The sequence below is a fragment of the Phaeobacter sp. JH20_29 genome (genome assembly GCF_048056175.1).
GTDB classification, from domain to species: Bacteria; Pseudomonadota; Alphaproteobacteria; order Rhodobacterales; family Rhodobacteraceae; genus Phaeobacter; species Phaeobacter bryozoorum.
The window spans coordinates 1-57,149 of the sequence record NZ_JAYMWO010000013.1 but is presented as its reverse complement, the minus strand read 5'-3'; the positions used below and the strand labels follow the sequence as shown (position 1 = coordinate 57,149).

Annotated in this window: 52 protein-coding genes and 1 tRNA gene (1 of these 53 running past the window's edge); 26 read left to right on the top strand and 27 right to left on the bottom strand. The window is 61.1% G+C overall.

Going from position 1 to position 57,149, the window contains the following annotated elements:
- On the bottom strand, positions 1-979 hold the 5' portion of the coding sequence (locus VWZ85_RS10005; protein WP_340545282.1) for a bifunctional metallophosphatase/5'-nucleotidase. The gene continues 599 nt to the left of window position 1, outside the view; 979 of the gene's 1,578 nt are visible here — the first part of the coding sequence; it begins with the start codon at positions 977-979; its stop codon lies off the left edge, out of view.
- Between the two features lie 154 nt (positions 980-1,133).
- On the opposite strand from VWZ85_RS10005, the gene VWZ85_RS10000 reads away from it, so the two are divergent.
- The 3 genes from VWZ85_RS10000 to arsC are packed head-to-tail and all read left to right on the top strand — an operon-like array spanning position 1,134 to position 2,865.
- Positions 1,134-1,472, top strand: a complete 339-nt coding sequence (locus VWZ85_RS10000) for a DUF952 domain-containing protein (protein ID WP_416553478.1) — start codon at positions 1,134-1,136, stop codon at positions 1,470-1,472.
- Positions 1,469-2,527, top strand: a complete 1,059-nt coding sequence (locus VWZ85_RS09995; RefSeq protein WP_416542427.1) for a quinone-dependent dihydroorotate dehydrogenase — start codon at positions 1,469-1,471, stop codon at positions 2,525-2,527. Before VWZ85_RS10000 ends, VWZ85_RS09995 begins: the two co-directional genes overlap by 4 nt.
- Positions 2,524-2,865 carry an arsenate reductase (glutaredoxin) gene (gene arsC, locus VWZ85_RS09990; protein ID WP_416588121.1) on the top strand — a complete coding sequence of 114 codons (342 nt, stop codon included), beginning with the start codon at positions 2,524-2,526 and terminating at the stop codon, positions 2,863-2,865. Before VWZ85_RS09995 ends, arsC begins: the two co-directional genes overlap by 4 nt.
- A gap of 79 nt (positions 2,866-2,944) precedes the next feature.
- On the opposite strand, the gene VWZ85_RS09985 is transcribed toward arsC, so the two are convergent.
- Genes VWZ85_RS09985 through VWZ85_RS09975 form a run of 3 tightly spaced genes read right to left on the bottom strand, consistent with a single transcriptional unit; the run spans position 2,945 to position 5,267 of the window.
- A complete protein-coding gene (locus VWZ85_RS09985; RefSeq protein WP_416540322.1) occupies positions 2,945-4,276 on the bottom strand; it encodes an MATE family efflux transporter in 1,332 nt (443 codons plus the stop codon).
- A gap of 5 nt (positions 4,277-4,281) precedes the next feature.
- Entirely contained in the window at positions 4,282-4,848 is a 567-nt protein-coding gene (locus VWZ85_RS09980; protein ID WP_416588117.1) for a PaaI family thioesterase, read from the bottom strand.
- Positions 4,845-5,267: a PaaI family thioesterase gene (locus tag VWZ85_RS09975; RefSeq protein WP_340545276.1), complete on the bottom strand. Its 423-nt coding sequence runs from the start codon at positions 5,265-5,267 to the stop codon at positions 4,845-4,847. The genes VWZ85_RS09980 and VWZ85_RS09975 overlap by 4 nt, the downstream gene beginning before the upstream one ends.
- Before the next feature lie 115 nt (positions 5,268-5,382).
- Here VWZ85_RS09975 and VWZ85_RS09970 point away from each other — a divergent pair, with 115 nt between their 5' ends.
- From VWZ85_RS09970 to VWZ85_RS09935, 8 genes are all read left to right on the top strand, one after another.
- Positions 5,383-5,760 carry a MerR family transcriptional regulator gene (locus VWZ85_RS09970; RefSeq protein ID WP_340545275.1) on the top strand — a complete coding sequence of 126 codons (378 nt, stop codon included), beginning with the start codon at positions 5,383-5,385 and terminating at the stop codon, positions 5,758-5,760.
- A 372-nt stretch (positions 5,761-6,132) separates the two neighbouring features.
- On the top strand, positions 6,133-6,534 hold the full coding sequence (locus tag VWZ85_RS09965; RefSeq protein WP_340545274.1) for a MerR family transcriptional regulator: 402 nt from the start codon (positions 6,133-6,135) through the stop codon (positions 6,532-6,534).
- A gap of 79 nt (positions 6,535-6,613) precedes the next feature.
- Complete coding sequence (locus tag VWZ85_RS09960; protein WP_416536231.1) at positions 6,614-8,395, top strand: acyl-CoA dehydrogenase C-terminal domain-containing protein; 1,782 nt, start codon at positions 6,614-6,616, stop codon at positions 8,393-8,395.
- Between the two features lie 141 nt (positions 8,396-8,536).
- Complete coding sequence (locus VWZ85_RS09955; protein WP_340545272.1) at positions 8,537-8,749, top strand: hypothetical protein; 213 nt, start codon at positions 8,537-8,539, stop codon at positions 8,747-8,749.
- A 67-nt stretch (positions 8,750-8,816) separates the two neighbouring features.
- Positions 8,817-9,968 carry an acyl-CoA dehydrogenase family protein gene (locus tag VWZ85_RS09950; RefSeq protein ID WP_416536233.1) on the top strand — a complete coding sequence of 384 codons (1,152 nt, stop codon included), beginning with the start codon at positions 8,817-8,819 and terminating at the stop codon, positions 9,966-9,968.
- A 281-nt stretch (positions 9,969-10,249) separates the two neighbouring features.
- Positions 10,250-10,888: a glutathione S-transferase family protein gene (locus tag VWZ85_RS09945; RefSeq protein ID WP_416588115.1), complete on the top strand. Its 639-nt coding sequence runs from the start codon at positions 10,250-10,252 to the stop codon at positions 10,886-10,888.
- 10 nt (positions 10,889-10,898) lie between these two features.
- Positions 10,899-12,110, top strand: a complete 1,212-nt coding sequence (locus VWZ85_RS09940) for an acetyl-CoA C-acetyltransferase (RefSeq protein WP_416588112.1) — start codon at positions 10,899-10,901, stop codon at positions 12,108-12,110.
- A 23-nt stretch (positions 12,111-12,133) separates the two neighbouring features.
- Positions 12,134-14,335: a 3-hydroxyacyl-CoA dehydrogenase NAD-binding domain-containing protein gene (locus VWZ85_RS09935; protein ID WP_416588109.1), complete on the top strand. Its 2,202-nt coding sequence runs from the start codon at positions 12,134-12,136 to the stop codon at positions 14,333-14,335.
- A 158-nt stretch (positions 14,336-14,493) separates the two neighbouring features.
- On the opposite strand, the gene VWZ85_RS09930 is transcribed toward VWZ85_RS09935, so the two are convergent.
- Positions 14,494-15,183: a Hint domain-containing protein gene (locus VWZ85_RS09930; protein ID WP_416537375.1), complete on the bottom strand. Its 690-nt coding sequence runs from the start codon at positions 15,181-15,183 to the stop codon at positions 14,494-14,496.
- A gap of 175 nt (positions 15,184-15,358) precedes the next feature.
- On the bottom strand, positions 15,359-16,024 hold the full coding sequence (locus VWZ85_RS09925) for a sulfotransferase family 2 domain-containing protein (protein WP_416588107.1): 666 nt from the start codon (positions 16,022-16,024) through the stop codon (positions 15,359-15,361).
- Between the two features lie 137 nt (positions 16,025-16,161).
- Between VWZ85_RS09925 and VWZ85_RS09920 the strand changes: the two genes are divergently transcribed.
- The 4 genes from VWZ85_RS09920 (at position 16,162) to VWZ85_RS09905 (ending at position 21,209) form a co-directional block, all read left to right on the top strand.
- On the top strand, positions 16,162-17,790 hold the full coding sequence (locus VWZ85_RS09920) for an AMP-binding protein (protein ID WP_416536245.1): 1,629 nt from the start codon (positions 16,162-16,164) through the stop codon (positions 17,788-17,790).
- 111 nt (positions 17,791-17,901) lie between these two features.
- Positions 17,902-18,912 carry a hypothetical protein gene (locus VWZ85_RS09915; RefSeq protein WP_340545265.1) on the top strand — a complete coding sequence of 337 codons (1,011 nt, stop codon included), beginning with the start codon at positions 17,902-17,904 and terminating at the stop codon, positions 18,910-18,912.
- Positions 18,913-19,369: 457 nt separating this feature from the next.
- Positions 19,370-20,452, top strand: coding sequence for a ribosome small subunit-dependent GTPase A (gene rsgA / locus VWZ85_RS09910; RefSeq protein ID WP_416588104.1), 1,083 nt, complete (start codon positions 19,370-19,372; stop codon positions 20,450-20,452).
- 4 nt (positions 20,453-20,456) lie between these two features.
- Positions 20,457-21,209: a VOC family protein gene (locus tag VWZ85_RS09905; RefSeq protein WP_416588101.1), complete on the top strand. Its 753-nt coding sequence runs from the start codon at positions 20,457-20,459 to the stop codon at positions 21,207-21,209.
- Between the two features lie 609 nt (positions 21,210-21,818).
- Here the strand turns inward: VWZ85_RS09905 and VWZ85_RS09900 are convergent.
- The 6 genes from VWZ85_RS09900 to VWZ85_RS09875 form a co-directional block, all read right to left on the bottom strand.
- A complete protein-coding gene (locus VWZ85_RS09900; RefSeq protein ID WP_416588100.1) occupies positions 21,819-23,150 on the bottom strand; it encodes an SPOR domain-containing protein in 1,332 nt (443 codons plus the stop codon).
- Positions 23,151-23,379: 229 nt separating this feature from the next.
- A complete protein-coding gene (gene upp / locus VWZ85_RS09895) occupies positions 23,380-24,012 on the bottom strand; it encodes a uracil phosphoribosyltransferase (RefSeq protein WP_014874324.1) in 633 nt (210 codons plus the stop codon).
- Between the two features lie 156 nt (positions 24,013-24,168).
- Entirely contained in the window at positions 24,169-25,386 is a 1,218-nt protein-coding gene (locus VWZ85_RS09890; RefSeq protein ID WP_416588097.1) for a phosphopentomutase, read from the bottom strand.
- Positions 25,386-26,696 (bottom strand): thymidine phosphorylase, encoded by a 1,311-nt coding sequence (locus VWZ85_RS09885; protein ID WP_416588095.1) that lies wholly within the window; start codon positions 26,694-26,696, stop codon positions 25,386-25,388. Before VWZ85_RS09885 ends, VWZ85_RS09890 begins: the two co-directional genes overlap by 1 nt.
- A 3-nt stretch (positions 26,697-26,699) precedes the next feature.
- The gene (locus VWZ85_RS09880; RefSeq protein ID WP_340545259.1) at positions 26,700-27,092 is read right to left on the bottom strand and encodes a cytidine deaminase; all 393 of its coding nucleotides are present in this window, start codon (positions 27,090-27,092) and stop codon (positions 26,700-26,702) included.
- A 153-nt stretch (positions 27,093-27,245) separates the two neighbouring features.
- On the bottom strand, positions 27,246-28,343 hold the full coding sequence (locus VWZ85_RS09875; RefSeq protein ID WP_416588094.1) for a cupin domain-containing protein: 1,098 nt from the start codon (positions 28,341-28,343) through the stop codon (positions 27,246-27,248).
- Between the two features lie 152 nt (positions 28,344-28,495).
- Here VWZ85_RS09875 and VWZ85_RS09870 point away from each other — a divergent pair, with 152 nt between their 5' ends.
- Positions 28,496-30,784 (top strand): NADP-dependent malic enzyme, encoded by a 2,289-nt coding sequence (locus tag VWZ85_RS09870; protein WP_340545257.1) that lies wholly within the window; start codon positions 28,496-28,498, stop codon positions 30,782-30,784.
- An 85-nt stretch (positions 30,785-30,869) separates the two neighbouring features.
- Here VWZ85_RS09870 and VWZ85_RS09865 read toward each other — a convergent pair whose 3' ends face one another.
- A complete protein-coding gene (locus VWZ85_RS09865; RefSeq protein ID WP_340545256.1) occupies positions 30,870-31,049 on the bottom strand; it encodes a hypothetical protein in 180 nt (59 codons plus the stop codon).
- A gap of 40 nt (positions 31,050-31,089) precedes the next feature.
- Here VWZ85_RS09865 and prpE point away from each other — a divergent pair, with 40 nt between their 5' ends.
- Both prpE and VWZ85_RS09855 read left to right on the top strand, forming a co-directional pair.
- The gene (prpE, locus tag VWZ85_RS09860; RefSeq protein ID WP_416588091.1) at positions 31,090-32,979 is read left to right on the top strand and encodes a propionate-CoA ligase PrpE; all 1,890 of its coding nucleotides are present in this window, start codon (positions 31,090-31,092) and stop codon (positions 32,977-32,979) included.
- 128 nt (positions 32,980-33,107) lie between these two features.
- Complete coding sequence (locus VWZ85_RS09855) at positions 33,108-34,535, top strand: amidase family protein (protein WP_416588089.1); 1,428 nt, start codon at positions 33,108-33,110, stop codon at positions 34,533-34,535.
- A gap of 452 nt (positions 34,536-34,987) precedes the next feature.
- Here the strand turns inward: VWZ85_RS09855 and VWZ85_RS09850 are convergent, their stop codons facing one another.
- Positions 34,988-35,749: an NAD kinase gene (locus tag VWZ85_RS09850; protein ID WP_340545253.1), complete on the bottom strand. Its 762-nt coding sequence runs from the start codon at positions 35,747-35,749 to the stop codon at positions 34,988-34,990.
- Positions 35,750-35,918: 169 nt separating this feature from the next.
- Between VWZ85_RS09850 and glyA the strand changes: the two genes are divergently transcribed.
- Positions 35,919-37,217, top strand: coding sequence for a serine hydroxymethyltransferase (gene glyA / locus VWZ85_RS09845; RefSeq protein WP_340545252.1), 1,299 nt, complete (start codon positions 35,919-35,921; stop codon positions 37,215-37,217).
- Positions 37,218-37,298: 81 nt separating this feature from the next.
- Here the strand turns inward: glyA and VWZ85_RS09840 are convergent, their stop codons facing one another.
- The 4 genes from VWZ85_RS09840 to VWZ85_RS09825 form a co-directional block, all read right to left on the bottom strand.
- Positions 37,299-37,583, bottom strand: coding sequence for a hypothetical protein (locus tag VWZ85_RS09840; protein ID WP_260101729.1), 285 nt, complete (start codon positions 37,581-37,583; stop codon positions 37,299-37,301).
- Between the two features lie 76 nt (positions 37,584-37,659).
- A complete protein-coding gene (locus VWZ85_RS09835; protein ID WP_416588086.1) occupies positions 37,660-38,337 on the bottom strand; it encodes a PspA/IM30 family protein in 678 nt (225 codons plus the stop codon).
- Positions 38,338-38,428: 91 nt separating this feature from the next.
- Positions 38,429-39,016, bottom strand: a complete 588-nt coding sequence (locus VWZ85_RS09830; protein ID WP_416537362.1) for a TetR/AcrR family transcriptional regulator — start codon at positions 39,014-39,016, stop codon at positions 38,429-38,431.
- 66 nt (positions 39,017-39,082) lie between these two features.
- The gene (locus tag VWZ85_RS09825) at positions 39,083-39,448 is read right to left on the bottom strand and encodes a hypothetical protein (RefSeq protein WP_416588083.1); all 366 of its coding nucleotides are present in this window, start codon (positions 39,446-39,448) and stop codon (positions 39,083-39,085) included.
- A 144-nt stretch (positions 39,449-39,592) separates the two neighbouring features.
- Here VWZ85_RS09825 and VWZ85_RS09820 point away from each other — a divergent pair, with 144 nt between their 5' ends.
- Positions 39,593-40,351 (top strand): alpha/beta fold hydrolase, encoded by a 759-nt coding sequence (locus tag VWZ85_RS09820; RefSeq protein ID WP_416537361.1) that lies wholly within the window; start codon positions 39,593-39,595, stop codon positions 40,349-40,351.
- 30 nt (positions 40,352-40,381) lie between these two features.
- On the opposite strand, the gene VWZ85_RS09815 is transcribed toward VWZ85_RS09820, so the two are convergent.
- Complete coding sequence (locus tag VWZ85_RS09815; protein ID WP_416544780.1) at positions 40,382-40,564, bottom strand: hypothetical protein; 183 nt, start codon at positions 40,562-40,564, stop codon at positions 40,382-40,384.
- Positions 40,565-40,902: 338 nt separating this feature from the next.
- Complete coding sequence (locus tag VWZ85_RS09810) at positions 40,903-42,270, bottom strand: methyl-accepting chemotaxis protein (RefSeq protein ID WP_416544766.1); 1,368 nt, start codon at positions 42,268-42,270, stop codon at positions 40,903-40,905.
- Positions 42,271-42,723: 453 nt separating this feature from the next.
- On the opposite strand from VWZ85_RS09810, the gene VWZ85_RS09805 reads away from it, so the two are divergent.
- The gene (locus VWZ85_RS09805) at positions 42,724-45,252 is read left to right on the top strand and encodes an ATP-binding protein (RefSeq protein ID WP_416588081.1); all 2,529 of its coding nucleotides are present in this window, start codon (positions 42,724-42,726) and stop codon (positions 45,250-45,252) included.
- A gap of 133 nt (positions 45,253-45,385) precedes the next feature.
- Here VWZ85_RS09805 and VWZ85_RS09800 read toward each other — a convergent pair whose 3' ends face one another.
- From VWZ85_RS09800 to VWZ85_RS09785, 4 genes are all read right to left on the bottom strand, one after another.
- Positions 45,386-46,360, bottom strand: coding sequence for a glycosyltransferase family 2 protein (locus VWZ85_RS09800; RefSeq protein ID WP_416542896.1), 975 nt, complete (start codon positions 46,358-46,360; stop codon positions 45,386-45,388).
- A 30-nt stretch (positions 46,361-46,390) separates the two neighbouring features.
- A tRNA-Leu gene (locus VWZ85_RS09795) sits at positions 46,391-46,476 on the bottom strand.
- A gap of 143 nt (positions 46,477-46,619) precedes the next feature.
- A complete protein-coding gene (locus VWZ85_RS09790) occupies positions 46,620-47,252 on the bottom strand; it encodes a tetratricopeptide repeat protein (protein ID WP_416588078.1) in 633 nt (210 codons plus the stop codon).
- A gap of 69 nt (positions 47,253-47,321) precedes the next feature.
- Positions 47,322-47,795, bottom strand: a complete 474-nt coding sequence (locus VWZ85_RS09785) for an Lrp/AsnC family transcriptional regulator (protein ID WP_416536269.1) — start codon at positions 47,793-47,795, stop codon at positions 47,322-47,324.
- 136 nt (positions 47,796-47,931) lie between these two features.
- Here VWZ85_RS09785 and putA point away from each other — a divergent pair, with 136 nt between their 5' ends.
- The 3 genes from putA (at position 47,932) to VWZ85_RS09770 (ending at position 52,716) form a co-directional block, all read left to right on the top strand.
- Entirely contained in the window at positions 47,932-51,408 is a 3,477-nt protein-coding gene (gene putA / locus VWZ85_RS09780) for a bifunctional proline dehydrogenase/L-glutamate gamma-semialdehyde dehydrogenase PutA (RefSeq protein WP_416588076.1), read from the top strand.
- Positions 51,409-51,485: 77 nt separating this feature from the next.
- Entirely contained in the window at positions 51,486-52,262 is a 777-nt protein-coding gene (locus tag VWZ85_RS09775) for a rhomboid family intramembrane serine protease (RefSeq protein WP_340545242.1), read from the top strand.
- A 40-nt stretch (positions 52,263-52,302) separates the two neighbouring features.
- Entirely contained in the window at positions 52,303-52,716 is a 414-nt protein-coding gene (locus VWZ85_RS09770; protein WP_340545241.1) for a GFA family protein, read from the top strand.
- A gap of 90 nt (positions 52,717-52,806) precedes the next feature.
- Here VWZ85_RS09770 and VWZ85_RS09765 read toward each other — a convergent pair whose 3' ends face one another.
- Together VWZ85_RS09765 and VWZ85_RS09760 are read right to left on the bottom strand one after the other, a co-directional pair.
- A complete protein-coding gene (locus VWZ85_RS09765) occupies positions 52,807-53,592 on the bottom strand; it encodes an inositol monophosphatase family protein (RefSeq protein WP_340545240.1) in 786 nt (261 codons plus the stop codon).
- A 180-nt stretch (positions 53,593-53,772) separates the two neighbouring features.
- A complete protein-coding gene (locus VWZ85_RS09760; RefSeq protein ID WP_260087555.1) occupies positions 53,773-54,678 on the bottom strand; it encodes a LysR family transcriptional regulator in 906 nt (301 codons plus the stop codon).
- 96 nt (positions 54,679-54,774) lie between these two features.
- On the opposite strand from VWZ85_RS09760, the gene metF reads away from it, so the two are divergent.
- Together metF and VWZ85_RS09750 are read left to right on the top strand one after the other, a co-directional pair.
- Positions 54,775-55,644: a methylenetetrahydrofolate reductase [NAD(P)H] gene (gene metF, locus VWZ85_RS09755; protein ID WP_260087554.1), complete on the top strand. Its 870-nt coding sequence runs from the start codon at positions 54,775-54,777 to the stop codon at positions 55,642-55,644.
- A 99-nt stretch (positions 55,645-55,743) separates the two neighbouring features.
- Positions 55,744-56,301: a hotdog fold thioesterase gene (locus tag VWZ85_RS09750; RefSeq protein WP_416536274.1), complete on the top strand. Its 558-nt coding sequence runs from the start codon at positions 55,744-55,746 to the stop codon at positions 56,299-56,301.
- A gap of 583 nt (positions 56,302-56,884) precedes the next feature.
- Here the strand turns inward: VWZ85_RS09750 and VWZ85_RS09745 are convergent.
- Positions 56,885-57,149: hypothetical protein (locus VWZ85_RS09745; RefSeq protein ID WP_416588074.1), on the bottom strand; the 265-nt coding region annotated here is incomplete at its 5' end.

Below are 57,149 nucleotides of genomic sequence, written 5' to 3'. Positions count from 1 at the left end.
CAACCTTGTTGCGGATCTCGTCCAGCGGTTTGGCCAGCTCGGCGATGCGTGCGACGGTATCCGCATCCTCGGTGACGGTGCCATCCATAATCAGAGGTTCGCCAACCGCTTCGACGACATTGCCTGCATCATCGAAGGTCACGTTCAGCTCACCCAGGAACTTGCCATAGGCATAGGCCTGCACGATGGCCACATCATTGACCATGGTCGGGTATGGCCCTGAAGCATCTTCCGAAGTGTTGGAAAGATAGGTGTTGCTGTGCCCACCCACGATGACGTCCACACCCGTGGTGCCCGCCGCAACGCGCTGATCCACGGCATAGCCCGAATGGCTCAGCACGATGATCTTGTTGACGCCCTCGGCGGTCAGCCGGTCGACCTCCCCCTGCACGGCATCAACCGGGTTGGTGAAGGTGATGTTTTTGCCCGGGCTGGCCAGATCGGGCGTATCTTCGGGAGTGAGGCCGATCAGGCCGATCTTTTCACCGCCGCGTTCGATCACGGTGGATTTCTTCAGCACATCGGCCAAGGCAGGCTCAGCGCTGACATCGGCATTGGACATCAGAACCGGAAACTGAACCGAATCCATGAACCCGCGCAGGACCTCGGGGCCATCATCGAACTCGTGGTTGCCGACAGTCATGCCGTCATAGCCAAGCTTGTTCATCATCTCGGCGGCAACTTTGCCCTTATAGTAGGTGTAGTAGAGCGAGCCCTGAAACTGGTCGCCACCATCAACAAGAATGCTGTTGTTGCTGCGCGCGCGCGCATCCGCCAGCGCAGTTACCAGACGTGCCGATCCGCCAAAGCACTTGCCCTCGGCATTGTCCCCTTCGCGGCAGCCGCTGTCATACTTGCTGATCGGCTCAAACCGCGAATGAAAGTCATTGGTGTGCAGGATGGTCAGCTTGTAGTCGGCTGCGGCTACGCCGGCCGTCAGGCCAAGCGCGGCAACAGACGTCAGAAAACGCGTCATCATGGAAACATACTCCCTTATTATTTTTCTATTGCCGGATGGTGAGGGGAAATGCGGGCGCAGTCAAAGGGGAAAAATTCATCGCCGTGCTGTCTTTGCGTCAAGACCGATCATATTCAGCCTTGATTCACCTCTGCGCGCAGGGCATCACCGCGCCATGCTCATCTATAAAATCTTCCGCACCGACGAATGGACCACCCTTAAGGCAGAGGGTGAGACCCTCGGCGCCCCCATCGATCTGAGCGATGGTTACATTCATTTCTCCACCGCCGACCAGTCCCAGGAGACCGCAGCCAAGCATTTTGCCGGAGTTGACGGGCTTTGGCTGATTGCGGTCGATGCCGAACGGCTGGGGCTAGACCTGCGCTGGGAAGTGTCGCGGGGCGGCGCCGAGTTTCCCCATCTCTACCGCAAGATGACCATGACTGATGTGGTCTGGGCGAGACCGCTGCCGCTGGTCGACGGCACCCATCAATTCCCGGAGGATATGGCGTGAGCCTCGTTGAACGTCTTGCCCTTGGTGCGCTGCATCGCTGCGACCCGGAGACCGCCCATGGCTTGTCGATCAAGGCGCTGAAACTGGGGCTGACGCCCGCCCCCGGCCCGGTCACCTCCCAGCGTCTTGCGACCGAGATCGCCGGTCTGTCCCTGCCAAATCCGGTTGGCTTGGCGGCGGGATTTGACAAGAACGCCGAAGCACTGCGCCCGCTCTCTCAGGCCGGGTTCGGCTTTATCGAGGTGGGGGCCGCGACGCCGCGCCCGCAACCCGGCAACCCCAAGCCGCGCCTGTTTCGTCTGACCGAAGATCAGGCGGCTATCAACAGGTTCGGCTTCAACAACGACGGCATGAGCGTGATCGGCCAGCGTCTTGCGGCCCGCCCGCGCGATGCTGTGATCGGCCTCAATCTTGGGGCCAACAAGGACAGCAGCGACCGCGCTGCCGATTTTGCCAAGGTGCTGGCCCATTGTGGGGCGCATCTGGATTTTGCGACGGTGAATGTCTCCTCGCCCAACACCGAGAAACTGCGCGATCTGCAGGGCAAGGCCGCCCTGTCAGCGCTGCTCAGCGGCGTGATTGAGACGCGGGACGGGCTGGACCAGCGGGTGCCGGTGTTCCTGAAAATCGCCCCCGACCTTGACCGCGCTGGGATCGAGGATATTGCCGAGGTGGCGCTTGAAACCGGTATTGATGCGGTGATTGCCACCAATACAACGCTTGATCGCGACGGGCTGAACAGTGCACATCGTGGCGAAACGGGCGGCCTGTCTGGCGCGCCGCTGTTTGAGAAATCCACCCGCGTTCTGGCGCAGCTTTCCCAGCTTCTGGACGGTCGGGTGCCTCTGATTGGCGTGGGCGGCATCTCCACAGCCGAACAGGCCTATGCCAAGATCTGCGCCGGCGCATCGGCAGTCCAGTTTTATACCGCCATGGTCTATGCCGGGCTGTCATTGGCCGGAGAGATCGCGCGCGGGCTGGACCAGCTGCTGGCCCGCGACGGTTTTGACACTGTCGCAGATGCCGTCGGCAGCAAACGCGGGGACTGGCTATGATCACCTACTGGCACAATCCGCGCTGCTCAAAATCCCGTGCGGGCCTTGCCCTGCTTGAGGAGGCCGCAACAGCGGTCACCCTGCGCCTTTATCTGAAAGATGCGCCCTCGGAGGCAGAGCTGGCGGAGGTTCAGGCCAAACTGGGTGTCACTGCAATTGAGATGATGCGCAGCGGCGATGCCACCTTCAGGGAGCAGAACCTCAGCCCATCGGATGATGACGCAACGCTGATCGCGGCGATGGCCGCGCATCCGATCCTGATTGAGCGCCCCATCGCCATTTCGGAAACAGCAGCCGTGATAGGCCGTCCTACCGAAGCGCTGAAAAAACTGCTCTGACAGGAGCTGCCCGAAACAGTGGCCGCCTGAAACAGTCGCCATCTGAAACACAGCTGCTCTCTTTCAGCCCATCCCCGATCTATGCGCCGACCTGCGCTTCGAGCCGTGGATAGCGCAGACCAAGCGTCGCACCTCGCGCAAGGTTCAACACCATCAATGCCGCCCAAAGCCCGTGATTGCCGAGGAGCGGCACCAGAACCAACAGGGCCACAACGTAGATCGCCACCGATTGCAGCATCGCGATCCGCATGTCCCGAGTCCAGGTCGCCCCGATGTAGATCCCGTCGAACATATAGCTGGCCACACTGAGCAGCGGTAATATCGCAGCCCAGATCAGGTAATCCCGCCCGGCTGCCCGCACCTCAGGCGAAGTGGACATGACATCGATGAGCCAACCACCGCCCAGCCAGAACAGCAGCCCCAGTGCGATTGCGCCGCCCACGCCCCATTGGCTGGTCACCACCGCTGCGCGTCGCAGCTGCATCCGCGCCTTTGCACCGACCGCGCTGCCCACCAGCGCCTCGGCAGAAAAGGCAAAACCGTCGAGCGCAAAGGCCGTTATCTCAACGAATTGCAGCAACACCTGATTGGCTGCGAGCGTCACATCGCCCAGATCGGCGCCGATGAACAGAAAGGTCGTGAAGGATCCGGTCAGCAGCACCGAGCGGATCATGATATCGCCATTGACCTGCATCATGCGTTTCAGCCGCACAGGATCGAACACACGGGCCCAGTTGCGCCACTGGCTGCCCGCAAAGGCATCGCGGCACAGCCACAGCCCCAGCGCAAGACCGCTCCATTCCGCGATCAGGGTTGCGACCGCGACCCCTTCGACTCCCCAGCCCAGCCCCAGCACGAACCAGAGATCCAGCAGAATATTGAGACCGTTCATCCAGATTTGCAGGGCAAAAACACCGCGTGTGCGTTCAACCGCGATCAGCCAGCCTGTAACCGCATATAGCGCGATGGTCGCAGGGGCACCCCAGATGCGAATCTGAAGGTAATCCCGCGCCAGCCCTTCGACCTCGGCACTGGCAGGGGCCAGCGCAAAGGCCCCCCAGAACACCGCGACCTGTCCAACAATGAACACAAGGCCCGCAGCAAAGGCCAGCAGGATCCCCCGGGTGAGCAGCGCGCCCGTTTCTGCCCAGTCTCCAGCCCCGCGGGCCTGCGCGGCGAGACCCGTGGTGCCCATCCGCAGAAAACCGAAGATCCAATAGATCGTCGCCAGAATGACCGCACCGATGCCCACCGCCCCAATAGGAGCCGCCTGCCCCATCTGGCCGACAACTCCGGTATCCACGGCCCCCAGAATAGGCACCGTCGCATTCGAGAGTACAATCGGCAGCGCAATCTTCAGCACCCGCGCATGGCTGATCGGTTCCGGCACCTCGGCGCTGGCCGTGGACATGCGTTCTATCCCTTGTCCCGAGGCGCGGCATCGGCCACGAAGTCCGGCGCGGCAGACCCCTGTTTTGCCGCCTCCTGCGGCATCAGGAAATGGCCGGTGGCCTGGGCGAACAATTTGTCCTTGTGATCCTGCCAGGCCGCCACATGGACCGAGGCATAGCGCCGGCCGGACCGGGACACGGAGGCGCGTGCATAGGCATCTCGCGGCAGCCCGGAACGCAGGTAATCCACCGTGAAATCAATTGTCTTCGGCTGGCGTGGCAATTTACCTGCGGCCAGTTCCTCAACATCGAGCGTGCCGCTTTCGATGCGCTCCCACAGGTTGGCCCAGGTCAGGGTCATCACGGCTGTCACCTCCAGAAAGGCCGCTGTGACACCACCGTGGATGGCGGGTAGAAACGGGTTACCGATCAGCTTGTGATCGAAATTTAGCTGCGCCGTCAGCTCATCGCCGCGACGATCAAACGTGATGTTGAGAAAACGCGCATAGGGCACGGATTCCACAAGCGCGGCGAGGGCAGCGTCGCGCCGTTGCTTCACCACCTGAACGGGTTCGGGACGGGGGCGGCTCAAAATTTTGCCTCCACGGTAAAGGCGCCAACCGCCGTAGCGACGGGGTGTGCCTCATCCTCGTCCATCGCCGTCGCACGGACGAAGGCGACGTTGCGGGTCATGTGATGACAGGTCGCGCGGGTCACGATCCGCTGCCCGGGAGTGGCTGCACGCATGTAGTCGATACGCAGGTCGATCGTGGCGGTGCCGCCCGGCGCCGACGGGTGGCACATCACCGCCGCGCCGCAGCAGGTATCCATCAGCGCCGACACCGCGCCACCGTGGATCACCCCGGTTTCCGGGTCGCCGATCAGTTTCTCATCATAGGGCATCACGATCTCGGCCGTGCCATCCCCCAGTTCCGTGAGGGTCATCCCCAGTTCCTGCGCATGCGGGATGGCTTCTATGAACTGTCGCGCGAGCTGCGTCTTGTCGACCATGGGCTTCCCCGTTCCTATGTTTTCCTCTTTATCGGCCAGACCTTGGCCGAAGAGCAACCCCGGCGGTTGAACCCTTTGCCGGTTGTGCTTAGTTTGCGGGTAAGGGAGATACGGAATGACCGAACAGAAATTGTCATTCAAGGAGATGTGCAGCGAATTCGACGTGACCCCGCGCACGCTTCGCTACTATGAGTACATCGAATTGTTGCAACCCGATCGCGAAGGCCGGTCGCGGTTTTACGGTGCCCGCGAGCGGGCCCGGATGAAGCTGATTATGCGGGGACGCAAGTTCGGCTTCCAGCTCGAAGAGATCCGCCAGTGGCTGCTGATCTATGAAAACGAGGGCGATGAGGCTCAAAATCGCGCCTTTGTCGAAATGGCCGACCGCCAGATGGAAGAGCTGCGCAAGCAGCGCGAACAGCTCGACGAAGCGCTTCAGGAACTCCACGATCTGCGAGCCACCACGCTCAACCTGCTGAAACAAGACGCCTGATCCCAGCCGACCAAGCGTCAGGTTGGATCCGCTTTTGACACTCAACGCCCCGCCAACTGGTGGGGCGTTTTCCGTTCTGCGGGCTCGTCAGCGCGTGATCTGCCGTCCATGTGACTGATGTTTCAATCAAAAAAATCGAACATAATCCACGCGAAAAAGCCCGATAATTTTGTCGGTAATTTGCACGATCGCCCTATTTTAAGGGCTGATAGCCAAACCCGAAACGAAGTAACGTTACGTCAGTCCAGTGGATCCTACGTCACCTCGGAAAGTGACGCAGCGTTCAACTTACGTCAACGTCAAGTTGCTGTTGTAAACGACGGGCAAGCTGCTCACCTTAGTCTCACAACCCAGCAGTTATGAGTTACGACGATGACCGATGAAACCAAGACCATCCGCCAGATGTGCGATGAGTTCGGCGTTACGCCGCGTACATTGCGGTTTTACGAAGCCAAGGAGTTGCTGTTCCCGATCCGCGAGGGTCAGAAACGCCTCTTTACCAAACGCGACCAGGCCCGGCTCAAGCTGATCCTGCGCGGCAAGCGGTTTGGCTTCAGCCTCGAGGAAATCCGGCAACTTCTGAATCTCTATCATATGGGCGACCAGCAGCTGACGCAGTTGACCCGCACCTATGACATCGCCTGCGACCGGCTCGCCGATATGGAGCGGCAGCGCGATGAGCTGAACGAGGCAATTGACGATCTGAAAGAGCAGCTGCGTTGGGGCGAACGTGTGATCGCCTCGATGAGCGCCAAACAAGAAGCCGCGGAATAGATCCCGGCCGCCATGCCTGCCTGTCCCAAGATGGGAGAGGCAACCAGACAGACACCGCAGAACCACAGCGAGGACCGCGATGCCCAGTTACACCGCCCCGATCAAAGACACTCAGTTCATTCTTCACAATGTTCTGAAGATCTCTGAAAGCGCCATTCCCGGCTATGACGAGCTGGACGCCGATTTCACCAATGCCGTGCTGGAAGAAGCAGGCAAGATCTCCAGCGAAGTCCTGCACCCGCTGAACACCGTCGGCGATACCGAAGGCTGCCGCCTTGAAAATGGCGTCGTCTACACACCGACCGGGTTCAAGGCTGCGTTTGAGCAGGTCAAGGAAGGCGGCTGGACCGGTCTCGACATGCCGGAAGAATACGGTGGCCAGAACATGCCCTATATCATGGGCACAGCCGTGGGCGAGATGTTCTCCGCTGCGAACCAGGCCTTCACCATGTATCAGGGCCTGACCCATGGCGCCGCGTCGGCGATCCTCGCCCATGGTAGCGACGCCCAGAAAGATACCTATCTGCCGAAAATGGTGTCCTGCGAATGGACCGGCACGATGAACCTGACCGAACCGCACTGCGGCACCGATCTGGGTCTGATGCGCACGAAGGCCGAACCGCAGGATGACGGCAGCTACAAGATCACCGGTCAGAAGATCTTCATCTCCTCCGGCGATCACGACATGGCCGACAACATCATCCATCTGGTGCTAGCCAAGATCCCTGGCGGCCCCGAGGGCATCAAAGGCGTGTCGCTCTTCATCGTACCGAAGTTCATGGTGAACGAGGACGGCTCGCTCGGCGAACGCAATGGCGTCTCCGTTGGCAAGATCGAAGAAAAGATGGGCATCCACGGCAACTCGACCTGTGTGATGAACTACGACAGCGCAACCGGCTACCTGCTCGGCACCGAGCACAAGGGCATGCGCGCCATGTTCACGATGATGAACGAAGCCCGCCTCGGCGTTGGCATGCAGGGTCTGGCTCAGGCCGACGCCGCCTATCAGAACGCCTTGGAATATGCCAAGGACCGTCTTCAGGGTCGCGATGTGACCGGCGCCAAGAACCCGGAAGGCCCGGCAGACCCGCTGATCGTCCACCCGGACATCCGCCGCAACCTGATGGATCAGAAAAGCTTTGCCGAAGGCGCGCGCGCATTCATCCTCTGGGGCGCAAAGATGATCGACCAGGCGCATCGCGCCGAGGATAAGAATGCCGACGGGCTGATCTCGCTGCTGACACCGGTCATCAAAGGCTTCCTGACCGATCAGGGTTATGACATGACCGTTCAGGCTCAGCAGATCTACGGCGGTCACGGCTACATCGAAGAATGGGGCATGTCGCAATACACCCGCGATGCCCGGATCGCGATGATCTACGAAGGCGCCAATGGCGTTCAGGCGCTGGATCTGGTCGGCCGCAAGCTGGCGCAGGATGGCGGCAAACATGTCATGGCCTTCTTCGAGATGGTGAAGAATTTCTGCAAAGAAAACGGGGACATCTCCGACGCTTACAGCAAGGAGTTCATCGACCCTCTGAAAGCCGCGTCTAAGGATCTTCAGGCCGCTGGCATGTATTTCATGCAAAACGGCATGACCAACCCGAACAATGCGCTGTCTGGGTCTTATGACTTCATGCACATGTTTGGTCACGTCTGCCTCGGCCTGATGTGGGCGGAGATGGCCAAGGCCGCACAGGCAGAGCTTGACGCCGGGTCTTCTGACGCCGCGTTCTACGAGACAAAAATCGCGACCGGGCGGTATTACATGGCACGCAGGCTGCCTGCGACGGCGCTGCACCTCAGCCGTATCCAGACCGGCGGCGACACGGTGATGGCACTGGCGGCAGACCAGTTCTGAAGCGCAGTTTGATCATCTCGGAGCCCCTTTTCGTGAGGGTCTCCGACACCGCCCCCGTCTGATCATCGGGGCGGCAGGATAACAGGCGATCCGGGCCATCCGGGGCGCCAGAACCAGGGCGTCGCAATCGGAGGAGAGACAATGCCCAAACGCTTTCGCCTCACGCGCCGCCTGCCGGTAGCCATGACCGAAGACGGCTATCGCCGCTTGCGCCGATTTTCGCAGGAGGCCGGCCTCGACGAAGGCGAAGCCCTCTCCTTCCTGTTTGAGAATTTCGACAGCGTCACAGATCGCGACAACCTCACCCACCGGCTGCGGCTCTTCAATGCCGAGCTTGAGGACCGCAAGAAATAGGCCGGCCCACACCGTCCAAAGAAAACAGATGCCACAAGGCACGAGACAGCCACCAAAGGGGAGCCCCATGAGCGCAGAGCAAAAATCCAGCTGGATGACCGAAGAGCATCAGATGCTGGCGGATATGACCGCCCAGTTCATCACCCGCGAATGGGCCCCGAAATTCGAGACCTGGCGCAAGCAAGGCATGATGGATCGCTCCACCTGGAATGAAGCTGGCGCCCTTGGCCTGCTCTGCCCCTCCGTACCGGAAGAATACGGCGGCGTCGGTGGTGATTTTGGCCATGAAGCCGCAATCCTGATCGAAGGCAGCCGCGCCAATCTCGCCAGCTGGGGCCACGGGATCCATTCCGGCATCGTCGCCCATTACGTGCTGGCCTATGGGACCGAAGAGCAGAAACAGCGTTGGCTGCCCAGGATGATCACCGGCGAGCTGGTCGGCGCTCTGGCCATGACCGAACCCTCCACCGGCTCCGACGTGCAGCGGATCAAGACAAAAGCGGTCAAAGATGGCAACGCCTACCGGCTGAGCGGTCAGAAAACCTTCATCACCAATGGCCAGCACGCCAATCTGATCCTGGTGGCGGCAAAGACCGACCCCACCGAAGGATCCAAGGGCATCTCGCTGGTGGCGGTTGAGACCGATGGCGCAGAGGGTTTCAGCCGCGGCCGCAACCTCGACAAGATCGGCTGCCATGCCGCAGATACCTCGGAACTCTTCTTCGACAATGTCGAGATTGCGCCGGAAAACATCCTCGGCGGCGCCGAGGGTCAGGGCTTCTACCAGATGATGCAGCAGCTGCCGCAGGAACGGCTGATCATCGCCTGTGGCGCCGTCGGTGCCATGGAAGGGGCGGTTGAACGCACGATCGCCTATTGCAAGGAGCGCGAGGCCTTTGGCGGGCCGCTGACGCAGTTTCAGAACACCCGGTTCAAACTGGTCGAATGCCAGACAAAAACAAAGGTTGCCCGTGCTTTCCTTGATGAATGTATGGTCGAACATCTGCAGGGCAAGCTGACCGTGGAAAAGGCGGCGATGGCCAAATACTGGATCACCGATACCCAAGGTGAGGTGCTCGACGAATGTGTCCAGCTGCATGGCGGCTACGGGTTCATGCAGGAATATGCCGTGGCCGAGATGTGGGCAGATGCCCGCGTTCAGCGCATCTATGGCGGCACCAATGAGATCATGAAGGAATTGATCGCGAGGTCCCTGTGAGGCTTCGGGCTGCACATATGGACGCAGATGCCGGAAGCCTCCGGCGGGAGTATTTGGGGAAAGATGACAGGATGAGACGCGCCTCCCCCCGAGCTCTCCGCCTAATGGGTCGGCGCGCCGTCACCTTCCACGGTCATCGGCTCTCCAGCCTGTTCCGCAGGACCATGCTGACGCCATCTACCTTAATACGGAGTGAAGGTTCCGTCATCTTTCCAGAAATACTCCACGGCGGTGCGGGGGTGTGAAACCCCCGCTCCGCCAGCAGACACAGGGAGCAACATATGACACTCAAACTGCATTGTTTCGGTGAAAGCGGCCATTCCTATAAGGCCGCCCTGGCTCTTGAACTGGCCGGGATCGACTGGGAGCCGGTGTTTGTGGATTTTTTCAGCGGCACCACCCGGGGTGATGCCTTCCGTCGAGATATCAACGACATGGGAGAATGCCCGGTGCTGGTGGATGGCGATCTGACACTCAGCCAATCCGGGGTGATCCAGCAGTATCTGTCGGACACTTATGGCCGGTTCGGCGGCGCCACTGTCGAGGAAAAGCGCGAGATCCTGCGCTGGCAGCTATGGGACAATCACAAATTGTCCTCAAACGCAGGCTTGTGCCGGTTCCTGATGAATTTCCTGCCGGAAGACAAACGCCCGCAGGAGGTCATCGCCTTCCTTCAGGGCCGTCTGCGAGGCGCCTACGCGATCCTGGACAAACATCTTGAGGGGCGAAGCTGGATTGTCGGCGATGGGCTGACCAATGCCGATCTGACCTGCTGCTCCTATCTCTATTACCCCGAACCCTTCGGCTTTGATCGAGCCGAATGGCCCCATATTGACGCTTGGCTCTCGCGGCTGAGCGCACAACCGGGCTGGAAAGCCCCCTACGACCTAATGCCCGGCAACCCGTCGGACCGAGCCTGAGGAGACTGATATGACCGAAGCCTATATTTACGACGCCGTGCGCACCCCGCGTGGCAAAGGCCGCAAGGATGGATCCTTGCATGAAGTAACGGCCGCGCGTCTCTCTGCGGTGGCGCTCAACGCTCTGAAGGAGCGCAACAATCTGGAAGGCCACGCAGTCGAGGACGTGATCTGGGGCAATGTGACCCAGGTTGGCGAACAGGGCGCCTGCTTGGCGCGGACCGCTGTTCTGGCCTCTGATCTGGATGAATCGATCCCCGGCGTGTCGATCAACCGCTTCTGCGCCTCGGGTCTGGAAGCCGTCAACATGGCCGCCAACCAGGTGCGGGGACGTGCTGGTCATGCCTACATCGCCGGCGGTGTTGAATCCATGAGCCGTGTCCCCATGGGCATGGACGGCGGTGCCATTGCTGTTGATCCGGCGATTGCCATCGAGAACTACTTTGTGCCCCAGGGGATCTCGGCAGATATCATCGCCACCGAATATGGTTTCTCGCGTGATGATGCCGATGCCATGGCGGTGGAATCCCAGCGCCGGGCGAAGGCGGCCTGGGACGACAAGCGTTTTGCGCGCAGCGTTGTCCCGGTGCGCGATATCAACGGGCTGACCATTCTCGATCACGATGAATACATGCGCCCCGGCACCGACATGCAGTCGCTCGGCGGTCTGAACCCCTCGTTCCAGATGATGGGTGAGCAAATGCCCGGTTTCGACAAGATCGCGATGCTGAAATACCCGCATCTGGAGCGGATCAATCACATCCACCACGCGGGCAATTCCTCCGGCATCGTCGACGGCGCCGCTGCCGTACTGATTGGCGACAAGGAGTTCGGCGAGGCGATGGGCCTGAAACCGCGCGCCCGTATCAAGGCCACAGCCAAGATCGGCACCGACCCCACCATCATGCTGACCGGCCCCGTGCCCGTCACCGAGAAGATCCTGCGCGACAATCGCATGGAGATTGGTGACATCGACCTCTTTGAGGTCAACGAGGCCTTTGCCAGCGTCGTCATGCGGTTCGAGCAGGCCTTTGGCGTCGACCATGACAAGGTGAACGTCAATGGCGGCTCGATTGCCATGGGCCACCCACTTGGTGCGACCGGCGCCATGATCCTCGGCGCACTGCTGGATGAGCTGGAGCGCAGCGACCGCGAAACCGGTCTTGCGACACTCTGCATCGGGTCCGGCATGGGCGCGGCCACCATCATCGAACGCGTGTAACCCAGGCGACAGGAGACTAAGATATGTCTGATTTCACAATGAAAAAAGACGCCGACGGCGTCGCCATCATCACCTGGGACTGCCCCGGCAAAAGCATGAACGTTCTGAACGGTCAGGCGATGCTAGACCTCGACGGGCTGGTTGACGACGCGCTGGCAGATGAGGCCGTCAAGGGCATCGTCATCACCTCGGGCAAGAAAGACTTTGCCGGCGGCATGGATCTCAATGTGCTGGCCAAGATGAAAGAGGATGCCGGTGACGAACCCGCCCGTGGTCTGTTCGAAGGCATCATGAAAATGCACCACGGTCTGCGCAAGATCGAACGGGCCGGCATGGATCCGAAAACCAACAAGGGTGGCAAACCCGTGGCAGCAGCCCTGCCCGGCACTGCTGTTGGCATTGGTCTGGAACTGCCGCTGTCGACGCATCGCATCTTTGCGGCTGACAACCCCAAGGCCAAAATCGGCCTGCCGGAGATCATGGTCGGCATCTTCCCCGGTGCAGGCGGCACCACCCGTCTGGTACGCAAGATGGGTGCCATGAACGCTGCGCCCTTCCTTCTGGAAGGCAAGCTGGTCGATCCCCAAAAAGCCAAGGCCGCAGGCATCATCGACGAAGTGGTCGAGGATCCGCTGGCCGCCGCACGCGCCTGGGTTCTGGAGGCAAAAGACGCCGATATCGTCAAACCCTGGGATGCCAAGGGTTACAAGATGCCCGGTGGCGCGCCCTATCATCCTGCGGGCTTCATGACCTTCCTTGGTGCAGCAGCCATGGTGCATGGCAAAACATTTGGCGCCTTCCCGGCAGCCAAAGCGCTGCTGAGTGCGGTCTATGAAGGCGCGCTCGTGCCCTTTGACACCGCGCTGAAGATTGAGGCGCGCTGGTTCACCCATGTGCTGATGAACCCTTCGTCCGAGGCGATGATCCGCTCGCTCTTCCTCAACAAGGAAGCGCTGGAAAAAGGCGCTGTGCGCCCGGCGGGCATCGAGGATCAGTCGGTCAAGAAAATCGGCGTTCTGGGCGCTGGCATGATGGGGGCCGGTATCGCGCTGGTCTCCGCTCAGGCCGGGATGGAGGTTGTTCTGATCGACCGTGATCAAGCCGCCGCCGACAAGGGCAAGGCCTATACCGAAAGCTATCTCGACAAGGGCATCAAGCGCGGCAAAGTCACGGCCGACAAGAAAGAGGCGATGCTGTCACGCATCACCGCAACCCCTGATCTGGACCATCTCAAGGGCTGCGATCTGATCATCGAAGCGGTCTTTGAGGATCCCGGCGTCAAGGCGGAGATGACCAAGAAGGTCGAGGCCATCATCCCCGACGATTGCATCTTTGCCTCCAACACCTCGACTCTGCCGATCACCGGTCTGGCCGAAGCCTCGGTGCGCCCAGAGCAGTTCATCGGCATTCACTTCTTCTCGCCGGTGGAAAAAATGTTCCTGGTGGAGATCATCAAGGGTGAGAAAACCGGCGACCGCGCAGTGGCCAAGGCGCTGGACTACGTGCGCCAGATCCGCAAGACTCCGATCGTGGTCAATGATGCCCGGTTCTTCTACTGCAACCGTTGCATCATCCCCTACGTGAACGAAGGCGCGCGGATGATCACCGAGGGCGTTGCCCCTGCGTTGATCGACAATGCCGCACGCCAGTTGGGCTTCCCGGTCGGTCCGATCCAACTGACCGATGAGACCTCGATTGACCTTGGTGCCAAGATCGCTCGCGCCACCAAGGCGGCAATGGGCGATGCTTATCCCGAAAGTGCTGCGGATGATCTGATCTTCTGGATGGAAGAACAGGGCCGTCTGGGGCGCAAGTCCAACGCTGGTTTCTTCGACTATGACGACAAGGGCAAGCGGCAGGGTTACTGGAAGGGCATGCAGGAAAAATACCCGCTGGCCGAGGAACAGCCGGACCTGATCGAGGTCCAGGAACGCCTGATGTTTGCACAGGTCCTGGAAGCCGTGCGCGCGCTGGAAGAAGGTGTTCTGATGGACATTCGCGAAGGGGATGTTGGCGCGATCCTGGCCTGGGGCTTTGCGCCCTGGTCCGGTGGCCCGCTGAGCTGGCTGGACATCATCGGCACGCCATATGCTGCCGAGCGCTGCGACCAGCTGACCGCGAAATATGGCGAACGTTTCACCTGTCCGCCGCTGCTGCGCGAGATGGCTGAGAAAGGCCAGACTTTCTATGGCCGGTTCAGCCCGGAGGCCGAAAAGGCCGCCTGATTGAGGTCAGATGACGTCTGAAAGCTCTGAAAGCGGCGCCTCCGGGTGCCGCTTTTTTCACATCAGGAAAGCCGCCTAAGTGGTTATGAAAAATAAAAACCGCCTCCGATATGGTGACGGTCCTGTCTCTGTTTTCACTTGTTGGATTACAGCGCGGGCTAGACCATCGCTGCGTATTCCGCAGCACCATGCCCACCAGGACCCATCGGCAATGTATTGGCCCAGACGCTTTCCTCGGTGATCATGTCGATCACCAGTTCGCGGGCAGCGTCGGGCTCCAGAACCCGATAAAGCTCGGCATAGGCGCTGGTGTCGAACGACAGAATGTCACGCGGTGACACGCTAAAGCTCAGCAGACCCGCCTCCAGATAGATGACCTCATCCTGTGCAAACCGTGGCACCACGATCTCGACCCGTGTGTCAGGCTCGACCCGGCCAATGCCGCGGTACCCTTCCAACGCGCAGGCGGGTACGACAACAAACGGATCGCCCTGCCCATCACAGGCAAGATCGCTCTCGATCAGGATCCCCTGGTTCGGCATCACCCAGAGCGGCGCGCGATTGTTCAGCGCATCCTGCGGAATATGAACCGGGCATGTCAGCGGATTGGGTCCACCGCTGGAAAGCAGGATTGTTTCGCGGTGGATATCGACTATGGGCTGCATCCCATGATCGAAGGTCAGGACCATGTCGCCCACGGCCAGAGCCTCAATCGGGCGCCAGCCAAGATGTGAGGCCACATGGGTGCCCGACAGGATCCCGCCCTGCCCGGCTGCGACCAACGGGTACTCTGTTGCCAGAGCCTCGGCCATCGGAGAGAGCTTGCGTTTCAGCAGCCAATCCAGCATCGGTTTTCCCTTTCACCAAGGCAGCCATACGTTCTGCATGACCCGTCACGTTACCCGTCCGATAGGCGGCCACTGGCGCGCCCGCGGGAGAGATGATCATGGTCGCGGATCGAAGATGCGCCATTTTGGCGAAGACTTCGGACCCTGCGTCGTCCCATGTGATTCCATCTCTCGACTACTGGTCTATCGGTGAATCGTTAAAAGAGTATTCAAACTGGGCAAGATCCGCCTCGCAGGCCTCAGCCACCACCGCGCGGGCCGCGTCGGTATAGGCGTCCTGCCAGCCTCTGGGACGGTCTGAGACATTGGCCCGTGGCAGCTGAAGCTCAAAACCCAGGTGATCAAAGAGCGGGGCCGCATCGCGTGCGAAATGTTCCAGGCGGATATAGCAGTCGCATTGTTCGCCCCCATCCGCGCGCCGCATATATGACCGCGCCGGATGTGCACGAAACGCTGCAAGCATCCGGGGATCGCTGGCAAAATCGGGAAATGCCAACGCTTTGGCCAGGGCGACCGAAGGGTGATCAAAGCTCTGCTCGCGCAGCCAGTGATAGAGGCTCAGCACCCGATCAAACGGGTTCCGTACCAGCGTAAAGGCAAAGAGACCGCGCAGCTGCGCCTCGGGCACCAGACCGTCGATATCGGCAAGAGTTGAGTGTTTCCACAATCGGCCCCGGGTTTTAGCGTCTCTGAGGCGTCGCCGCCGCTTGCTGGCCTTGGGCGTGTCGCCGAGCATGAGATCATCTGCCATTGCCCGCGCCTCCAGCGCGAGGGACAGCGCGGTGCCCCCGGTCTTGGGGATATGCACGAAGATATAGGAACGGCCAGGCGACAGGATCATGACAGGCAGGCTAAGCGGTTTGAAGACCAATGGAAACCTCGGCCCTGTCAGACAAAAATGTCTTACGCCTTTCATTGGGGGCAACTTTGCGCAATATTTTGCAACCACGTCGCATGAATCATCTTGGAGGGGTCGAAATGGGTTGGATGTCGGACGAGTCGGGACTGGAGAAAACCGCCGCCAACTATGTGCCGCTGACGCCGCTGTCACATCTGCGCCGGGCCGCGCATGTGTTTGCCGATGTCCCTGCCGTCATCTACGGTAGCCATCGCAAGACCTATGCGGCCTATTATGATCGCTGCACGCGGCTGGCCTCGGCGCTTGCGGGAATGGGCGTCCGCCCCGGCGACGTGGTGGCGACCTTGATCCCCAACCTGCCGGCCCAGGCCGAAGCGCATTTTGGCGTGCCTGCCTGCGGTGCCGTTCTCAACACGATCAACACACGTCTCGACGTCAGCACGGTCGCCTATATTTTCGACCACGGAGAGGCCAAGGTCGTGCTGGTCGACAGCCAGTTCCTGCCACTCGCCGAAGAGGCCAAAGCAGCCTGCGACGGCCCGGGACCGCTGATCATTGAGGTCCCGGATGATCAGGCAGCCTATCCGGCGTCCGGTCGGCACCCGGTCTACGAGCATGTTCTGGCCGCTGCCTCCCATGATTTCGACTGGATCATGCCGCAGGACGAATGGGAAAGCCTTGCGCTCAACTACACCTCCGGCACCACGGGCCGCCCGAAAGGCGTGGTCTACCATCACCGTGGCGCCTATCTGATGACCATGGGCACGGTGATTTCCTGGCGCATGGTGATGCAGCCGAAATACCTTGCTATTGTACCACTGTTTCACTGCAACGGCTGGAACCACACCTGGATGATGCCGGTTCTAGGTGGCACCCTGGTGTGTTGTCGCGATATCACCGCGCCCGCGATCTACGATGCGATTGCCGACGAAGGGGTGACCCATTTCGGCGGTGCGCCAATTGTGCTCAATATGCTGGTGAACGCACCCGAAGAGGACCGGCGCAGCTTTGATCACACGGTCGAGGTCTTCACCGCCGGCGCCCCGCCCGCCCCGGCCACCCTGCAAAAGATCGAGGCTATCGGCTTTCATGTCACGCAGGTCTACGGGCTGACGGAAACATATGGCCACGTCACCGAATGCCTGTGGAAAGGCGGCAGCTGGGACACGCTGGACCAGCAGGGCCGGGCCGCGATCAAGGCGCGTCAGGGCGTGGCCTTCCCGATGATGGATCACATTACGGTCATGTCCGACGATATGCAGCAGATTCCGATGAACGGTCAGGATCAGGGTGAGATCGTGATGCGCGGCAATTCGGTCATGAAGGGATATCTGAAGAACCCCGAAGCCACCGCCGAGGCCTTTCAGGGGGGGTATTTCCATTCCGGCGATATCGCCGTGCAGCATCCCGATGGCTATATCCAGATCGCCGACCGCGCCAAGGATATCATCATCTCCGGCGGCGAGAATATCTCCTCGGTGGAGGTTGAGGGCGTGCTGATGGGGCACCCCGATGTGAACCTAGCCGCGGTGGTTGCCAAACCTGACGAAAAATGGGGCGAAGTGCCTTGTGCTTTTGTCGAGTTGAAGCCCGGCGCGGAGGTTGATCCTGCCGAACTGATCCGCTTTGCGCGCGAAACGTTGGCCGGTTTCAAAGCGCCAAAACAGGTGATTTTCCAAGAACTTCCCAAGACATCGACCGGAAAGATCCAGAAATTCGAACTGCGCCAGCAGGCCAAGGCTCTCTGACCCGGTTTCCTGACCAAAGCAGGCGCGAACTGCCGCAAAGTCAATTGCTGACGCTGGGGGCTGCGTGCTATTTGATCTGTGAACAATCGACGGTGAGGACGCGCCCCATTCATGACGGCATTGCGGGAATATCAACGGCTGGAAGCTGCTGCGCTGTGGCGGGCTGCCCCTGACGCGCAGCGGCGCGATGTGATCGTCTCGGTTGGCGACGCGACCCTGACCATTGCGGATATGAATGACCGGCCACTGGCCCATTGGTCACTGGCAGCACTAGAGCGACAGAACCCCGGCAGTTTCCCCGCGTTGTTCCACCCTTACGGAGATCAGGGCGAAACGCTGGAGATCGCCGAAGATGAAACCGCGATGCTGGACGCAATCGACCGTTTGCAATCCGCCCTCACCCGCGCTCGTGCCCGCCCCGGTCGCCTTCGCTCGGTGACGCTGCTGTCGGCGCTGGCTGTCGTGACCGGTCTGGCGGTGTTCTGGCTGCCCGATGCGCTGCTCTCGCATACAGTGAATGTGGTGCCGGACATCAAACGCAAGGCGCTGGGACAGGCGCTGCTTGGCCGGATCGAACGGGTGTCAGGTCAGGCCTGCAGCACATTGGAGACCGCGCCCATTCTGGAACGTCTCGCAGAGCGGCTGGATGTGCGTCAGTTGGTGATCCTGCGCAGCGGCGTGGCCAGCAGCCTTTATCTGCCAGGTGGCATCGTGCTTCTGAACCGCGAGCTGGTGGAGGATCACGAAGATCCGGCGGTAGCAGCTGGCGCGGTACTGGTGGAGCGCGCCCGTGCGGTGGAAAAAGATCCCCTGGCCGAGCTTCTGGCCGCGGGCGGCATTCGCGCCACCTTCAGGATGCTCACAACCGGTGAACTGACCCGTGCAACCCTCGACCGTTATGCGGAAACCGTCATCAGCGCGCCACGCCCCACGCCGGACGAGGCCACGACACTCGCTGAATTTGCCCGTGCTGCCGTTCCCTCCAGCCCCTATGCCTACGCTCAGGACATTACCGGGGAAACAGTGCTCGGCCTGATCGAGGCCGATCCGATGGCGGGCCGTGACTTGCAGCCGGTACTGAATGACCGCGACTGGGTGCAGCTACAAAGCATCTGCGGCTGATCCACCAGCACCGGTGTGGAACACCTCGCATCTCTGACACGATGCGTTGAGATTTCTGCAACCTGTCACCGGGCTGCTTCACGCAATACTGACGCAAACGTCAAGCATTCGGAATCCCGATCGGAACTTCACTGCGAACGTTTCCAGGGTCAGCAGAATGCGACGGAGCTGACATACCCTTTTTCCTGCTGAATGGCTGCTACAGATACCTGAATACGAGTTCCAAATCAGCCATCAACGGTTGTGTTGTGCATGTTTCCCCACTATCTGCACGTCATCTGTAATGGAGATTTCATGTCCTGGTAAGGAAGGGAGGCAGCGCGCCTCCCGGAGCACATACAAAATCGCAAACATCGCCGTCACTTTGTAGCTGACGGGTCGGTTTGATGTGCTCACTCGTTTCCTTCCATCGGCGCCCAAAATTGACTTGGGCCAGAGACATGAAAGTGAAAACCCTATGACGAGGGATTACTCAGACTTCCTTCCGCGTCGCGCGCGCGACACCGGATCACAGGCCAAACTCAGCCCCCTTCAGGCACTAGGATGGCAACCGTTTTTCACCCAGCAAGTTAGCGTGGAAGACATGGCCGCGACACCTCCTGTTCGAGTTGTCGAAGTGCATCGCAGCGGGCTGCACGCCCTTGGTGACGGCATCGATACCATCCTTCCGCCCAGAGCCGATGTGACTGTCGGCGACTGGCTGTTGCTGGACCAGTCGCACCCGCGGTCCAGTAGGGCTCTTGAGCGTGCCAGCCTTATCAAGCGGCGCGCGCCCGGCACCGACCAGCAGGAACAACTGATCGCGGCGAACATTGATACGGCCTTTATCGTCACGTCCTGCAATCAGGACTTCAAATTGGCCCGGCTTGAACGCTATGCCTCCCTGGCGTTCGAGGCGCGGATCACGCCCGTCATCGTCCTCACGAAAACCGACCTCTTGGCGGATCCTCAAGACTACATTGACGCGGCCCGCGCGGTGTCGGACATAATCGACGTCGTCGCACTTGACGCGCGCGGTTCTGCCCCGAAGACAGACCTTGCGACCTGGTGCAAGCCCGGCAAGACGGTAGCGTTCCTTGGCTCATCCGGTATTGGGAAATCGACGCTGGCCAATGCGTTGCTCGACAGCCAATCCATCGAGACCCAGACCATTCGCGAGGACGACGCGAAGGGGCGGCATACGACGACGCGGCGTGAGCTTCATGCGATGCCCAATGGCTGTCTGATCCTGGACACGCCGGGCATGCGGGAATTGCAGCTCACCGATGCGGCGGACGGAATCAATGATCTCTTTGCCGATATTCAGGAGTTGGCCGCGCGGTGTCGATTCAACGACTGTCAGCACGAGACCGAGCCGGGATGCGCGGTTCTGACGGCTGTTGATGATGGCGTTCTCGATGCCCGTCGGCTTGGCAGATGGCGTAAGTTGATGGCGGAGGACGCGTTCAACTCCGCGGGCCTTGCGGAACGCAGGTCGCGCGACAAGGCGTTCGGAAAAATGGTGCGCGGCGTCAAGAAAATCAAAGATGTCAGGAGGTAAGACGATGACGCAGTCGAAAGCAGGTCAAATCGTATGGCACGATCTTTTCACATCGGACAGGGCGTGTTCGATGGCATTTTACCAGCACGTGGCCAAATGGACGTATGAAGTCGAGCGGGCGACGGATTTTGCCTGGGGAGGCGGCGAGAAGGATTTCATCCTCGCCCTCTCCGGGGACGAAGCGGGTGCGGGGTTGGCCGAGACGCCTGCCGAGCAGGAAAATGGCTGGATCGCCTACATCGAGGTTCCCGACGTGGACGCGGCGGTCAGACGCGTCGCCACGCTCGGAGGCAAGATCGTTCGGGAGCCATTCGAGGTGCCGGGTGTCGGTCGCAATGCACTCGTCCGCGATCCGCTCGGTGCTCTGGTCGGGATTTCGCTGTCCCGGCACAGCTTCCCTGTTCCGCACCGGCAGTTCGGCCCTGACGTGTACGTCGGCATCGGGACTGACTTCCCGCTGGCGTTCTATGCAGAGCTTTTTGGATGGAAGGTCTCTCCCGAGCAGGACACGGATTGTCTTGCACTCCTCGGGCCTGAGGGCGATCTTGTTGCACTCCAACATGCCGCGACCTGGCCAACCGATTCAAATGCAGCTTGGGTCCCGTGCATCAAGGTTGCTTCAGTCGCCGATGCCTGCCGTGCTGCTGAAGCCAAAGGCGCGTGTCCGGCTCCTGTGGATGTGGAGGGAACTGTTCAAGCCCATGGCACCATTCTGCGTGATCCAGACGGCGCGCCGTTTGCTCTTGGCATCGAATAGACGACCACTTTCTAGCAGTTCGCCTCTTCTTCACAGGAACTGCAGAGCGGGCATTTGTACGCTCTGCAGTATCCTTAACTCAGGGCTCACTGCCCGCTTTCGCTGCGTCGCCCATGGATGGCCGCTCTAGTTTTCTTCGCAAAGATCAGGGGTAAGCTGCTCTGGCGTAGTTTGCGCAGCGTCGGCCAACGCCTGCTCAATCTTTGCGATCTACTCATTCTTTTGCCTACCAAAGTACCGCAGAGTCCGTCACTCCCAATTCGCAGGCAATCCTTGCAAGGGAGCTTCCCCGAACTCGAAGATCGGCGTTGCGGCGGTCACGTCTATCTAACTGCTGCTTTGTGGGCTGACGCATATTGGCACAATGGCGCGGCGCAATTGTTAGGACAATACAGAACGTCCGCGAGCCATTTGCCGATACTGCGACCATGTTGTGAAGGAGGAGTTCGGCCGGGGCCGTGTTGGATTAACGATGAGACGAAAAAGTCAAATATCTCTGACGTTCTAAAAGCGGTTGGCGCAATCATAGCGCCGCGCCAAGCCGCCCCCGCTCCGTTGCGTGAACGCAGATTGGCCAAACAACGTGGCTGACCGGACCCACCGTCGTGATTACTTGCTCAGCCGCGCGCCAGAGAACCCGGCCGCGCGCACTGTCGACAGGGCCGCTTGCGCCGCCTCCCCGACAAAAGGCCCTGCCAGAACGACCTGCAGGCTCTGACCATTGCGGTTGACCCGACCCAGACGCACCGGCAACCCTTTTTGGCGCAACCGTTGAGCCACGGCGTCGGCCTGACTTACATCGGCGAGGGTCGCCGCGCGCACATACCGCGTAGCCGGAGATGACTGAGGTTTGGCCATCGACGCCGAGGCCGCGCGCGCTGTTGTCGCAGCGCCGGAAGGCGCCGACCGGGTCGACAGACGGGTGACCAGGGTCTCCTCATCGGTGCCCACGGACGTGCTCGCATCTCCTGCAAGCTGTCTCTGCGAAAGCTTCACAACCGGTCGATCGACCGGACGGCGAATGCCTTCGCGGGGGACGGTGCGCGTCCAGATCGCGCCGGTTTGCGGTCCGCGGTTCGGATTGTAGCGATCCTGATGGATCACCCGCACATATCCCGCAGGCACGCCATCGTTGGCCGCCGCGAGTACGCCGCCCAGCGACATCTCCGCCCGGCGCGGATTAAGACGGTCATCCTCCCATGCGCGGCGATACCCCTGCGGCACTACCAGCCCTCGGCTCAGGCTGCGCTCCTGATAGACATGCTTGGGAACAACGCGGGTGTTGGGATCCAGAACCGAGGACAGGCGGCTGCTGCCCCCCTGCGGCCCGCATCGCACATTGCCCGTCTGGTTGATATATTGCTGGCTCAGGGCAGACGCGCCGGGACAGCGGCCAAAGCCCGGCGCCGAACTGGCCGTTGTCACGGTACTGAGAGGCGGACGATAGGCATCATCCAGTGGCTGCCGGCGCGGCAGCTTCGCCGTTGATGTGCCAACCCGAAGCGGCTTTGCCTGTCGCACGGCACTGCGCTGCGGCTTGGTGGTGGTGACGGTCTGCGGCGCGCGCGCTGCTGCAACCTGCTCTGTAGTTGCAGTTGCGGCGCCTTCCAGATTATTCGCTCGCTGCCCCTCCGGCAGGGTGATCAGCTCCGGCGCCGGAGCCGAAGTGGCTCTCGACGAACTGGGGGCCGCAGCAAGCTCAGTGGGCTGGAAGCCGCAGAGCTGTTTGCGGCTGCGGGTTACCCTCGGCACCCAGGTGACATTGCCGTCGATCCCCGCCCGAATGAAAACACAGCCGCGACTGTCGACATATTGCTTGCCTGCAAAGGAGGCGGGCGGAAATTCTGCCGGCGGTTCCGTGGGGCGGATCGACTGCGCCTCTGCTGTGCCGAAGCAGGCCGCCGCGATCAAAGCACTTGCAATAATTCTAGTAAGCGTCATCCGAGAGCCCCACAACATATGGCCGCAGGATGCCCGAAAAGCGAATCTGAGTAAAGCAGGGTTTCCCCGATTTCACGAAAGATCCCAGAGACATCGCTGCCGTTACCCTCCCCGCGCCCGGGTGTGTCAGCCGACGGACATGGAAAAGGCGCCTGTTGCCAGACGCCCTTGGCTTCGTGGCCGTGCCTGGTGTCCATGCCGCCCCAAGAGCTGCACGCTGGCCGCAGGCTTATTTGGTGCCGAACATCCGATCACCCGCATCGCCGAGCCCGGGCAGGATATACCCCTTCTCGTTCAGCTGCCGGTCCAACGAGGCCGTCACGATCGGCACATCCGGATGCTTCTCCTTCATCAGCTCCACCCCCTCGGGCGAGGCCAGCAGGCAGAGGAAACGGATGTCATTTGCTCCGGCCTCTTTCAGCAGGTCGATGGCCGCGGCCGAACTGTTGCCGGTTGCCAGCATCGGATCTACCGCAATGACCAACCGGTCCTTCAGCCCCTCGGGTGCCTTGAAGTAATATTGCACTGGCTGCAGGGTTTCCTCATCCCGGTAGAGACCGACAAAGCCGACCCGTGCCGAGGGGATCAGTTCCAGCACGCCGTCCAGCATCCCGTTGCCCGCCCGCAGGATCGACACCAGCGCCAGTTTCTTACCCGCAAGGATGGGTGCCTCCATTTCCTCCATCGGAGTGTCGATGGTGGTGGTGGTCAGCGGCATTTCGCGGGTGATCTCATAGGCCAACAGCTGGGTAATCTCGCGCAGCAGGCGGCGGAAACCGGCGGTAGAGGTGCCCTTGTCGCGCATCAGGGTGAGCTTGTGCTGCACCAGCGGGTGGTCGACAACGGTCAGATGATCGGACATTGGGCGCTCCTTTCAGGAAAATTCAATCTCTCTTAGTGCCTGCACTGTGGGACAGGCAAGGCGGATTTGTCGGCGATCGTCTCCAACCGCTCCAAATTCGGGCGCCGTTCAGCGCGCAGACGCTGCCGAGGACGCCATCTCATCCGCCCGCTTCAATCAGGTCAGCACCGACCGGCCCGGCCCCTGAGCAGGGATTTTCAGATGGTCCGCCACGGTCGCTGCCACGTCCGCGAATGCCAGATTGCCCAGCGGTCCGGCGCCCGCGCCGGCCATCAGCACCGGCACCTGTTCACGGGTGTGATCGGTGCCAGGCCAGCTCGGATCATTGCCATGATCGGCCGTCAGGATCAGCAGGTCGCCATCCCGCAGATGCGGCAGCAGCTTGCCGATCTCTTGGTCAAACCATTCCAGCGCCCGCGCATAGCCCGAGATATCGCGACGATGCCCGTAGAGGCTGTCAAACTCGACAAAATTGGCAAAGGTCAGGCTGCCATCCTCGGCCTCAGCCACTGCCGTCTGCAAATGGCGCATCAGCGTCGCGTCATCGCCTTTCTTCAGCGTATCAATCCCCTGCATCGAGAAAATATCACCAATTTTGCCGATGGCGTGCACTGGTCGACCGGCATCCTGCACCCAATTGGTCAGGATCGGCTCAGGCGGCATGATGGCGTAGTCACGCCGGTTTGTGGTGCGCTGAAATCCGGTCTCGGGCGTCCCGACAAAGGGCCGCGCAATCACCCGCCCCACCTTCATCGCGTGCAGAAAGGGGGCCACCGCCTCGCAGAGCGCCAACAACCGGCCAAGACCAAAGCTCTCCTCATGGGCGGCAATCTGGAAGACACTATCGGCAGAGGTATAACAGATTGGCTGCCCCGACTGCATATGCGCGGCGCCATGTTCGGCAATGATCGCAGTACCCGAGGCATGGCAATTGCCAAGTAGAGCCTTGGTTCCGGCCGCCGCGCAGACATGGGCCACCAGATCATCCGGAAACGCGGGTGTCTGATCCGGGAAATAGCACCAATCCCAAGGCACCGGCAGGCCCGCCAGTTCCCAATGACCAGAGGGGGTATCCTTGCCCCGGCTGATCTCGCGGGCGACACCCCAGCGCCCGATAATCTCCGCCCCACCCAGATCAGGGCAAGGCACCGCCGAGGCCTGCGCCACGGCAGCCCCCAACCCGAGCCGGTCCAGATTTGGCACCTGCAGCGGACCGCTGCGCCCCTCCTCTGCGCGGCCCGCAGCACAGGCCTGGGCGATATGGGCCAGCGTATTGGCGCCAATGTCCGGCAGATCGCCATTGAAATACTGACCAGCATCTGGCGCACCACCGATACCGACGGAATCCATCACCACCAGAAACGCACGCGCCATTAGGAAACCCTCTTGTAGATCAGCGGCAGCCGCTCAGGCGCGCTGTCAGACAGCTGATAGGCTGCGCGCAGGCTGGCCTCGGCTGCATCAGCGGCGTCTTCATCAGCGGCATGGATCACACCAATCAGGTCGCCGACTGAAAGCGTGCGTCCAAGCGGCGCCAGCTCCGCCAGTCCGACGGAGGGGTCGACCACGTCGCTTTCGATCATCCGCCCGCCGCCCAGCCGCACGACCGCAAGGCCGAGCGCCTCGCCATTGATGGCGTGAACATGGCCCGCCCGATCTGCGGTGATGGGGCGTACCACCGGAGCCGTCGGCAGAATTGTCTGCCAGTGGTCCGCGAAATCGGTCGGGCCGCCCATCGCGGCGACCATTCGGGCAAAACGTTCGGCAACCGCCCCGCTGGCAATGGCCTTGCGGATCATATCCGCCCCGGCATCGCTCTGCGCCGCCAATCCGCCATGTGCCAACAAGACACCTCCCAGCTCCGCCGTCAGCTCCGCCAAGGCGCCCGTCTGGCCGCAGATACCGGTCAGCACCCGCATGACCTCCGCCACCTCCAAAGCGTTGCCCAGCGCGGGCGCCAAAGGCTGGTTCATATCAGTGATCAGCGCCGAGGTCCTACAACCGGCCGCATTCGCCGTCTCAGTGAGACTGCGGGCCAGCGCCTCGGCCTCCTCCAGCGTTTTCATAAAGGCACCGGAGCCGATTTTTACATCCAGAACCAGCGCATCGGTGCTGGCCGCCAGTTTCTTTGACAGGATCGAGGCGGTGATCAGGTCCAGACTATCCACCGTGGCGGTGACATCACGGATCGCATATAGCCGCTTGTCCGCCGGGGCGATCTCTGCGGTCGCCCCGACGATGGCGCAGCTTACGCTTTGCATCATGCTGCGCAGCCCCTGTTCGGACACTTGGGTGCTGACACCCTGAATGGCTTCCATCTTGTCGAGCGTCCCGCCGGTATGGCCCAGACCCCGACCGGAGATCATCGGCACATAGGCACCGCATTCCGCCAGCGCGGGTGCCAGCAGCAGCGACACGCAATCGCCGACCCCACCGGTAGAGTGTTTGTCCAGCACCGGCCCATCCAGATCCCAGCGCAGCACGTCACCGCTATCACGCATTGCCAGCGTCAAGGCCCGCCGCGCATCGACGCCAAGCCCCTGCAGACAAACCGCCATGGCAAACGCACCCGCCTGCGCATCCGAGACGGCCCCATTGGCCAATCCTTCGGCAAACCAGCGCAGGTCTTCATCGCCGGGTGTCTCTCCCCGGCGCAGGCTGGCGATGATCGCGCGTGCGTCCATGGCTCAGCTCCGTTCCATATGGTCCGCGCCAAAGGCACCGGGCAGCAGATCGCCAATCGTGGTTTCGCGCTCCAGCCCATCTGTGGTGGCAAGCGTCACCTTCACCTCGGGCGCGCCAAACTCCGCCAGCTTCTGACGGCAGCCGCCGCAGGGCGGGATTGGCGCCGGGCAATCGGCAATCACATATGCCGCCTCAAGCTTTGTCTCGCCTGCGGCAACCATTGCGGCGATGGCACCGGCTTCTGCGCAGGTGCCTTCTGGGTAGGCGACGTTTTCCACATTGCAGCCAACATAGACCGTCCCGGATGCTGCCCGGATCGCCGCACCGACCTTGAAGTTGGAATAAGGCGCGTGTGCGTTTTCACGAACGGCGGTGGCAGCATCTTTGAGGCTCATGGCGATTCCCTGATTTTTTGATCAACTGGTCAGAATTTGAGACGATAGCTGAATTTGCCGAAGGAGCGAAAGCCCCCTCGACCAAGCTGAACCACAATATCACATCCTCCGGCCAATACCGCTATTGCCTGATGATCCACCCAGGATCTGCGGTCAGACCGTTGGCTCTGCCAAGCTGGTGTTGAACACACCCGGAAGCGTCACCTCCAGCAGTTCCACATCATCCGACGGCGCGCTGAGGCGGGTTTTCATGCCCGGCGGAATGACGAAGGCATCGCCCTGTTCCAATTGATAAGGCTCGCGGCCCTCGCCCTCCAGCGTGACTGTGCCGTTCATGACAAATGTGAAATGGATATCGGTGTCATGCGCGGCCCACTGCGGCGCGCCTTCTCCGCGGCGCACCACCTGCACGCCTGCGACGCCCTTGGTATTCTCGGCAATCGTCGTGTCGCGGCAGATGTAGCCCGGCAGGCGGAACGGCACCCATTCGGCGCCTTCTGCCTTGTTGTAAACAAACCGCTGGCCCTGCCATTCGCGTTCGGGACGGTAGTGCGGCGTCGGCAGGGTCATCTCGTGGTCGATCTCGGTCACATGCTCGGCCGGGACGCCGATCTCGATCACCTGCACATTGTCGCTGGCCTCCAGCACCCGGTGGCGGATCTCCGGCGGCTGGATGAAGCAATCACCGGCGGTCAGCCGCATCTTGTCTCCCTGATCCTCATAGACGACATCAACCCAGCCGTGGATACAGAAGATCAGCTGAAAGCCCACCTTGTGGAAATGCACCATATCCGGCACCGGGCCGCCGTCGGGAATGCGGATGTGGCTGGCGATGATCGAGCCGCCCAGCCGGTCAGGCACCAGGTCGCGGTAGTGCATACCCGCGCGCCCGATGATCCATGGCGCCTGATCCTTCAGCCGCCGCACCACAAAACTATGCACTGTTTCGGGCATCACCAGTGGTGGGTTGCGCTCTTCAATCTCAATCTGGGTGCCATTGGGAGCGGTCAGCCTACGGGCACCACCGGCAAACCCATCGGGATCATCAGTCAGGATGCGAATTGTGCCGGGTGATTCAGCGGCGCCGCGCTCGATCCGCAGCCGCAGCCCATGGCCCGAAAACACCCCGATAGCCGGATCATCTGCCGGATAGATCGAGTCCAGCTTCATCCCGAGGGTTTTGGTGTAAAACGGGATGTCGTCCCGCAGCTCCTGCGTCGGCAGCCGCAGCTCCGCAATCGTATCCGCCATTCTTCGCTCCCTTTTGGTCTTTTGCCACACAGTGAGACCAAGCGCGCTCGGGCGCAAGCTCTTGCGACAGCCCCTAAACACCCAACGAGAATAGTCTGTTTCCCTAACGTCAAAAGTCGTTTAATGCTAAACTATAGTCTCTGGAGCGCCTGATGACCAAAAATCCAAAGTCCGACACCCAAACCCTGCGCGATGCCGCGCTGCACTATCACGCCTATCCCAACCCCGGTAAGCTGGAGATCCGCGCAACCAAGCCGATGGCCAATGGCCGCGATCTGGCGCGGGCTTATTCGCCGGGCGTGGCAGAGGCCTGCATCGAAATCAAATCCGATCCTGCGGACGCGGCGAAATACACGTCGCGCGGCAATCTGGTCGCGGTTGTGACCAATGGGACAGCGGTCCTTGGCCTTGGAAACATCGGCGCGCTGGCTTCGAAACCGGTGATGGAAGGCAAGGCCGTCCTGTTCAAGAAATTCGCCAGCATCGACTGTTTCGATATCGAAGTAAACGAAAGCGATCCGGAGAAGCTGGCCGATATCGTCTGCGCGCTGGAGCCGACCTTTGGGGCGATCAATCTTGAGGATATCAAGGCCCCCGACTGCTTTATCGTGGAAAAGATCTGCCGCGAGCGGATGAATATCCCGGTCTTCCACGATGACCAGCACGGCACCGCAATCGTCGTGGGCGCAGCCGCCAAAAACGCACTGCACGTCGCGGGTAAGACATTCGAAGACATCAAGATTGTCTCCACCGGTGGTGGCGCGGCGGGGATTGCCTGCCTCAACATGCTGGTGAAACTGGGCGTGAAGCGTGAGAATATCTGGCTCTGCGACCTGCACGGGCTGGTCTATGAAGGCCGCACCGAGGATATGAACCCGCATAAGTCCGCCTTTGCACAGAAAACCGACCTGCGCACGCTGGATCAGGTGATCGAGGGCGCGGACCTCTTCCTCGGCCTGTCCGGCCCGAATGTGCTGAAACCGGAGATGGTGGCAAAGATGACGGATCGTCCGATCATTTTTGCCCTGGCCAACCCCAACCCCGAGATCCTGCCGGATGTGGCGCGCAGCGTCTCCCCCAACGCCATCATCGCCACCGGCCGCAGCGACTTTCCCAATCAGGTCAATAACGTCCTCTGCTTCCCCTTCATCTTCCGTGGGGCGCTGGATGTGGGCGCGACAGAGATCAACGACGCCATGCAGATCGCCTGTGTCGAGGGTATCGCCGAAATGGCCCGGATGACCACCTCGGCCGAGGCGGCAGCCGCCTATCAGGGCGAACAGCTGACCTTTGGCGCCGACTACCTCATCCCCAAGCCGTTTGACCCGCGTCTGGTCGGTGTGGTGTCCTCCGCCGTGGCCAAGGCCGCCATGGACAGCGGTGTCGCCCAGCGTCCGATTGATGATCTTGTCGCCTACCGCGCGAAATTGAACCAGACCGTGTTCAAATCCGCCCTGCTGATGAAACCCGTCTTTGAGGCGGCAAAGGCTGCATCGCGCCGCATCGTTTTCACCGAGGGCGAAGATGAGCGGGTGTTGCGCACGGCTCAGGGCATCCTTGAAGAGACCACCGAAACGCCGATCCTGATCGGTCGGCCCGAGGTGATCGAAACCCGCTGTGAACGGCTGGGCCTGCGCATCCGCCCCGGCACCGACGTCCAGATCGTGAACCCGGAGAACGATCCGCGTTACTACGACTACTGGACCAGCTACCACCGCGTGATGCAGCGCGAAGGCGTGACCCCGGATCTGGCCAAGGCGATCATGCGCACCAACACCACGGCAATCGGCGCAATCATGGTCCACCGGGGCGAGGCCGACAGCATGATCTGCGGCACCTTTGGCGAATATCGCTGGCATATGAACTACGTGAACCAGGTGCTTGGCGGTGGCAGCTATGAGCCCCATGGGGCGCTGTCACTGATGATCCTTGAGGACGGGCCGCTGTTCATCGGTGATACCCATGTGCGGATCGAACCAACCCCGGAACAGATTGCGCAGACGGTTCTGGGCGCCGCGCGCCACGTACGTCGCTTTGGCCTGGAGCCAAAGATCGCCCTGTGTTCGCAATCGCAGTTTGGCAATACCAGCTGCGATTCCGGCGCACGGCTGCGCGCCGCCATCGACATCCTCGACCGGACGCCCCGCGATTTCATCTACGAAGGCGAGATGAATATCGATACCGCGCTGGATCCTGAGCTGCGGAGCCGGATCTTCCCGAATTCGCGACTGGAGGGCGAGGCCAATGTGCTGATCTTTGCCCATGCCGATGCCGCCAGCGGTGTGCGCAACATCCTCAAGATGCGAGCCGGCGGGCTGGAGGTCGGGCCGATCCTGATGGGCATGGGCAATCGCGCGCATATCGTCTCCCCCTCGATCACCGCCCGCGGGCTGCTGAACATGGCGGCAATCGCCGGAACGCCCGTCGCCCACTACAGCTGACGGCTGGCTGCGGGGCGCAGATCCCGCAGCGCCACAAACAGAGCAGGCACGTGGCCTCGAATCAGAGTGCCTGCTCCACCCTCCCTCAGACGACCGGCTTCTGAGGCTTGCGCAGAGACTTTGCAAACTGCGCTTCATCTTGCTGTAAATTCCGCGAACGCACCCTGTTTGCAAAACTTTGCAACGCCACACCGGCAAAAAATGCAAATTTCTTGCGCCAATCTGACGCGACGTCGCCCAGCACGCTTGCCCGGTGGCGATCCATGCGCCTAACTCACCTCCAAGGATGAGTGAGGAGGAACCGCATGTCGTATTCAGAGGTCTATGAGGGCTGGAGGTCCAATCCGGAACAATTCTGGATGGAAGCCGCAGCGTCGATCAGCTGGGATCGCGCGCCGAGCAAGGCCCTGACCGACAAGGGCGATGGGCTCTACGAATGGTTTGCCGATGCAAAGGTGAACACCTGCTACAACGCTGTCGACCGTCATGTCGAAGCAGGCCGGGGAGAGCAGACGGCGATCATCTACGACAGCCCCATCACCCAGACGAAGCGCGAAATCTCCTATGTTGAGCTGCGCAACCGTGTCGCCACCCTGGCCGGGGCGCTGCGGGCCAAGGGCGTGGAGAAAGGCGACCGCGTCATCATCTACATGCCGATGATCCCCGAGGCGCTGGAGGCGATGCTGGCCTGCGCCCGCATTGGCGCGGTGCATTCAGTGGTGTTCGGCGGCTTTGCCGCCAACGAACTGGCGGTGCGGATCGATGATGCCAAGCCCAAGGCGATCATCGCCGCCTCCTGCGGGTTGGAGCCGGGGCGGACGGTCCATTACAAACCACTTCTGGACGGCGCCATCGACCTGGCCACCCACAAACCCGACTTCTGCGTTATTTTCCAGCGCGAGCAGGAAGTGGCCGAGCTGATCGAAGGCCGCGACGTGAACTGGCACGGTTTCCAATACGGTGTGGAACCTGCCGAATGTGTGCCGGTTGAGGGCAACCACCCCTCCTATATCCTTTATACCTCCGGCACCACCGGCCAGCCCAAGGGTGTGATCCGCCACACCGCAGGCCAGCTGGTGGCGCTGAACTGGACCATGAAGAACATTTACAACGTCGATCCCGGCGATGTGTTCTGGGCCGCCTCGGATGTGGGCTGGGTCGTGGGCCACAGCTATATCTGCTACGGGCCGCTTATTCACGGCAACACCACAATCGTGTTCGAGGGCAAGCCCGTCGGCACGCCCGATGCGGGCACCTTCTGGCGGGTGATTTCCGAGCATAAGGTCAAGAGCTTCTTCACCGCGCCGACTGCTTTCAGGGCAGTGAAACGCGAGGACCCGAAAGGCGAATACGTCAAGAAATACGACCTCGGCTGCCTCAAACAGGTCTACCTGGCCGGCGAGCGTGCGGACCCCGACACCATCACCTGGGCGCAGGAGCAGCTGAAGGTGCCGGTGATCGACCACTGGTGGCAGACAGAGACCGGCTGGTCGATTGCCGCGAACCCGCTGGGAATCGAGGAACTGCCGGTCAAGCTCGGCTCCCCAGCCGTGCCTATGCCGGGCTATGAAGTCGATATTCTGGACGAAGGCGGCAACCCGGTGGCGCCGGGCGAGCTGGGCGCGATTGCGGTGAAGCTTCCGCTGCCGCCGGGCACGCTGCCGACTCTCTGGAATGCTGAGGACCGCTTCAAGAAAAGCTACCTCACCACCTTTCCCGGCTACTATGAGACCGGCGATGCCGGCATGAAGGACGAGGACGGCTACCTCTACATCATGGCGCGCACGGATGACGTGATCAACGTGGCGGGCCACCGCCTGTCCACCGGCGGCATGGAGGAAGTGCTGGCAGGCCACCCGGATGTCGCTGAATGCGCCGTAATTGGCGTCGCCGACAGCCTCAAGGGGCAGATGCCATTGGGTTTCCTCTGCCTCAATGCTGGCTGCAACACGCCCCATGAGGAGGTAGTAGCGCAGGTGGTGAAACTGGTGCGCGAGAAGATCGGCCCGGTGGCGGCGTTCAAACTGGCCTGCGTCGTGGACCGCCTGCCCAAGACCCGCTCCGGCAAGATCCTGCGCGGCACGATGGTGAACATCGCCGACGGCACGCCGTGGAAGATGCCCGCGACCATCGATGACCCGGTCATTCTGGACGAGATCACCACAGCGCTGCAAACTCTCGGATACGCGAAGTAAGACGCGCGCAGGCTTCTGACAAACGCAGGATTCGCCACCCGGCGGAGCCTGTCTTTGTATGATGTGCCGCGCAGTTTTCCTTGCAACTCGGTCGTGCCCGCCTACCCTGCCGGGAAGGAGGCATGTATATGACACACATCGACATCTGGCGCCTGAGCGCAACGGAACTGGTACAGCACACCCAAGCGGGAGATCTGACCGCCGAAGCCGCCGTTGCCGCCTCCATCAACCGCATGGCAGCGGTCAATCCCGATCTGAATGCCGTTGTCGAGGATCTGAGCAGTGACGCCTTGGAGCGGGCCAGAGCGCTGGACAAGGCGCGCAATGCGGGTGCCACGCCCGGTCCACTGCACGGTGTGCCGGTCACCATCAAGATCAACGTCGATCAGAAGGGCCACGCCACCTCCAACGGTGTGACCGCGCTGAAGGACCTGATCGCGCCGGATGATGCGCCGGTGGTGAAGAACCTCCAGGATGCAGGGGCCGTCGTGATTGGTCGCACCAACACCCCTGAGTTCTCCTTTCGCGCCGACACTGACAACCCGCTCTTTGGGCGCACGCATAATCCCTGGGGGCGCCATATCTCGCCTGGCGGCTCCTCCGGCGGGGCCGGTGCGGCGGTGATGGCCGGGATCGGCGCGCTGGCCCATGGCAATGACATCGGCGGCTCCTTACGTTTTCCCGCCGCTGCCAATGGCGCGGTAACCGTCAAACCCGGCCTGGGCCGCGTGCCTGCCTGGAACCCCAGCCAAAGCGCAGAGCGTGGAATACTGGCGCAGAATATGTCCGTACAGGGGCTGATCACCCGCACGGCACGGGATCTGCATCTGTCGATGCCCAGCCTTATTGCGCCCGATTCTCGCGATCCCTTCCACGTGCCGATGCCCTGGCACGGTCAGGCCACCGAAGGCCCAATCCGCGTCGCCTTTTCCAAGGAGACCTACGGCTACGAACTCCACCCGCAGGTGGAGGCCGCCTTGGATGACGCGCGCGCAGCCCTGCTGGATGCAGGCTATATCGTCGAGGAAACCCTGCTCCCCGATGTCTTCGATGCCGGGCGCACAGGGTACCGCGCGTTGATGGGCGAGGTCTATGCCCTGATGAAAGACGATGTTGACGCAGCCGGGTCGCAAACGGTGCGGGATATCTTTGCAGTCTATTTTGAGGAATTCCCGCCCTTTGCCGGCGTCGAGCTGTTGCAGATGATGGCCAAACGCACGCAATACGCGCGTGACTGGTCGCTCTTCATGCAGCGTTACCCATTGGTATTGACCCCGTTCCTGCCGCAGCCATTTTTCAAACCCGACCGCGACACCGAAGGGGCGGCAGGCGTGCATGAGGTGCTGGGCTGTGCTGTCTATTCCTATGCGATGAACTTCCTCGGCCTGCCTGCGGCCTCGGTTCCCAGCCGCCTTGCCAAATTGCCCTCAGGATCGCAGCCGATCAATGTGCAGATCGCAGCATCGCGCTGGCGCGAGGACATGGCAGTGGACGCCTGTATCGCCATTGAGGATCGGATCGGGCGCATGTGTGACAGACTGTGGGAGCAGCTCTAACCCGGCTGGCAGATGGTCGGATACATACTATGGGTGCGCGAAAAGAACCGCGGGAAACCAACCGCTCGCGGATAAGGAAACCCGGCACGCTCGCGGATAAGGAAACCCGGGACTCGGCTCACACCGACCCCCGGATTTTCCGATACCACCGGATACTCGTTCACAAACATCTCACGAAGGTTGCGGGACCATCGCCCCGGCGTTTCCCGCCTTCGCGGATCCAAACGCGTACGGATCAATACCCGCACAGTCCGGCTGAAGCAAAATCTTAGCTGCTTAAAATATAGGGGCCGATGGCCATCCCGGTAGATCCTGCGCCTCTCTTCTTGAGAGCGCTATGCCCTTTGGCTGTCACCGCTGGCATCGGCCTTGTCTAGAGTTCGATTATCGCACAAAAACGCGATCCTTGCGATCACAAACACGTGATCCACCCCGGGCAATGGCCATCTACCTTAGGTGAATTGCTCCGAAATCAACCGTTCCTCCAGCCCATGGCCGGGGTCGAACAGGATCTTGTGGCGGATTCTGGTCTGGGTTGCGATCTCAACCTGCACAACATTGGCAAAAGAAACGGAATCCGCGGCCGCAATCACGGGCCGTTTCTCAGGTTCCAGCACATCAAACCGCACTGTTGCATTGCTGGGCAGCAAGGCACCGCGCCAGCGGCGCGGACGAAAGGCGGCGATTGCGGTCAATGCCAGCACATCCGAACCGATGGGCAAAATGGGACCATGCGCCGAATAATTATAGGCCGTCGACCCCGCTGGCGTTGATACAAGCGCCCCGTCACAGACCAGTTCCGCCATGCGCTGACGATCATCAACAGAGATCTTCAGCTTGGCTGCCTGCGGACCGGCCCGCAGCAATGAAACCTCATTGATAGCCAGAGCCCGATGCGTCTGCCCTTCTGCATCCAGTGCGACCATGGACAGCGGGTTAATAATCTCTTCCTCGGCTGCCATCAGCCGCGCGATCAGGTCAACGACGCCATATTCATTCATCAAAAAGCCGATGGTGCCCCGGTTCATGCCATAGACCGGCGCCGACAGATCAATCGTATCGTGCAGCGTGTCGAGCATGAAGCCATCGCCGCCAAGCGCAACGATCACATCCGCCTCTTCCTTGGGCACGTTTCCGTAGCGTGCGACCATCTCGGCTTGAGCTGACTGCGCCACCGGAGCCCGGCTGGCCAGAAAGGCGATTCTCATTGTCATCAAATCTGTTTCCGGTGTTACGCAATTCGTTCCGAAACAATCACAGCTTTCCCAAGATTGCCAGTCTTGCCGCTCTCAGCGGGGATTTCGTCGCATTCCGGGCTTTCGGGGCCTAGGTGTTTCCGATAGGAAATCTCTCGAATACTACGCCAACTGATGGAGTGTCATCATGACCGAGACCACCTCCCGCGACCCCGGTTTTTTTACCCAATCCCTCGCAGAGCGCGACCCGGAGCTGTTCGGCTCGATCACGGATGAGCTCGGCCGTCAGCGCGACGAGATTGAGTTGATTGCATCGGAGAACATCGTTTCCGCCGCCGTGATGGAGGCTCAGGGCTCCGTTCTGACCAACAAATACGCCGAAGGCTACCCGGGGCGTCGCTACTATGGTGGCTGCCAATATGTTGATGTTGCAGAAAATCTTGCCATCGACCGCGCAAAACAGCTGTTCAACTGCGAATTTGCAAACGTTCAGCCCAACTCCGGTTCGCAGGCCAACCAGGGTGTGTTCCAGGCGTTGATCCAGCCCGGCGACACCATCCTGGGGATGGACCTCGCCTCTGGTGGCCACCTCACTCACGGTGCGCGTCCCAACCAGTCTGGCAAATGGTTCAACGCCATCCACTACGGTGTGCGTGAAGACAACAACCTGATCGACTATGATCAGGTCGAAGCGCTGGCGCTGGAGCATCAGCCCAAGCTGATCATCGCCGGTGGTTCCGCCATTCCGCGGGTCATCGACTTTGCCCGCTTCCGCGAGATCGCGGACAAGGTTGGCGCCTATCTGCACGTCGACATGGCGCATTTCGCCGGTCTGGTTGCGGCGGGTGAACACCCCTCGCCCTTCCCCCATGCCCATGTTGCGACCACCACCACGCATAAGACCCTGCGCGGTCCGCGCGGCGGCATGATCCTGACCAATGATGCCGATATCGCCAAGAAAGTGAACTCCGCGATCTTCCCCGGTATCCAGGGTGGCCCGCTGATGCATGTGATCGCCGCCAAGGCCGTCGCATTCGGTGAAGCACTGCGCCCCGAGTTCAAAGACTACCAGAAGCAGGTGCGGGCCAATGCCGTCGCGCTGGCCGATCAGCTGATCAAGGGCGGTCTGGACATCGTCACTGGCGGCACCGACACCCATGTGATGCTGGTCGACCTGCGCCCGAAAGGCGTGACCGGCAATATCGTGGACAAGGCTCTGGGCCGCGCCCATATCACCACCAACAAGAACGGCATTCCGTTTGACCCGGAGAAGCCGACCGTGACCTCCGGTATCCGTCTCGGTACCCCGGCAGGCACCACCCGTGGTTTTGGTGAAGCCGAATTCCGCGAGATTGCGGATCTGATCATCGAGGTGGTCGACGGCCTGGCAGCCAATGGTGAAGATGGCAACGCCGCTGTTGAGGCATCGGTACGCGAGAAAGTGGCCGCCCTCTGCGCCCGCTTCCCGCTCTACCCGAACCACTGATCCGTTCGCTGAAACAAACAACAACCGCCGCGAGCCCATGGCGCGCGGCGGTTTTCTATTCATGATCTCTGCCCACTGGGATCAGAGCGATTTGGTCTCTGCCAGAGCCTCCTCCAGCATCTTCTCATTGCGCGCCTCTTCGATACGGCGGATGCGATCCTCACTCGACCGGATATCAAAACGGTATTTCACAACATTGATCAGGCTCAGCGTCAGAAGCATGATGCCCATGCCCCAGAACCCTTTGGTCGCAAGCGGCACATCGGTCGACAGCCAGAGCGAAATGCCCAGCATCCCGTAAGCCACGGCCACACCGGCCACGTTGAGAGTGATGATCAGGTTGTTGTCATTGCGTGTGTTTGTCATTGGATTTCTCCCGGTTGGTCATAGGTGGTGTTAAGGTCAATCAGATATCGGGCGCATCGGCCCTATACGTGTTGTGTCAGGCTTTTGCGTGCAGCCGTGCCAGCACATCGGCAGCAGTACTGCGGGTCGGCTTCCCAAACCCTGCATCAGCCAGATCGTCGGCCACCGAGCCATGGCTCAGCCCGGTTTCGATGTCTTTGAGGATCGCACTCTGCTCAAAGGGGTCTTCGGCAGACATCACCCGATTGATCAGGGCTTCGGCCTCTCCCAGCGTGTCACCGGAACCGGCGCTGCGGGCCATGCCGCCATGCGCATGTTGCGCCTTGCGGGTGGCGCGGGCCGCGATGGCGCCCTGTTTCAGATCCATGAGGCGACGATGGCTGGCCTCGACCGACTGGCGCAATTGCAGGCTGCGCTGCTCCAGCATATCGACGGTACGGCGGCGCATGGCCTGTTCATTCTCCAGCTCGGCAATCGCGGCGGCAGCTGTCTGGGCCAGATCCTCCCGCCCCTCTGTCAGCGCTGCCTGCGCCCGCTCCAACAGATCCGCAATCCGCAGCGTCACCGCATCCAGCTGCCGGGTTTCCATACGGGACTTCTGGATCAACCCGGCCAGAACCTGCTTCGCACGGGTCAGATCTGCTTCGCTGGTGCGGATCTTCTGGTCGATCAGGTCAATCGCATAGGTGTCGCTCAACCGTTCCTCGGCACGGGCATCAATGCCTCGGATCAGGGTCTTAATCGTTGCAAACATCACATCCTCCAAATCTGAACATCGTTCATAAATCTGGTATAGAAAAATCCTGAACGTTGTTCAAGGATTATTTTGAACAACGTTCAGGAAATCATGCAAGTCGCGATAATACCTCGGAAATCATCCGCTCGATCTTGGCGATCGGAACCCCGGAGATCCGGTTCTCCAGCCCCAGAAGCACGATTCCATGCACCGCCGAGAACAGCGCCCGCACCATGAGCGCCAGATCCTCAGGCGCCTTATCAGGAAAAATCTCGGCAACAGGCGCGGCAATATTGGCAAATAGTTTCTCCAGCGCCGCCCTGTACCAGTCGGGCACCTCGGCCTCCTCCGCCCGAACATCGAACAAGGCCCGCCAGAGCCGCGTGTTTTCAGCCGCAAACCCCAGATAGGCGTGGCTCATCAGGATCAGCCGGTCCGTTGGCGCCTGCGTCTGCGCGCCAACCAGCGATCGCTGCACCGCCTGCCCCAGCGCCTGAAAAGTCCGCCCGTTTACAGCCATCACGATGGCATTCATGTCGTCGAAAGCGTTGTAGATGGCCCCAACTGCACAGCCTGCATCGGTCGCCAGATCACGTGCCCGCAGCGCCCCTGCCCCGTCGCGGCGAATGCGGATCTCAGCCGCCGCCACCAGCTTTTCGCGCAACTCTTGCTTGCGGATTTCGGCCTTGCTCGCCATCTGCTCTGCCCCTCAATCTTGAACCACGTTCAAGTTATCGCCTCAGACAGGCAAACAAAAGAGCAATCAGATAAAACCTCGCCAGCGCAGCACCACCACCAGCAGCACCGCAACAACGATCAGTGAAAATGCCATCGTCGCAACGATGTCCAGTATCCGCCCCCGTCGCCGATCGGCCAGATCAATGGATTTCAGATGTTTGCTCACCTCGCGCGCCGCGCGTTGCAGCGGTTCGTGATCCACCGTCAGCGCCAGTTTCGGATGCGCCAGAAGATGCTGTGCCTCTGCCAGTCGCAGCCCCTGCTGGTAAATCCGTCGGGGCAGCCGTCGCCGCGCCCGGCTCAACGCCGCAGAGAGATCCCCGCCCGCCTGTTCACGGTCCTTCAGCAGATCCTGAACCTGCTCGATCTCTTTCAGAAGTGTCTCTGCCATAGGCTGCCCGAAGTATGAGGAGTTTCGCGCACTTTAGCCGGGCCAGGCCCGACGCTCAATGGCTGGGCAGCTCTGGTCAGGATTGGGGCAATCCCCCGCGCAAAGGGACTGGCGACCGCCGTGATCGGGCGCTATCACGGGGACATGCTGAACACCATCCGCCATGGCGCCCCGACTGATAAACCCACCTTGATGATCGCGCATGGGCTCTATGGATCCGCCCGCAACTGGGGCGCGATTGCCAAGCGGCTCTGCGATGATCGCGAGGTCATCGCCGTCGATATGCGCAACCACGGCAACAGCCCCTGGACGGAGAGTCACAGCTATCTCGATCTGGCCAGCGACCTTGCCGAGGTCATCGAGCAGCACGGCGGTCCGGTCGATATGATCGGCCACTCCATGGGCGGCAAGGCGGCGATGACACTCGCGCTCAATCACCCTGACGCGCTGCGCCGTCTCCTGGTCGCCGACATCGCCCCGGTCGCCTATGGCCATAGTCAGATCCAGTTCATCCACGCCATGCGTCAGGTCGATCTGTCACGGGTTGAGCGGCGCTCCGATGCGGAGGCCCAGCTGGCAGAACTGGGGGTCGAAAAAGCTTTGCAGAGCTTCTTCACTCAGTCGCTTGACCTGCCCAACAAACGCTGGCGGCTGAACCTGGACACGCTGGAACGTGATATGCCCAAGATCATGGGTTTTCCCGAAACCGAGGCGCAATGGGACGGCACCACGCTGTTTCTCTCCGGCGCTGCATCCGACTATGTCCTCGCCGAGCACCGCCCTCTGATCAAAGCCCGCTTCAGCCAGTCGCATTTCGCCAAGCTTCCGGACTGCGGCCATTGGCTTCATGCAGAAAACCCGCGCGCATTTGTTGCCACAGCCCGCGGGTTCTTTGACGCCTGACCGGGGATACCGCGCCAGACCGACCAGGAATCATCCCTGATACAGACGACGCGCCACGAGATAGGACACCGGCAGGCCAGCAACAGCACCGATGGCCGCCGCCATAAGGATGGCAACCACCGAAACGTGACCGGCGACCAGCACCGCGATCACACCAGCGCCGGCAAGGCTGCTGCCGATCAGGGAATAGAGAATGGACGCTAGGCGGATCATGTCGGTCACTCCGGTCATGGTTGGCAGATGTCATTTAGAACTGCCCTCTTAGACCATCGCGACCGCTCGATCGTCTTTGATCCTGATCAGGTTCTCCATGACGGTTTGGCCGATCGGGAAATCTGTGTTTCGATGCAGGCCGAAACGATGATCAGGCCGGACGCGCCTGATCAGGAACTTGCGTACATCCAAAACGGACAACCGCCGCACCTGCTCTCGCGGTACGACGGTGGCCTGCCGGGGGCCATTGGTACAGACGTGCCCCCAGATATCATCGCTTGTGACGCAGCAGTGGTCGGACCAGCTCAACCCCAGGTCTGCCGCATTTATGTCAGGCCCTAGCCGGTAGCCCGCGCACCATAGCCGCCAGCGCCACCATTTGCGAAGGACACGATGTTCTGCCCGCCCGAACCGGTCTTGAAGATGGAGATCTGGCGGGTCAGCTCATTGGCGTCGTTGGACAGGGTCTGGCTGGCAGCCGTCGCCTCCTCAACCATCGCCGCATTGTGCTGGGTCACCTGATCCAGCTGGCTGACGCCCGTGTTGATTTCCACCAGCGTGACCGATTGCTCGGCGGCGCCGGTTGCGATCTGGCTGACATGGCCGGAAATCGTGCTGACGCTGCCGATGATCTTTTGCAGCTCTTCCCCCGCCCGGCTCACCAGTTTCACGCCATTGCCAACATATTGCGAGCTTTCGGTGATCAATTGCTTGATCTCGCCCGCCGCATCAGAGGACCGCTGCGCCAGCGCCCGCACTTCGGAGGCCACAACGGCAAACCCGCGCCCTGCCTCGCCTGCTCTCGCGGCTTCAACACCGGCGTTCAGTGCAAGCAGGTTGGTCTGGAACGCAATGTCGTCAATGACCGAGATGATCTGGGAGATCTTGCCGGATGATTCCTCGATCTGCGACATGGCCGTGACCGCACTATTCACCACCTCACCGCTTTCTTCGGCGGTGACGCGGGCGTTGCTTACAATTTCCTCGACCTCGCGGGCGCCATCAGCGGCCGAGCGCACGGTCGAGGTCAGCTCCTCAATCGCCGCTGCCGTTTCTTCCAGGGTTGCGGCCTGGGTTTCGGTGCGATGCGACAATTCGCTGGAGGATTGGCTGATCTCAGAGGCGGTACTGCCGACGGCCTCGGCCACAGCTTTCACCGTTTCAACCGCGCCCATCAAGGTGTCCTGCGCCTTGTTGAACGCATCGCAAAGCACTCGCATATCCGGCAGATCACTTGTTGGTACACGGTAGCTGAGGTCGCCGTCGCTCAGCGCTTCCAGCGCTCTGGAGATTTCCTCAACACAGTTCTGACGCGCAGTGATATCGGAGGCCAGCTTGATCACGCGGATCGTCTTGCCTTCGCTGTCCAGTACAGGGGCGTAGGTGGCCTGGATCCAGATCGTCTTGCCCGATTTGGCAACACGCGGAAACTGATCCGTAAACGCCTTGCCAGCCGCAAGATCCCGCCAGAACTCCGCATAGGCCTCGCTGCGGGCATAGTCCGGGTCCACGAACATCGAATGATGTTTGCCTTGGATTTCCTCAAGAGGGTAGCCAATCGCGCCAAGGAAGTTGGCATTGGCTTCGATGATGGTCCCATCAGGTTCAAACTGGATCATCGCCTGCGTCCGGTCGATCATGTCCATGACCGACTGCTGCATCGTCGACTCTGCCGACTTCTTCTTTGCGTCTCTCTTGAAAAACATCTTTACCCTCGGCCTAACATTGAAAGTTCACTAGAAATTCAATACCCAAGAGACATTGCTCAAACATTAACCCGAGGGAGCGATGCCAGCATGATCGAAAGCCGATGGCCAGCAAACCAGAATCATGATTTTTCGGAATAATATCAATTATTTAATATACGCCCTGCAACTGAAGGATACGGCCAGTTTTAACGCCATAAGGAACACTCTTGCCGCACCCTCAACCCAAGGTGGTGAGACTTCTGACGAACCGCCAGCCGGAAATGAACACAATTTGATATTAATCAAGGATACACTCCCAGAACGCCCCTATACAGAGCATCTTGCGCGCGACCTGAATTCACAAAAATCGCCTAAAGCGGAAAAGACCGAGTATTGTTAATACTGGCTGAACAGTTTTGCGACAGAAATGACCCTAGATTGCAGTAAACGATAACCACCGGTGTAGCCTTCATGAGTTTTCGGCCCAAAGCATGGATCCAGGCGCTGAACAATCGGACCTATCTTCCGACCCTGGTCGCCTTTGTGGTGATCGTGGCGGCCGGGCTGTCTGCCGAGTCCCAGAATGACACAATCTATGAACAGAAGCTGCGCGCGGATGTTCAATATGAGGCGGGGCTGATCCGCGCCCGGATCGAGGGAAACCTGTCAGCCGATATCCAGCTGGTGCGCGGGCTGCAGGCGGTCCTCTCGACCGAACCCGACATGACGCAGCGGCGCTTTGCCGAGCTGGCGTCACAACTGATTGCTGATGAAGCAAGTCTGCGCAACATCGCCGCGGCGCCGGATCTGGTGATCCGCCTGATGTATCCGATTGCGGGTAACGAGGCTGCAATTGGCTTGGACTACCGCAAGAACGAAGCCCAGCGTGCTGCGGCGCTCCGCGCACGCGACAGCGGCGACCTTGTCCTTGCCGGACCGGTCAACCTGCTGCAGGGCGGTCGCGGTATGATCGCCCGCTTTCCGATCTTCGCGGGCCCGCAAGCGACCAGATCATTCTGGGGCATTCTCTCGGCGGTGATTGATGTCGATGCCATCTATACCCAAGGGGGGCTCAACAACCCGGATCTTATGATCGACGTGGCGCTGGTCGGCAAAGACGGCAGGGGCGCCGAGGGCGAGCAGTTCTACGGTGACCCGAGCATACTGAAGGACAACCCGGTCCTGATGGACATTGTCCTGCCCGTAGGCACCTGGCAGCTGGCTGCCCGGCCCAAAGGTGGCTGGCCCGCCCATGCAGACAACCAGTGGCAACTGCGGTTCACCGTTCTGCTGGCTGGCGCCTTCATTCTGTTTCCAACCGCGCTCGCCGGTCGCCTGTCCGCAGCGCGGCGTTCGGTGATCCAGACACTCAAACGGCGCGAACGTGATCTGGAGGCGCTCTCGCGCCGTCTCGAAATGGCTGTTGAAACCTCGAAAATCGGCATCTGGGAAATAGACGAGACTTCTGACAACGCCCTCTGGGACCGCCGGATGCGTGAACTCTACGGGGACCCTGCCGAAGCCGGTGAAGTGCCTTTGTCGCTCTGGCGATCGTTTCTGCACGCCAAGGATCGCGATCGCGTTATTAGCGGCTTCCAGGAGGCGCTACGCAATGGCAACAACCACTCGGTCGATTTCTGCATCGAGCTGAAAGATGGCACTCATAAGAATATCCGGGCCATGGGCTGTTCGTTCCGTGATCGACGGGGGCGCAACCGGATGATCGGTGTCGAATGGGATGTCACCCGCGATGTTGAGTTGAACAACGAGTTGAAGCGCGCGAACCAGCAGCTGACCCATCGCAACGCCCAGCTCACCCAGGCCAAACAATCCGCCGAAAAGGCCGATCAGGCAAAAACCGAATTCCTCGCCAATATGAGCCACGAGATCCGCACGCCGATGAATGGGATCATCGGCATGTCCGACATCCTCGCTGAGAGCCCGCTGTCGGAGGAACAGGAGCAATGTGTCGAAACCATTCGGGATTCCTCAGTCGCGCTGTTGAAAATCATCAACGACATCCTGGATCTGTCCCGGCTCGAGGCCGGAAAGATGGAAATCAGCACGGTCGATTTCAACCTGCGCAAATGCGTCGACGGCGCCGTCGATGTGCTCAGGCCGAAGCTGCGCGAAAAGGGGCTATCCTTTACCCAGAGCTTTGCCCATGACCTGCCCGAACAGGTCCATGGCGATGACGGTCGGCTGCGCCAGATCCTGGTCAACCTGCTGAGCAATGCGGTGAAATTCACCCACGATGGCAGTGTCGCCCTGCACGTCAGTCGCGGTGCAAAGGATCCCTATCATCTTTTTATCGACGTGGTGGACACCGGCATTGGCATCTCAGAAGATCAGGCCAAACACGTATTTGAGCGGTTTTCGCAGGCCGATGCCGCCACCACACGCCACTATGGCGGAACCGGTCTGGGGCTGACCATCTCCAATATTCTCGCACAGCGCATGGGCGGCGGTATCAGCCTGCAATCCAGCGCCGGCAACGGCGCCTGCTTCCGCTTGGAAATCCGCCTTTCAGCTGCCCGCACGGCCCCCATCGCCCCGACCCAGATCAGCCGGGAAACCTCCCAGCCGCAGCTTGGTCCGGGGGTATTGCTGCTGGCTGATGACAACCGCACCAACCGCCTGCTGATCCTGAAATTCCTGGCCGACACGCCGCTGAAGGTGATCGAAGCCGAAAATGGACGCGAAGCGGTAGATATGTGCCGCGACCATCAACCCGCCATCATCCTGATGGATATGTCGATGCCCGAGGTCGATGGCCTGACTGCAACCCGCCAGATCCGCGCCAGCGACATGGCCCAGCCCGCGATCATCGCATTGACGGCCAATGCTTTTGACAGCGATCGCCGCGCCTGCCTGGATGCCGGGATGGACCGTTTTCTGCAAAAACCGATCCGCAAGCCGCTGCTGCTGGAAACCATCGCCGCCGTGCAAGCCGAACGCGCGGCACCGCAGGATCAGACCAAGGACGGCACCAACTCCTGACGCCAGCCTCGGCTTGCGCCCTCATCCAACCACTCCGCAACACCACGGCCGACGCCCTCCTGCGGCCTTGGGGTTGATAATCCGTCCGACGAATGGGCCGCAAAACGATCAGATCTAGGGGAGACCTCAACGGTCAGCCGCCTGTTGGCAGCATCTGATTTTCCAGACAGAACTCATAGAGTTCGCGATAGGCGGCCTCTTTCATCAACGCCTCAAACCGGGCGCGATGCAGCGCGATGGCCTTGCTGCGCAGGTCAAACAACCGCCCGCCCGACGCCACATCCAATGCGGCCATACCCGCCCTGATTCTATCAGCCTTGGCCGCAAGCCGTGTGTCGGCCTGAACATTGTGATTGCGGCGCAGCCAGTATTTGCGATCAATCAGCCGGTTCGCCTGATGGGCACTGCCGCGGTGCGACTTCAGAACAAAACTCGCCGCGTCCTTGGTGATGTAGTGGTTGATCTGGGCCAGCGCACGCAGGCTGGGGTCTTTGGCCCTGAAATTGCGATGTTCGTAGGCGCTGCTCGGCAGGCCGGATCCATTGCAAATTCTGATCTGATCATCGGGAAGCTTCGCGCCATTTGGCCTGTGGATGCCGCACCGCTCATGAGCAGCAGGATCAAACATCGTCTTGAACGGTGTCAGATGCGTAGCAACCCGTTCGTCATCCTCGGCCAGCAAAAAGGTCTCCACCACCAGCTGCTCCGACAGGGTTGCACTGCCTGCGCTGCCAAACTTCTTCCAGTTCACCATGATCTGGTCGCAGTCCGGCACGGCATCAATGAGATCGCCGACGGTTCCCGCGCCGGTGTGAACGACGAGAAACTCGTCAAGATCAAGCGCAAGGACCCATCGCGCATCCCGGAACTCCGGCTGGCGCGCGGCACGTTTGTAGGCTTTGACCTGATGTCGCCCGCGTTCAGCCCGATTGTAGAAATAGGAAATTTCACCGAGATCGCGCAGAGTTTTCAGAATTTCATCTGTAAAATCGTCAGAGTCGTTCTGGTAGATGATGATGTTCTGAAACCCGATCATCTTGTGGTAGGCGACCCATTCCAGGATCGAGGGCCCCTCATTCTTGGCAGTCGCAACCAGCGTAAAAGACAACGGAGGCTCCTGATCTCAAACTGAGGAAACTGGTGCGGACGGCGGGACTCGAACCCGCACGGCCATACGGCCAGGAGATTTTAAGTCTCCGGTGTCTACCATTCCACCACGTCCGCACAGCGGGCTTGGCCCGTTGCAATCACAGACCTAGCGAGGACGCCGCAGCGGCACAATGGGATATCTCACGGATCATGGAATTTTTCCCGCATCGGTGTTTGGACGCCGCGTCATGCGAAACAGGGGTCTCAATGCCCACAGATCACAGGTCCACTTCGGGCCCCGTCGGGCCTGCCCCTTCCGGTGCCAATGGACCACCCGGTGCCACCAGATGCCGCTCCGGCAGCCAAGGATTGAGCGCCAGCGCCTGCTCCAGCGCCAGGCGCGCCTCCGTCAGGCGCGACAACCCGTAAAGCGACAGCGCCCGACCACTCAGCGCCGCAACATGACGCGGCGACAGAGCGATTGCGCGATCCAGATCCGTTAGCGCCGCGCCAAAATCCCGCCGCAGATAATGGACAAAAGCGCGCTGATTGTAGCCCTCGGCGTAATCCGGGCAGTAGGCGACCAACCTGTCAAATGCCTCCAGTGCACCGAGAAAGTCAAAGGCCGAGCGCCGGGTCATCCCCCGATCCAGCAGCGCCTGCGCCTGAGCATTGGGTGCATCAGCCCAATATTGCCAGAACTGGTTGGAAATGGCCTGCGCCGTCATCTCATCGCTTGCCGCCTGCACGCGGCGGATCAGCCCTTCGACCGCATTACGGTGATCCGGTGCGGCAGGACAGGCCCCGGCCGCCTCGGCTTCTCTCGCCTGGCCCGCCCCCTCGGCCAGAGCAAAGGGTGCAGCGGCCGCGAGGCCAAGAGCTAGAAACGGGGCAATCCAAGACTGTCGCATCCCCCTATTCTGCCGCAAAGCGATCGCCGGACAAGTCACGATTTCGCGTGGATGTCACGACTTGGGGGGTCACGGCAGCAGCGCGCTATCCTCGATTACTGCCTGCATGGCGACATAGGTGGAGGTCGACGCGACATGCGGCAGCGCCGAAATCTTCTCGCCCAGCACCGCACGATAAGCCGACATCGACCGCGTCCGCACCTTTAGCAGATAGTCGAAATGCGAGGCCATCAGATGGGCCTGTTCGATCTCGGGCACCCGCGCCAGTGCCGCATTGAATTTCGCCAGCGCCTCCTCTCGGGTATCGGTCAGCTTCACCTCGACAAAGGCGACGTGATCCAGGCCCAGCCGGATCGGATCGATCAGCGCCCGATAGCCTGTAATGAAGCCCTCGGTCTCCAACCGCCGCAGCCGCGCCTGTGTCGGCGTTTTGGACAGGCCGATCCGCCGCGCCAGATCCGCGATGGACATGCGGCCATCCTCTCCAAGCGCCTCCAGAATCGCCTGATCGAACCGATCCATGCCCGGAAAGTCTATTTGCATTGTCCTAAGGTCCTTTTTTGGGCGTTATGCCTATTGATTGCACAACATAGGGCGATTGTCCCAGCAATTTCGCGATATCATATGCGGATAGACCAACCACGGCACGACCTGTGGTTCCTTCGGAGAGTTCCCTAAAATGACAGCGACCCAATCCCGGCCCACGCCCCCCCTGTCCTCCGCGCAGACTGCGGACCACGCGGAGGCGCTGCGCTACCGCATCGACGCGGGCACCTATGTTGATCAGGCTCAGATGCGCGACCGGCTGTTTGCGTTGGCCGATCTTAGCGCTGCGGACCGTCGCACCATCTGCGCCAATGCCGCCGCCCTGGTGCGCGACATCCGGGGCCATTCCTCGCCCGGCCTGATGGAAGTATTTCTCGCCGAATACGGTCTTTCCACCGACGAGGGCGTTGCCCTGATGTGCCTGGCCGAGGCGCTCTTGCGGGTGCCCGACGCCGACACCATCGACGCGCTGATCGAGGATAAGATCGCGCCGTCGGAATGGGGCAAGCATCTGGGCAAATCCACCTCCTCACTGGTCAATGCGTCCACCTGGGCCCTCATGCTGACCGGCAAGGTGCTCGACGAAAAACGCAGCCCGGTCTCGGCGCTGCGCGGCGCCATCAAACGTCTGGGCGAACCGGTGATCCGCACCGCCGTCAGCCGCGCGATGAAGGAAATGGGCCGCCAGTTCGTGCTGGGCGAGACCATCGAAGGGGCCATGAAACGCGCCGCCGGGATGGAAGCCAAAGGCTACACCTATTCCTACGACATGCTGGGAGAGGCCGCCCGCACCGAAGCGGATGCCGCCCGCTATCACCTGGCCTATTCCCGCGCGATTTCGGCCATCGCGGCCGCCTGCGACAGCGAGGATATCCGCCAGAATCCCGGTATCTCGGTCAAACTCTCGGCGCTGCATCCGCGCTACGAACTGGCGCAGGAAACCCGCGTCATGGAGGAACTGGTGCCACGCCTGCAGGCGCTGGCGCTGCTGGCCAAGGCCGCCGGCATGGGGCTGAACGTCGACGCCGAGGAGGCCGACCGCCTGTCCCTGTCGCTTGAGGTGATTGAAGAGGTGATCTCCGATCCCGCGCTTGCTGGCTGGGATGGGTTTGGTGTGGTGGTCCAGGCCTATGGACCGCGCACCGGAGTGGCGCTGGATGCCCTCTATGATATGGCCAACCGCTATGACCGCCGCCTGATGGTCCGCCTTGTCAAAGGCGCCTATTGGGACACCGAGGTAAAGCGCGCCCAGGTCGAGGGCGTCGATGGGTTCCCCGTCTACACCCATAAATCGCTGACCGATGTGTCCTACATCGCCAACGCCCGCAAACTGTTGTCGATGACCGACCGGATCTACCCGCAGTTTGCCACCCATAACGCCCATACCGTCGCAGCCATTCTGCATATGGCCAAGGACACCGACAAAGGCGCCTATGAGTTTCAGCGCCTGCATGGCATGGGCGAGACCCTGCATCAGATGGTGCTGGAACAGAACCGCACCCACTGCCGGATCTATGCGCCGGTTGGCGCCCATCGCGACCTGCTGGCCTATCTGGTCCGCCGTCTGCTGGAGAATGGCGCCAACAGCTCCTTTGTGAACCAGATCGTTGATGAAAACGTGCCTCCCGAAGTGGTCGCCGCCGATCCCTTCGATCAGGTCGAGGATCTGACTGCGAACCTGCGCAGCGGACCGGAGCTGTTCCAGCCGGAGCGGCCGAACTCCACCGGGTTCGATCTGGGCCACGCCCCCACCCTTGCGGCGATCGACGCCGCCCGCGCGCCTTGGAAGAGCCACAGCTGGACCGCAGCGCCCCTGCTGGCCAAGGCGCCCGCGAGCCCCAGCACCACCGAAGACGCAGTACGCAACCCGGCTGATCTCACCACGGTAGGCCAGGTGCACAGCGCCGGTCAGGCCGAAATCGAGGCGGCCCTCGGCGCCGCAGCCCCATGGCAGGCCAGCGCCGACATCCGAGCCGAAGTGCTGAACCGGGCCGCCGACCTCTACGAGGCAAATTATGGCGAACTGTTTGCGCTGCTGACGCGCGAAGCGGGCAAGACGCTGCCCGACTGTGTGGCCGAGCTGCGCGAAGCGGTGGATTTCCTGCGCTACTACGCCGCCCGCATTCCAGCAGAGCCGCCGGTCGGCGTGTTCACCTGCATCTCGCCCTGGAACTTCCCGCTGGCGATTTTCTCCGGCCAGATTGCAGCCGCCCTGGCAACCGGCAATGCAGTGCTCGCGAAACCGGCCGAGCAGACCCCGCTGATCGCCCATCGCGCCATCGCGCTGCTGCATGAGGCAGGCGTCCCGAAAGAAGCGTTGCAGCTGCTGCCCGGCGGCGGCGCTGTTGGCGGCGCGCTGACCTCAGATCCGCGCGTCGGCGGCGTCGCTTTCACCGGCTCCACTGCAACCGCACTGAAAATCCGCGCTGCCATGGCCGGGCACCTGCGTCCCGGCGCGCCGCTGATTGCCGAGACCGGTGGTCTCAACGCGATGATCGTGGACAGCACCGCGCTGCCGGAACAGGCCGTTCAGGCCGTCATCGAAAGCGCCTTTCAGTCGGCAGGTCAGCGCTGCTCGGCCCTGCGTTGCCTCTACCTCCAGGAAGATATCGCCGATAACGTGTTGAAAATGCTCAAAGGCGCGATGGATGCCCTGCGGCTTGGCGATCCCTGGCACCTGGCAACCGACAGCGGACCGGTGATCGACGAGGCCGCCCGCGCCGGTATTCTCGCCCATATCGACACCGCCCGCGCCGAGGGCCGGGTGCTGAAGGAACTGACCGCACCGCAGGGCGGCACCTTCGTGGCACCAACCCTGATCGAAGTCTCCGGCATCAGCGCGCTGGAACAGGAGATCTTTGGCCCGGTCCTGCATGTCGCCCGCTTCAGATCGCAGGATCTCGACCGGATCATCAACGATATAAATGCCACCGGCTATGGGCTGACCTTTGGCCTGCACACGCGGATCGACGACCGGGTGCAATATGTCTGCGACCGTATTCACGCAGGCAACCTCTATGTGAACCGCAACCAGATCGGTGCCATCGTCGGCAGCCAGCCCTTTGGAGGCGAAGGCCTGTCCGGCACCGGTCCCAAGGCCGGCGGCCCCTTCTACATGACGCGTTTCTGTGCGCCTGACCGTCAGCAGAGCACCGACAGCTGGCCCGCCGATACCGCAGCGATGGTGTCCCTGCCCGCGCCAACAGGTCAGCCAATGCAGCAGACCACAACCAGCCTGCCCGGCCCGACCGGCGAATCGAACCGCCTGTCGCAGCAGGCCCGCCCACCGCTGCTCTGCTTGGGACCGGGACCACAGGCCGTGGCGGCCCAGGCCCGCGCCGTTCACGCGCTCGGCGGCACCGCGATCGAAGCGACCGGCCCCTGCGATATGCCCCTGCTTCTGACCGCAGAGGGCATCTCCGGGGTGATCTGGTGGGGTGATGAGGCAACCGCGCGCGAGATTGAGACTGGGCTGGCGCGACGCAACGGGCCAATCCTGCCGCTGATCCCCGGCCTGCCGGATGTGGCACGGGTACAGGCCGAACGGCATGTCTGCGTCGACACCACCGCCGCAGGCGGCAACGCAGCCCTGCTTGGCGGCATGTCCTGACCGCGAGCGTCAGGCCAATGCGCACAATATCCGGCTAAACTCTTGACGCTGGGCCATATCCGGCCCAGCGTTCCCCCATGTTTCCAATCCGTGACCACAACCCCTCCGGGCGCACGCCCTATGTGACCTATGCGCTCATGGTTGCGAATATCGCGATCTTTGCGCTGACCTACTTTGGCTATGACAGCCCGCGCCGCCTGACCGCGCTCTACAACGCCTATGCGTTGCTGCCGGCGGAGATCATGGCAGGCTATGACTGGAAAACCCTGCTCACCTCGACCTTTCTGCATGGCAGCTGGATGCACCTAGGCGGCAACATGCTGTTTTTATGGATCTTTGGCGACAATATGGAGGACGAGATGGGGCATTTCACCTTTCTCGCCTTCTACCTTGTTTCCGGTATCGGCGCCGGGCTGGTCCATGTCGCAAGTGCCCCGGACTCGCTGGTGCCGCTGGTCGGGGCCTCCGGCGCCATTGCCGGTGTCATGGGCGGCTACCTACTGCTGTTCCCACGGGCGCGCGTCGATATCCTGTTGATCCTGATCATCTATTTCCGCGTCTTCTCGATCCCTGCCTTCGTCATGCTGGGCGTCTGGCTGGGCATGCAGTTCCTCGGCGGGATTGGCTCTGACCCTCAGGCAGGCGGCGTCGCCTATTGGGCGCATGCCGGCGGTTTCGGCGTCGGGCTGGTATTGACACTACCGCTCTGGCTCAGGCGCGGCGGGCCGGTGTACTGGGGCAAGACCCACGGCCATCCACCTCATCCCGAGGTCAGCTATACCGACAGCCGCATCCCACGCGTGCAGCGCAGGCCATCCGCCCCCAACCGGCGCAACACCCCCTGGGGCAAGTAGCCGTCCAGATATCGCAATCTCAAACAAAGGGCCGCAGCAGATGTCCGCATCCACCTCCGCCACGCCGCAGGACGGCGCCCAGCCCTGGCAGGCAAGCTGTCATTGCGGCGCCGTTGTAATCAGAGCCGAGCTGCCTGACGGGCTCGCCTCAGCCAGCCGTTGCAATTGCTCCTTCTGCATCCGTCGCGGGGCCGCGGCAGTGACCGCGCGTACCGCCAGCCTGACCATTCTCAAAGGCGCCGAAAATCTCAGCCTCTACACCTGGGGCAGCCATACGGCGAAACACTATTTCTGCAAGACATGCGGCATCTACGTCTATCACCAGCGCCGTTCCGATCCGGCAGAATGCGGGATCAATCTGGGCTGTATTGACGGTGGCAACCCGCGCACCCACGCCGAAACCTATGGTGACATTCCTTGGCACGACGGGGTGAATCACCCCTCTGACCGCTAGGCAGACGCCGCAGATCAGCCGCAAAACAAAAACGCGACCCGAGGGGCCGCGTTTCAATACGTCAAATCCAGCGAAAAAACCGGGGCGGCATCAGCCCCGGATCACCTTGGCAAAGCTGTCGTAAATCGACTCATTGGCGCAGAGCACATCGCCGGAGGTAAGGATATCATCCTCGGGGTTCACCGCTTCGATAAGGCCGCCTGCCTCCTGCACGATGATCACACCCGCAGCCAGATCCCAGGCATTCAGGCGGCGCTCCCAGTAGCCCTCGTAGCGGCCCGCCGCCACATAGGCCAGATCCAGCGCAGCCGCGCCCCAGCGACGCACACCGGCGCAGGCAGGCATCAGACGCGCCAGATCCTGCAGGGTCGCAGGCAGGTCGGAACGACCGGCAAACGGCAGCCCCGTCGCAAAGATCGACTCGATCATGCGATGACGGCCCGAGACCCGGATCCGGGTGTCATTCATCCAGGCGCCAGCACCTTTTTCGGCAAAGAACATCTCGTCCTTGGCGGCATCATACACAACACCGGCGACAACCTTGCCCTTATGCTCCAGCGCGATGGAAATCGCCCAATGCGGCAGACCGTGCAGGAAGTTGGTGGTGCCATCCAGCGGGTCGACGATCCAGCGGCGGGTCGGATCTGCGCCTTCTTCTTCGCCACCCTCTTCGGCCAGCCAGCCGTAAGTGGGGCGGGCTCCCATCAGCTCTTCTTTCAGGATCTTTTCGGCAGCGATATCGGCCTTGGAGACAAAATCGCCTGCCCCCTTTCTCGACACCTGAAGGTTTTCAACTTCGCGAAAATCCTTGACCAGCGACCGCCCCGCCTTGCGGGCAGCTTTGATCATGATGTTGAGGTTTGCGCTGCCAATCATGCGAAAGACTCCTGAGCGAAAAGGGGGAGATGTCGGTCAAACCGTGCCTATACGCGCCTGATTGCCGCTTGCCAAGGCCCAATAGGGGCCTGAACGCACCAGTACGACACATGAGAGCTATGCCTCTGGCGCATGGGTATGCCCTGCTCTGCCCCCTGCGCCACCGCCAGTGTTCGCGCACTACTGCTGTTGCAGCCTGCGCGCCTCCACCTTGGCCAGTCGGATCAGCTCCTGCATATAGGGTTTTTCACGATCTTCACTGCGGATCGCCGCATAAAGCCTGCGGGTGATCCCTTTGGAAGTCAGCGGCCGGGTCACATAGTCGGAGGAATATTTGACCTCCCGCACCACCCAGTCCGGCAGCACCGAAACACCCCGGTTCGACGCCACCAAGAGCAGGATCACCGCCGTCAGCTCCACCTGCCGGATGCCGGCAGGTTCCACGCCCGCAGGCGTCAGCAGCTGGCTGAAGATATCCAGCCGTGCCTTGTCCACCGGATAGGTGATCAGGGTCTCGCCGCGAAAATCCTCGGCCTCGACATAGGGTTTCTCAGCCAGCGGATGCAGCGCCGAGGCAACAAAAACCGGTTTATAGTCAAACAACTCGATAAATTCGATTCCCGGCAGCACCTCGGGATCGGAGGACACCACCAGATCGACCTCCTCCTTTTGCAATGCAGGCAGCGCGTCAAAGGCAAGGCCGGGGCGAATATCGACATCGACATCGGCCCAGTTCTTGCGCAGCCCCTCCAGCACGGGGAACAGCCATTCAAAACAGGCGTGGCATTCGATGGCGATATACATCCGCCCGGTGTTTCCGTCACGCAGGGCCGAGAATTCCGCCTGCATCGCCTCCACCTGTGGCAGCACCTGATCCGCCAGCCGCAGCAGTCGCAGCCCCGCCGCCGACAGTTTCATCGGCTTGGAGCGGCGCAGGAACAGTTCGACCCCCGCCTGATCCTCCAGCCCTTTGATCTGATGGCTCAGCGCGCTCTGAGTGATATTCAGCTGATCGGCCGCCCGCGCCAACCCGCCTTCCTGATGTATGGCCTTGATGGTGCGCAGGTGACGAAATTCGATGTGCATCTATCGTGTCGCTCATGTTGTTCTTGAGTATTATGAAATTGTTTCACAATAGACGCTATGCAACAAGAGATGAAATCATGCGGAGCGCTTTTGAAAATGACGACCCCTGACATCTCTTTTGAATTCTTCCCGCCGCAGTCGCTGGAGGCCTCTTTCCGGCTCTGGGATACGGTTCAGACACTGGCGCCGCTGGCGCCCCGCTTTGTCTCCGTCACCTATGGGGCCGGCGGCACCACCCGCGACCTGACCCGCGATGCGGTGGCAACGCTGCATAAATCCTCCGGTCTCAATGTGGCGGCGCATCTGACCTGCGTGAACGCCAGCAAATCCGAGACCATGGAGATTGCCGACCAGTTTGCCGAGGCCGGCGTGCGCGAAATCGTTGCCCTGCGTGGCGATCCGCCAAAAGGCTCCGCCGGGTTTGAACCCCACCCCGAGGGTTTTGCCAATTCGGTCGAGCTGATCTCGGCGCTGGCAGAACGCGATCAGTTCTCGATCCGCGTCGGCGCCTATCCCGACCGCCACCCGGAGGCCACTAGCGCGCGTGCGGATGTCGACTGGCTGAAGCGCAAACTGGACGCTGGCGCCGATGAGGCGCTGACCCAGTTCTTCTTTGAAGCCGATACATTCCTGCGCTTTCGCGATGACTGCGCCAAGGCCGGGATCGACACCAGCCGCATCACGCCCGGTATCCTGCCCATCGAAAACTGGAAGGGCGCGCGCAATTTTGCCAAACGCTGTGGCACCAATATTCCGGCCTGGATCGACGATGCGTTTGACAAGGCGATCCGCGATGGGCGCGAGGACCTTCTCGCCACTGCGCTGTGCACCGAGCTCTGCTCCGATCTGATGGACAACGGCGTTGACAAGCTGCATTTCTACACGCTGAACCGGCCCGAGCTGACCCGCGATGTCTGCTTTGCGCTCGGCATCACACCAACGGTCTCGCTGGAGAACGTGGCGTAGCGCTTGTCCTGCCACCGCTGTCCTCCTAGCCTTTGATCTGGTCGCCCCTGCCGCTGTCGGCGGGGGCATCGTCTTTGCCGACCGGATCAGGATTTCTGCATGACCTCACCCATAAGTTCGCCCGAAACGTCGGCCAAGACGTCCTCCACCACCGCCGCAGCCGCTTCCCCTCTGCGCCGCGCGACCGGCCCGGACGACCTGCTGCGCCCCGAGGACATCACCGGCATGTCCGGGCTGGACTTCATGCAGGGCATTCTCGCAGGTCGCCTGCCCGGCCCGCCCATTGGCGAGACACTCGGCTACCACCTGCACAGCGTCGAGGCAGGCAAAGTGGTGTTTCGAGGCACCCCGGAATTTGCTGTGACCAATCCAATGGGCACGGTCCACGGCGGCTGGTACGGCACCCTGCTCGACAGCGCCATGGCCTGCGCAGTGATGACCCGCGTGCCGAAGGGAGCAGCCTATACCACGCTGGAATTCAAGGTAAATATCCTGCGTTCCATCCCACTCGGCACTGAAATCGAATGTATCGGGATGACCGACCATGTCGGGCGCTCGACCGGTGTCGCCCATGGTGAGTTGCGCGGGCTTGCGGATGGCCGCCTCTATGCCACCGGCTCCACCACCTGCATCGTGATGCAGATCACCGCCGGCTAAGCGCCGAAGCGCTTCCCCTCCGGTTCAGGCGCTGCTTGGAGTTCGGAAACTCCCCCAAAGATCGCTCCCAGAGGGAGCGCGCCGGGCTCTTATGGCCAACGCTAAAAAATTAAGCCAGAGCAGCTTTTCCCGCGTCTGGTGCGATGGGAACGACAGCGTTCGTTGATGGGCGACGCAGCGAAAGCGGGCATTGAGACCAGACCAGCGGATGCTGGGCCTAGGCTCTGTGACAGAGCTTCGCAGCAAAGCGCCCCTTGCAACTCGGCTGCTTGACGCAACCAGCCGAGGGTTTCTGCTGCGGTGCGGCCCGCAGTTCCTGCCGTTCGCTGCGCCTGCGAGGCTATAGAGCCGGTGAGCTGACACAATGCGGACAAACCCGCCTTTTGTCCGTGCGGCCAGTGCTCATGCAGACAACCGTTGCGCTTGCGACGTGGCGTTTGCGACGGTGCAGCGGATTATCTCAAAGCAGCCGCTCACACATTGCTCAGGTTGTCAGCTGATTGGTGTCCGGATCACGAACGAGTAGGGCCAGATTTTAAGGAAGGCGTTCGGAGCTGAGCGACCCGAACTCTGTTTCTGATGATCAGGCTTGATCAGACTTTTTAAGTTGTAAGAAACTCATCGCCGCAAGAAATACAAAGAAGGCGGAGTCCGACCAGCCAAACCCGGTAAAGACACCGATCATAGCGGCATATAGCGTTACGATAAACCCAAGCGCATTGGTTGCCATCATCCCGGTCAGCAGCCTCCGGAGGGTTGTCCCATCGGTCACATCCCGAAGCAGGAATCCGAGAATAGCAATCCCTCCAAAGAAAATGCTGTTGTGCTGAGACAGGAACCAAGCATAG

Excerpts from the sequence above, each read along its gene's own strand:
- VWZ85_RS09880 (WP_340545259.1), bottom strand. The coding sequence starts at position 27,092 with ATGAGCCTCAAAGATGCTGCCACCGCCGTTCGTGAAAACGCACACGCG.
- VWZ85_RS09855 (WP_416588089.1), top strand. The coding sequence starts at position 33,108 with ATGACACACATCGACATCTGGCGCCTGAGCGCAACGGAACTGGTACAG.
- VWZ85_RS09830 (WP_416537362.1), bottom strand. The coding sequence starts at position 39,016 with ATGGCGAGCAAGGCCGAAATCCGCAAGCAAGAGTTGCGCGAAAAGCTG.
- VWZ85_RS09915 (WP_340545265.1), top strand. The coding sequence starts at position 17,902 with ATGACGGCATTGCGGGAATATCAACGGCTGGAAGCTGCTGCGCTGTGG.
- prpE (WP_416588091.1), top strand. The coding sequence starts at position 31,090 with ATGTCGTATTCAGAGGTCTATGAGGGCTGGAGGTCCAATCCGGAACAA.
- metF (WP_260087554.1), top strand. The coding sequence starts at position 54,775 with ATGACGACCCCTGACATCTCTTTTGAATTCTTCCCGCCGCAGTCGCTG.
- VWZ85_RS09805 (WP_416588081.1), top strand. The coding sequence starts at position 42,724 with ATGAGTTTTCGGCCCAAAGCATGGATCCAGGCGCTGAACAATCGGACC.
- VWZ85_RS09905 (WP_416588101.1), top strand. The coding sequence starts at position 20,457 with ATGACGCAGTCGAAAGCAGGTCAAATCGTATGGCACGATCTTTTCACA.
- VWZ85_RS09810 (WP_416544766.1), bottom strand. The coding sequence starts at position 42,270 with ATGTTTTTCAAGAGAGACGCAAAGAAGAAGTCGGCAGAGTCGACGATG.
- VWZ85_RS09775 (WP_340545242.1), top strand. The coding sequence starts at position 51,486 with ATGTTTCCAATCCGTGACCACAACCCCTCCGGGCGCACGCCCTATGTG.
- VWZ85_RS09930 (WP_416537375.1), bottom strand. The coding sequence starts at position 15,183 with ATGCTGGATTGGCTGCTGAAACGCAAGCTCTCTCCGATGGCCGAGGCT.
- VWZ85_RS09875 (WP_416588094.1), bottom strand. The coding sequence starts at position 28,343 with ATGGCGGATACGATTGCGGAGCTGCGGCTGCCGACGCAGGAGCTGCGG.
- VWZ85_RS09945 (WP_416588115.1), top strand. The coding sequence starts at position 10,250 with ATGACACTCAAACTGCATTGTTTCGGTGAAAGCGGCCATTCCTATAAG.
- VWZ85_RS09960 (WP_416536231.1), top strand. The coding sequence starts at position 6,614 with ATGCCCAGTTACACCGCCCCGATCAAAGACACTCAGTTCATTCTTCAC.
- VWZ85_RS09790 (WP_416588078.1), bottom strand. The coding sequence starts at position 47,252 with ATGCGACAGTCTTGGATTGCCCCGTTTCTAGCTCTTGGCCTCGCGGCC.
- putA (WP_416588076.1), top strand. The coding sequence starts at position 47,932 with ATGACAGCGACCCAATCCCGGCCCACGCCCCCCCTGTCCTCCGCGCAG.
- VWZ85_RS09820 (WP_416537361.1), top strand. The coding sequence starts at position 39,593 with ATGCTGAACACCATCCGCCATGGCGCCCCGACTGATAAACCCACCTTG.
- rsgA (WP_416588104.1), top strand. The coding sequence starts at position 19,370 with ATGACGAGGGATTACTCAGACTTCCTTCCGCGTCGCGCGCGCGACACC.
- arsC (WP_416588121.1), top strand. The coding sequence starts at position 2,524 with ATGATCACCTACTGGCACAATCCGCGCTGCTCAAAATCCCGTGCGGGC.
- VWZ85_RS09785 (WP_416536269.1), bottom strand. The coding sequence starts at position 47,795 with ATGCAAATAGACTTTCCGGGCATGGATCGGTTCGATCAGGCGATTCTG.
- VWZ85_RS09760 (WP_260087555.1), bottom strand. The coding sequence starts at position 54,678 with ATGCACATCGAATTTCGTCACCTGCGCACCATCAAGGCCATACATCAG.
- glyA (WP_340545252.1), top strand. The coding sequence starts at position 35,919 with ATGACCGAGACCACCTCCCGCGACCCCGGTTTTTTTACCCAATCCCTC.
- VWZ85_RS09835 (WP_416588086.1), bottom strand. The coding sequence starts at position 38,337 with ATGTTTGCAACGATTAAGACCCTGATCCGAGGCATTGATGCCCGTGCC.
- VWZ85_RS09840 (WP_260101729.1), bottom strand. The coding sequence starts at position 37,583 with ATGACAAACACACGCAATGACAACAACCTGATCATCACTCTCAACGTG.
- VWZ85_RS09925 (WP_416588107.1), bottom strand. The coding sequence starts at position 16,024 with ATGATCCTGTCGCCTGGCCGTTCCTATATCTTCGTGCATATCCCCAAG.
- VWZ85_RS09940 (WP_416588112.1), top strand. The coding sequence starts at position 10,899 with ATGACCGAAGCCTATATTTACGACGCCGTGCGCACCCCGCGTGGCAAA.
- VWZ85_RS10000 (WP_416553478.1), top strand. The coding sequence starts at position 1,134 with ATGCTCATCTATAAAATCTTCCGCACCGACGAATGGACCACCCTTAAG.
- VWZ85_RS09900 (WP_416588100.1), bottom strand. The coding sequence starts at position 23,150 with ATGACGCTTACTAGAATTATTGCAAGTGCTTTGATCGCGGCGGCCTGC.
- VWZ85_RS09750 (WP_416536274.1), top strand. The coding sequence starts at position 55,744 with ATGACCTCACCCATAAGTTCGCCCGAAACGTCGGCCAAGACGTCCTCC.
- VWZ85_RS09985 (WP_416540322.1), bottom strand. The coding sequence starts at position 4,276 with ATGTCCACGGCCAGCGCCGAGGTGCCGGAACCGATCAGCCATGCGCGG.
- VWZ85_RS09935 (WP_416588109.1), top strand. The coding sequence starts at position 12,134 with ATGTCTGATTTCACAATGAAAAAAGACGCCGACGGCGTCGCCATCATC.
- VWZ85_RS09965 (WP_340545274.1), top strand. The coding sequence starts at position 6,133 with ATGACCGATGAAACCAAGACCATCCGCCAGATGTGCGATGAGTTCGGC.
- VWZ85_RS09950 (WP_416536233.1), top strand. The coding sequence starts at position 8,817 with ATGAGCGCAGAGCAAAAATCCAGCTGGATGACCGAAGAGCATCAGATG.
- VWZ85_RS09865 (WP_340545256.1), bottom strand. The coding sequence starts at position 31,049 with ATGGATCGCCACCGGGCAAGCGTGCTGGGCGACGTCGCGTCAGATTGG.
- upp (WP_014874324.1), bottom strand. The coding sequence starts at position 24,012 with ATGTCCGATCATCTGACCGTTGTCGACCACCCGCTGGTGCAGCACAAG.
- VWZ85_RS09890 (WP_416588097.1), bottom strand. The coding sequence starts at position 25,386 with ATGGCGCGTGCGTTTCTGGTGGTGATGGATTCCGTCGGTATCGGTGGT.
- VWZ85_RS09920 (WP_416536245.1), top strand. The coding sequence starts at position 16,162 with ATGGGTTGGATGTCGGACGAGTCGGGACTGGAGAAAACCGCCGCCAAC.
- VWZ85_RS09885 (WP_416588095.1), bottom strand. The coding sequence starts at position 26,696 with ATGGACGCACGCGCGATCATCGCCAGCCTGCGCCGGGGAGAGACACCC.
- VWZ85_RS09955 (WP_340545272.1), top strand. The coding sequence starts at position 8,537 with ATGCCCAAACGCTTTCGCCTCACGCGCCGCCTGCCGGTAGCCATGACC.
- VWZ85_RS09815 (WP_416544780.1), bottom strand. The coding sequence starts at position 40,564 with ATGATCCGCCTAGCGTCCATTCTCTATTCCCTGATCGGCAGCAGCCTT.
- VWZ85_RS09850 (WP_340545253.1), bottom strand. The coding sequence starts at position 35,749 with ATGACAATGAGAATCGCCTTTCTGGCCAGCCGGGCTCCGGTGGCGCAG.
- VWZ85_RS09825 (WP_416588083.1), bottom strand. The coding sequence starts at position 39,448 with ATGGCAGAGACACTTCTGAAAGAGATCGAGCAGGTTCAGGATCTGCTG.
- VWZ85_RS09765 (WP_340545240.1), bottom strand. The coding sequence starts at position 53,592 with ATGATTGGCAGCGCAAACCTCAACATCATGATCAAAGCTGCCCGCAAG.
- VWZ85_RS09970 (WP_340545275.1), top strand. The coding sequence starts at position 5,383 with ATGACCGAACAGAAATTGTCATTCAAGGAGATGTGCAGCGAATTCGAC.
- VWZ85_RS09770 (WP_340545241.1), top strand. The coding sequence starts at position 52,303 with ATGTCCGCATCCACCTCCGCCACGCCGCAGGACGGCGCCCAGCCCTGG.
- VWZ85_RS09975 (WP_340545276.1), bottom strand. The coding sequence starts at position 5,267 with ATGGTCGACAAGACGCAGCTCGCGCGACAGTTCATAGAAGCCATCCCG.
- VWZ85_RS09870 (WP_340545257.1), top strand. The coding sequence starts at position 28,496 with ATGACCAAAAATCCAAAGTCCGACACCCAAACCCTGCGCGATGCCGCG.